The 57,671-nt window shown below is 65.6% G+C and carries 44 protein-coding genes and 4 pseudogenes (2 of these 48 running past the window's edge); 24 read left to right on the top strand and 24 right to left on the bottom strand.

Going from position 1 to position 57,671, the window contains the following annotated elements; all coding sequences use genetic code 11:
* From zwf to ACVIYL_RS19835, 5 genes are all read left to right on the top strand, one after another.
* Positions 1-430: the 3' portion of a glucose-6-phosphate dehydrogenase gene (gene zwf / locus ACVIYL_RS19855; RefSeq protein WP_253607437.1), read on the top strand. The gene continues 1,064 nt to the left of window position 1, outside the view; 430 of the gene's 1,494 nt are visible here — the last part of the coding sequence; its start codon lies beyond the left edge, outside the window; it ends in the stop codon at positions 428-430.
* Between the two features lies 1 nt (position 431).
* Complete coding sequence (gene pgl, locus ACVIYL_RS19850) at positions 432-1,184, top strand: 6-phosphogluconolactonase (protein ID WP_456779541.1); 753 nt, start codon at positions 432-434, stop codon at positions 1,182-1,184.
* Positions 1,185-1,212: 28 nt separating this feature from the next.
* Positions 1,213-1,701: a gluconokinase gene (locus ACVIYL_RS19845; RefSeq protein ID WP_057014886.1), complete on the top strand. Its 489-nt coding sequence runs from the start codon at positions 1,213-1,215 to the stop codon at positions 1,699-1,701.
* Positions 1,698-2,501 (top strand): HAD family hydrolase, encoded by an 804-nt coding sequence (locus ACVIYL_RS19840; RefSeq protein WP_092085690.1) that lies wholly within the window; start codon positions 1,698-1,700, stop codon positions 2,499-2,501. The genes ACVIYL_RS19845 and ACVIYL_RS19840 overlap by 4 nt, the downstream gene beginning before the upstream one ends.
* A 370-nt stretch (positions 2,502-2,871) precedes the next feature.
* Positions 2,872-4,188, top strand: a complete 1,317-nt coding sequence (locus tag ACVIYL_RS19835; RefSeq protein WP_456777614.1) for an ISNCY family transposase — start codon at positions 2,872-2,874, stop codon at positions 4,186-4,188.
* Between the two features lie 228 nt (positions 4,189-4,416).
* Here ACVIYL_RS19835 and ACVIYL_RS19830 read toward each other — a convergent pair whose 3' ends face one another.
* The 4 genes and pseudogenes from ACVIYL_RS19830 to malQ all read right to left on the bottom strand — a co-directional run.
* Positions 4,417-6,225 carry a glycoside hydrolase family 15 protein gene (locus ACVIYL_RS19830; protein WP_456779540.1) on the bottom strand — a complete coding sequence of 603 codons (1,809 nt, stop codon included), beginning with the start codon at positions 6,223-6,225 and terminating at the stop codon, positions 4,417-4,419.
* A 15-nt stretch (positions 6,226-6,240) separates the two neighbouring features.
* Positions 6,241-6,753: pseudogene (locus ACVIYL_RS19825) on the bottom strand (4-alpha-glucanotransferase); the annotation flags it as partial.
* A pseudogene (locus ACVIYL_RS19820) lies at positions 6,729-7,097 on the bottom strand (transposase); the annotation flags it as partial. The pseudogenes ACVIYL_RS19825 and ACVIYL_RS19820, both read right to left, overlap by 25 nt.
* Positions 7,094-8,682: pseudogene (gene malQ, locus ACVIYL_RS19815) on the bottom strand (4-alpha-glucanotransferase); the annotation flags it as partial. The pseudogenes ACVIYL_RS19820 and malQ, both read right to left, overlap by 4 nt.
* A 203-nt stretch (positions 8,683-8,885) precedes the next feature.
* Here malQ and ACVIYL_RS19810 point away from each other — a divergent pair.
* From ACVIYL_RS19810 to treY, 6 genes are read left to right on the top strand one after another with little or no spacing between them, the layout of a single operon-like run.
* On the top strand, positions 8,886-10,835 hold the full coding sequence (locus tag ACVIYL_RS19810; RefSeq protein ID WP_456779539.1) for an alpha-1,4-glucan--maltose-1-phosphate maltosyltransferase: 1,950 nt from the start codon (positions 8,886-8,888) through the stop codon (positions 10,833-10,835).
* A 10-nt stretch (positions 10,836-10,845) separates the two neighbouring features.
* The gene (treS, locus tag ACVIYL_RS19805) at positions 10,846-14,151 is read left to right on the top strand and encodes a maltose alpha-D-glucosyltransferase (protein WP_253607431.1); all 3,306 of its coding nucleotides are present in this window, start codon (positions 10,846-10,848) and stop codon (positions 14,149-14,151) included.
* A complete protein-coding gene (glgB, locus tag ACVIYL_RS19800) occupies positions 14,148-16,295 on the top strand; it encodes a 1,4-alpha-glucan branching protein GlgB (RefSeq protein WP_168856921.1) in 2,148 nt (715 codons plus the stop codon). The genes treS and glgB overlap by 4 nt, the downstream gene beginning before the upstream one ends.
* 3 nt (positions 16,296-16,298) lie before the next feature.
* Positions 16,299-18,371 (top strand): glycogen debranching protein GlgX, encoded by a 2,073-nt coding sequence (gene glgX, locus ACVIYL_RS19795; protein ID WP_168856920.1) that lies wholly within the window; start codon positions 16,299-16,301, stop codon positions 18,369-18,371.
* Positions 18,368-20,119, top strand: coding sequence for a malto-oligosyltrehalose trehalohydrolase (gene treZ / locus ACVIYL_RS19790; protein ID WP_456779538.1), 1,752 nt, complete (start codon positions 18,368-18,370; stop codon positions 20,117-20,119). Before glgX ends, treZ begins: the two co-directional genes overlap by 4 nt.
* 4 nt (positions 20,120-20,123) lie before the next feature.
* Complete coding sequence (treY, locus tag ACVIYL_RS19785) at positions 20,124-22,904, top strand: malto-oligosyltrehalose synthase (RefSeq protein WP_456779537.1); 2,781 nt, start codon at positions 20,124-20,126, stop codon at positions 22,902-22,904.
* A gap of 9 nt (positions 22,905-22,913) precedes the next feature.
* Here the strand turns inward: treY and ACVIYL_RS19780 are convergent, their stop codons facing one another.
* Positions 22,914-23,222, bottom strand: coding sequence for a polyhydroxyalkanoic acid system family protein (locus ACVIYL_RS19780; protein ID WP_456779536.1), 309 nt, complete (start codon positions 23,220-23,222; stop codon positions 22,914-22,916).
* Positions 23,223-23,390: 168 nt separating this feature from the next.
* Here ACVIYL_RS19780 and ACVIYL_RS19775 point away from each other — a divergent pair, with 168 nt between their 5' ends.
* Complete coding sequence (locus ACVIYL_RS19775) at positions 23,391-23,555, top strand: DUF3309 family protein (protein WP_076823921.1); 165 nt, start codon at positions 23,391-23,393, stop codon at positions 23,553-23,555.
* A gap of 79 nt (positions 23,556-23,634) precedes the next feature.
* Here the strand turns inward: ACVIYL_RS19775 and ligD are convergent, their stop codons facing one another.
* Positions 23,635-26,277, bottom strand: coding sequence for a DNA ligase D (ligD, locus tag ACVIYL_RS19770; RefSeq protein ID WP_456779535.1), 2,643 nt, complete (start codon positions 26,275-26,277; stop codon positions 23,635-23,637).
* A 116-nt stretch (positions 26,278-26,393) separates the two neighbouring features.
* On the opposite strand from ligD, the gene ku reads away from it, so the two are divergent.
* On the top strand, positions 26,394-27,281 hold the full coding sequence (gene ku / locus ACVIYL_RS19765; RefSeq protein ID WP_456779534.1) for a non-homologous end joining protein Ku: 888 nt from the start codon (positions 26,394-26,396) through the stop codon (positions 27,279-27,281).
* 110 nt (positions 27,282-27,391) lie between these two features.
* On the opposite strand, the gene ACVIYL_RS19760 is transcribed toward ku, so the two are convergent.
* From ACVIYL_RS19760 to ACVIYL_RS19725, 8 genes and pseudogenes are all read right to left on the bottom strand, one after another.
* Positions 27,392-27,631 carry a DUF6496 domain-containing protein gene (locus tag ACVIYL_RS19760; RefSeq protein ID WP_456779533.1) on the bottom strand — a complete coding sequence of 80 codons (240 nt, stop codon included), beginning with the start codon at positions 27,629-27,631 and terminating at the stop codon, positions 27,392-27,394.
* A 148-nt stretch (positions 27,632-27,779) separates the two neighbouring features.
* On the bottom strand, positions 27,780-28,469 hold the full coding sequence (locus tag ACVIYL_RS19755) for a response regulator (RefSeq protein WP_028342451.1): 690 nt from the start codon (positions 28,467-28,469) through the stop codon (positions 27,780-27,782).
* Positions 28,466-31,177: a sensor histidine kinase gene (locus ACVIYL_RS19750; RefSeq protein WP_253607419.1), complete on the bottom strand. Its 2,712-nt coding sequence runs from the start codon at positions 31,175-31,177 to the stop codon at positions 28,466-28,468. The genes ACVIYL_RS19755 and ACVIYL_RS19750 overlap by 4 nt, the downstream gene beginning before the upstream one ends.
* Positions 31,178-31,216: 39 nt before the next feature.
* The gene (locus tag ACVIYL_RS19745) at positions 31,217-31,822 is read right to left on the bottom strand and encodes a K(+)-transporting ATPase subunit C (protein WP_253607417.1); all 606 of its coding nucleotides are present in this window, start codon (positions 31,820-31,822) and stop codon (positions 31,217-31,219) included.
* 113 nt (positions 31,823-31,935) lie between these two features.
* Positions 31,936-34,047 (bottom strand): potassium-transporting ATPase subunit KdpB, encoded by a 2,112-nt coding sequence (gene kdpB, locus ACVIYL_RS19740; protein ID WP_456779532.1) that lies wholly within the window; start codon positions 34,045-34,047, stop codon positions 31,936-31,938.
* Positions 34,048-34,070: 23 nt separating this feature from the next.
* A complete protein-coding gene (kdpA, locus tag ACVIYL_RS19735; RefSeq protein WP_438073593.1) occupies positions 34,071-35,774 on the bottom strand; it encodes a potassium-transporting ATPase subunit KdpA in 1,704 nt (567 codons plus the stop codon).
* A gap of 119 nt (positions 35,775-35,893) precedes the next feature.
* Positions 35,894-35,983 carry a K(+)-transporting ATPase subunit F gene (locus tag ACVIYL_RS19730; RefSeq protein WP_016846764.1) on the bottom strand — a complete coding sequence of 30 codons (90 nt, stop codon included), beginning with the start codon at positions 35,981-35,983 and terminating at the stop codon, positions 35,894-35,896.
* A 251-nt stretch (positions 35,984-36,234) separates the two neighbouring features.
* A pseudogene (locus ACVIYL_RS19725) lies at positions 36,235-36,477 on the bottom strand (helix-turn-helix domain-containing protein); the annotation flags it as partial.
* A 189-nt stretch (positions 36,478-36,666) separates the two neighbouring features.
* On the opposite strand from ACVIYL_RS19725, the gene ACVIYL_RS19720 reads away from it, so the two are divergent.
* The 6 genes from ACVIYL_RS19720 to ACVIYL_RS19695 all read left to right on the top strand — a co-directional run bounded on the left by ACVIYL_RS19720 (position 36,667) and on the right by ACVIYL_RS19695 (position 41,069).
* Positions 36,667-37,131 (top strand): hypothetical protein, encoded by a 465-nt coding sequence (locus ACVIYL_RS19720; protein WP_456779531.1) that lies wholly within the window; start codon positions 36,667-36,669, stop codon positions 37,129-37,131.
* A gap of 13 nt (positions 37,132-37,144) precedes the next feature.
* Positions 37,145-37,420, top strand: coding sequence for a hypothetical protein (locus ACVIYL_RS19715; protein WP_028332704.1), 276 nt, complete (start codon positions 37,145-37,147; stop codon positions 37,418-37,420).
* A gap of 175 nt (positions 37,421-37,595) precedes the next feature.
* The gene (locus tag ACVIYL_RS19710; RefSeq protein ID WP_310883472.1) at positions 37,596-37,850 is read left to right on the top strand and encodes a hypothetical protein; all 255 of its coding nucleotides are present in this window, start codon (positions 37,596-37,598) and stop codon (positions 37,848-37,850) included.
* 7 nt (positions 37,851-37,857) lie between these two features.
* Positions 37,858-38,787, top strand: coding sequence for a 4-hydroxy-tetrahydrodipicolinate synthase (gene dapA / locus ACVIYL_RS19705; RefSeq protein WP_456779530.1), 930 nt, complete (start codon positions 37,858-37,860; stop codon positions 38,785-38,787).
* Positions 38,788-38,901: 114 nt separating this feature from the next.
* On the top strand, positions 38,902-40,311 hold the full coding sequence (locus ACVIYL_RS19700; RefSeq protein ID WP_456779529.1) for an NfeD family protein: 1,410 nt from the start codon (positions 38,902-38,904) through the stop codon (positions 40,309-40,311).
* Positions 40,308-41,069 (top strand): slipin family protein, encoded by a 762-nt coding sequence (locus ACVIYL_RS19695; protein ID WP_028332707.1) that lies wholly within the window; start codon positions 40,308-40,310, stop codon positions 41,067-41,069. Before ACVIYL_RS19700 ends, ACVIYL_RS19695 begins: the two co-directional genes overlap by 4 nt.
* Positions 41,070-41,286: 217 nt before the next feature.
* Here ACVIYL_RS19695 and ACVIYL_RS19690 read toward each other — a convergent pair whose 3' ends face one another.
* Together ACVIYL_RS19690 and ACVIYL_RS19685 are read right to left on the bottom strand one after the other, a co-directional pair.
* Positions 41,287-41,451, bottom strand: a complete 165-nt coding sequence (locus tag ACVIYL_RS19690; protein WP_176937025.1) for a hypothetical protein — start codon at positions 41,449-41,451, stop codon at positions 41,287-41,289.
* Between the two features lies 1 nt (position 41,452).
* The gene (locus ACVIYL_RS19685; RefSeq protein ID WP_225164560.1) at positions 41,453-41,728 is read right to left on the bottom strand and encodes a hypothetical protein; all 276 of its coding nucleotides are present in this window, start codon (positions 41,726-41,728) and stop codon (positions 41,453-41,455) included.
* Between the two features lie 263 nt (positions 41,729-41,991).
* On the opposite strand from ACVIYL_RS19685, the gene ACVIYL_RS19680 reads away from it, so the two are divergent.
* Positions 41,992-42,399 carry an Hsp20/alpha crystallin family protein gene (locus tag ACVIYL_RS19680; RefSeq protein ID WP_028332710.1) on the top strand — a complete coding sequence of 136 codons (408 nt, stop codon included), beginning with the start codon at positions 41,992-41,994 and terminating at the stop codon, positions 42,397-42,399.
* Positions 42,400-42,410: 11 nt separating this feature from the next.
* Complete coding sequence (lon, locus tag ACVIYL_RS19675; protein WP_283069345.1) at positions 42,411-44,789, top strand: endopeptidase La; 2,379 nt, start codon at positions 42,411-42,413, stop codon at positions 44,787-44,789.
* A gap of 81 nt (positions 44,790-44,870) precedes the next feature.
* On the opposite strand, the gene ACVIYL_RS19670 is transcribed toward lon, so the two are convergent.
* The 5 genes from ACVIYL_RS19670 to ACVIYL_RS19650 all read right to left on the bottom strand — a co-directional run bounded on the left by ACVIYL_RS19670 (position 44,871) and on the right by ACVIYL_RS19650 (position 48,585).
* On the bottom strand, positions 44,871-45,119 hold the full coding sequence (locus ACVIYL_RS19670; protein WP_028332712.1) for a hypothetical protein: 249 nt from the start codon (positions 45,117-45,119) through the stop codon (positions 44,871-44,873).
* Between the two features lie 153 nt (positions 45,120-45,272).
* Complete coding sequence (locus ACVIYL_RS19665; RefSeq protein WP_092085775.1) at positions 45,273-46,928, bottom strand: OFA family MFS transporter; 1,656 nt, start codon at positions 46,926-46,928, stop codon at positions 45,273-45,275.
* A gap of 325 nt (positions 46,929-47,253) precedes the next feature.
* Complete coding sequence (locus tag ACVIYL_RS19660) at positions 47,254-47,523, bottom strand: sulfurtransferase TusA family protein (protein WP_057014863.1); 270 nt, start codon at positions 47,521-47,523, stop codon at positions 47,254-47,256.
* A 54-nt stretch (positions 47,524-47,577) separates the two neighbouring features.
* Complete coding sequence (mobB, locus tag ACVIYL_RS19655) at positions 47,578-48,105, bottom strand: molybdopterin-guanine dinucleotide biosynthesis protein B (protein WP_092085647.1); 528 nt, start codon at positions 48,103-48,105, stop codon at positions 47,578-47,580.
* 177 nt (positions 48,106-48,282) lie between these two features.
* Entirely contained in the window at positions 48,283-48,585 is a 303-nt protein-coding gene (locus ACVIYL_RS19650) for a hypothetical protein (protein ID WP_456779528.1), read from the bottom strand.
* Positions 48,586-49,112: 527 nt separating this feature from the next.
* Between ACVIYL_RS19650 and ACVIYL_RS19645 the strand changes: the two genes are divergently transcribed.
* Together ACVIYL_RS19645 and ACVIYL_RS19640 are read left to right on the top strand one after the other, a co-directional pair.
* Positions 49,113-49,370 carry a hypothetical protein gene (locus tag ACVIYL_RS19645; RefSeq protein ID WP_311988559.1) on the top strand — a complete coding sequence of 86 codons (258 nt, stop codon included), beginning with the start codon at positions 49,113-49,115 and terminating at the stop codon, positions 49,368-49,370.
* Positions 49,371-49,585: 215 nt separating this feature from the next.
* A complete protein-coding gene (locus ACVIYL_RS19640) occupies positions 49,586-52,117 on the top strand; it encodes a fused MFS/spermidine synthase (RefSeq protein WP_456779527.1) in 2,532 nt (843 codons plus the stop codon).
* A gap of 247 nt (positions 52,118-52,364) precedes the next feature.
* Here the strand turns inward: ACVIYL_RS19640 and ACVIYL_RS19635 are convergent, their stop codons facing one another.
* Positions 52,365-54,314 (bottom strand): molybdopterin biosynthesis protein, encoded by a 1,950-nt coding sequence (locus tag ACVIYL_RS19635; RefSeq protein ID WP_253607403.1) that lies wholly within the window; start codon positions 54,312-54,314, stop codon positions 52,365-52,367.
* 9 nt (positions 54,315-54,323) lie between these two features.
* Positions 54,324-55,433 (bottom strand): molybdopterin-binding protein, encoded by a 1,110-nt coding sequence (locus tag ACVIYL_RS19630; protein ID WP_456779526.1) that lies wholly within the window; start codon positions 55,431-55,433, stop codon positions 54,324-54,326.
* A 185-nt stretch (positions 55,434-55,618) separates the two neighbouring features.
* On the opposite strand from ACVIYL_RS19630, the gene ACVIYL_RS19625 reads away from it, so the two are divergent.
* Positions 55,619-56,830: an ABC transporter substrate-binding protein gene (locus ACVIYL_RS19625; RefSeq protein WP_057014858.1), complete on the top strand. Its 1,212-nt coding sequence runs from the start codon at positions 55,619-55,621 to the stop codon at positions 56,828-56,830.
* Between the two features lie 126 nt (positions 56,831-56,956).
* Here ACVIYL_RS19625 and ACVIYL_RS19620 read toward each other — a convergent pair whose 3' ends face one another.
* Positions 56,957-57,671: the 3' portion of a TAXI family TRAP transporter solute-binding subunit gene (locus ACVIYL_RS19620; protein ID WP_456779525.1), read on the bottom strand. The gene runs 254 nt beyond the window's last position; the window shows 715 of its 969 coding nt (coding positions 255-969); the start codon falls outside the window, past its right edge — the gene reads right to left on this strand; its stop codon occupies positions 56,957-56,959.

Raw genomic sequence — 57,671 nt, 5'->3', positions numbered from 1 at the left:
CGCGATCAAGTTCAAGCAGGCGCCGTTCGCTATGTTCCGCGACACGTCGGTCGATCGCCTGTCGCAGAACTACCTCGTCATCTCCACTGAGCCGACCGAGGGCATCGAGCTGCAGTTCAACACCAAGGTACCCGGCCCGACCATCAACATCGACGGCGTCGAGATGAAGTTCCGCTACAAGGACTACTTCAAGGCCGAGCCGTCGACCGGCTACGAGACACTCATCTATGACTGCATGATCGGCGACAATCTGCTGTTCCAGCGCGCCGACAGCGTCGAGGCCGGATGGCAGGCGGTGCAGCCCTTCATCGACGCCTGGAAGAGCGCCGGCGGCCGTGGCCTGCAACCCTACAAGGCCGGCAGCGAAGGCCCGGAGGCCGCCAATGCGCTGCTGACGCGCGACGGCCGCAGCTGGCGGAAGCTGGGCTGACATGACCGCGACCGGCAAGCGCCAGATCATCACGGTCGCCGATCCGGCGGCACTGGCGCAGGCGGCCGCCGAGCGGGTGATCGCCAGGATCGACCAGAACAGCGGCCGGATCGCCGTCTGCCTCACCGGCGGCTCCAGCCCCAAGGCGCTCTACCAGCTGCTGGCGACGCCAGACTATCGCGCGAGGATTCCGTGGGACCGCGTCGACTGGTTCATCGGCGACGAGCGCCTGGTGCCGCGCAAGGACAAGCTGCACAACATGAGCATGGCGCGCCAGGCCTTCCTCGACCGCTGTGCACCGGCCGCGAATGTCCATCCGATCGCGACCGACACCGCCGATCTCAGGGATCCCGACGCCAGCGCGGCGCTATACGAGAACGAGCTGATGGCATTCTACGGCGCCGAACAGCTCGATCCGAAGCGACCGCTGTTCGACCTGGTGCTGATGGGCATCGGCCCCGACGGCCATACCGCGTCGCTGTTTCCGGGTTATCCCGCGGTCGAGGAAACGCCGCGCTGGGTGGTCGGCGTGCCGAAGGCCAATGTCGAGCCGTTCGTACCGCGCGTGTCGCTGACCCTGCCCGCCCTCGCCTCCTGCCGCGAGATGCTGTTCGAGGTGGCGGGCGAGAACAAGCGCGCGATCTTGACGCGCCTCTTCGCAGGCGAGAACCTGCCGGCAAACCGCGCGCGATCGCTGGGCGAGACCGTCTGGCTGATCGATCAGGCCGCGCTGCCGGAGGACTTTCGTGGGTGACGGACAAAACCCCTGCGCATTGGTCGTGATGGGCGTGTCGGGTTCGGGCAAGAGCACCATCGCCGACCGCCTGGCGATCAGGATCGGCTGGCGCTTCGAGGACGGCGACAGTTTTCATCCGCCAAGCAATGTCGCCAAAATGCATTCCGGCCAGCCGCTCACCGACGAGGATCGCTGGCCCTGGCTGCGCGCGATCGCCGACGAGATCGACCGCACCTGCGGCGTCCGCGAACGCGCCGTCATCGCCTGCTCCGCGCTGAAGCGCGCCTATCGCGACATCCTGGTGCATGGCCGCGACGATATCCGCATCGTCTTCCTCGACGGCTCGCAGGAGCTGATCGCCACGCGGCTCGGCGCGCGCAAGGGCCATTTCATGCCGCCGGGGCTGCTCGCCAGCCAGTTCAAGACGCTGGAGCCGCCGACCCCGGAGGAACGCCCGATCACGGTTGCGATCGACCGTCCGGTCGAAACCATCGTCGAAGACATCGTCACTCAACTGAAGCTGGACCGCACATGACCCGCATCGCCCTTGTCGTATCCGATGTCGACGGCACGCTGCTCACCAAGGACAAGACCTTGACCGACGGCGCCAGGGCGGCAGTGCGCAGGCTGCACGAGGCCGGCATCGGCTTCACCATCGTCTCCAGCCGGCCGACGATCGGGATGGGCTTTCTGGTTGCGCCGCTTGCGATCACACAGCCGATCGGCGCATTCAACGGCTCTTCGATCGTCGATCCGCAGCTCAAGCCCCTCGAGCAGCATTTGATCCCGGCCGCGGTCGCAAAACGCTGCATCGACATGCTGCGCGAACGCGACGTCGACATCTGGCTGTTCACCAACGACCGCTGGCTGACGCGGAATCCTGACGGCGAGTACACCGCCCACGAGCAGCACACGATCAAGCATGATCCGACCATCGTCGGCGATTTCACGCCCTATCTCGATCAGGCCTGCAAGATCGTCGGCGCGAGTTCGGATGCGGCCCTGCTGCAACGCTGCGAGGCGGAGATGCAGCAGATGGTCGGCCGTGATGCCACCGCGGTCCGCTCGCAGACCTACTATCTCGACGTCACCCCGCCGGGCCACGACAAGGGCACCTTCGTCGAGGGCATCGCGAAGCGCCTTGGCGTGCCGCTGGAGAACGTCGCCACGATCGGCGACATGCAGAACGATCTGCCGATGTTCGCGCGAAGCGGCGTCTCCTTCGCGATGGGCAATGCCAGCGATGACGTGAAGGCGCGCGCCACCCATGTCACCGAATCCAACGAGCAGGACGGTTTCGCACGCGCGATGGACACGGTGTTGCAGCTTCGCTGAGGCGTGCGAACGATCGCCCCACGCGTGATCGAGCGCGGGCCGCAGCGTGATCACCGTTACAGTCCGCTACATCGCAATCGAGTCAAATCGATCATGTGATCGCGTCACGCTGATCACGCGGCCCTTTGTCACGGCGAGATCTGTCACCCGACCAATCCGCGGTTCCTTGAGGCGGCCGATCACACTCGCACGATTTCGGAATATTGGAAATATATTCTTGATTTGCCCGACGTGTCAAGTTGCCTGGCCGAATGTGTCAGTAGCTCGTGATCTGTCGCCTGTTTGTAGCTCGTGAAGTGTCGTGTTTTCGGTGCTCCGGAACAAAGGGGGCGCGATGGGCACGGCATCCATTCACGAGGGTGTACGACGGATGCGGTTTTCAGATTTGCTGGATCGGACGGAGGCGAAGGAACTGACGCAGGAGGCAGCATCGGAGGTTCTTGGGATCAGTGTTCGGACGTTTCAACGCTGGGCGGAGCGCTATGAGGCGGAGGGCGACGACGGGCTGGTCGACCGCCGGCTGGGGCGTCGTTCGCCACGGCGGGCGCCGGAGGAGGAACTGGAACGAATGCTTGCGCTGTACCGGGACAAGTACGCGGACTTCACGGTGAAGCACTTCCACGAGCAGATGCAAAAGCGGCATGATTATGTGCTGGGCTATACGGTGACGAAGCTGGCGCTGCACGCGGCAGGGCTGGTGCGGAAGGCTCCGAAGCGTTCGGCGCACCGCAAGAAGCGGCCGCGGCGGCCGCTTCGGGGCATGCTGCTGCACCAGGACGGATCGCGCCACGTTTGGATCGAAGGCCTGCCCGCGAGGGACCTGATCGTCACGATGGACGATGCGACGAGCGAGATCTACTCGATGGTGCTGGTCGAGGAAGAAGGAACGGCCTCGACCTTCCAGGCCTTGCGCGAAGTGATTGGCGAGCATGGCCTGTTCTGCGCGCTCTACACCGACCGCGGCAGCCATTATTTCCTGACCCCAAAAGCTGGCGAGAAGATCTCGAAGACGCAACAAACCCAGGTGGGACGGGCTTTGTCGCATCTTGGGATCGAGCATATCGCAGCCTATTCGCCGCAGGCGCGCGGGCGCTCCGAGCGGGTGTTCGGCACCTTGCAGGACCGGCTGCCGAAGGAGCTGCGGCTTGCCGGGATCACGACGGTTGAGGCTGCCAACGCGTGGCTGAAGGCGCATTACATCCCCGGGCACAACGCCGCGTTTGCGATCAAGCCCGAACAGGAAGGCTCGGCATTCGTGGCCGACCGGCATGAGGCCTGGCGCGAGGCGCTGTGCGTGATCGAGGAGCGAACCGTCGCCAACGACAATACCGTTGCATGGAACGGTCGGCGGCTGCAGCTGCCGGAGAGCCGGCTCAGACCTCACTTCGTCAAGGCTGTGGTGCGCCTACATGAGTATCCCGATGGCACCGTCAGCGTGTTCCTTGGACCGCATCGATTGGCGAGGTTTGCGCCTGACGGACAGCAGATCAGCCCCGACGCGCTTCAGCCTGGCGGCGTGCTCGGAACCGTCAAGGACAAGCCCTGGCGGGCGCGCAAGCGCGCGTCCTTGACCGCTCCTGCGCGCGCCGCCGTCGAGACAGCGCGGGTCGGGACGGAGAAACGGGCTTCAAGTCGAACAAAGAAACTCACCCACAGGGCTAAAACCGCCACAACAGCCGTGGCATGATCAATCAGGGAAAGCCGTCCCCGCCTTCCGGCTCCCCTGCAAATCAGAAACGAAGGCGACAGATCACGAGCTACAAAAACACGACATCTTCACCCGCTACGGACAGTTGCCTGGCCGAATGCCGGCAGCTGCCGGCTCCTTTGCATGGGGTTGTTTTCGATATTTTGGCAGCGCGGACCTGCGGCGGTCCCGCAAGCGGAAGACGGAGGGCGGCATCGCCGCGGTGGTTTAAGTCGACCGCTGCACCGCGGGCTTCTCGGCGTCGGCTCTGGCGGCGCTGAGATTGTGCGCGGTGTTGATCAACGCGATATGGGTCAGCGCCTGCGGGAAATTGCCGGTCTGCCGGCCGGCGCCGGAATCGAACTCCTCGGCCAACAGTCCGAGATCGTTGGCGACCGCCACCACGCGGTCGAACATGGTCTGCGCCTTGTCGACATCTCCCGCCAGCACATGGGCGTCGGCAAGCCACAGGCTGCAGGCGAGGAACGCGCCCTCGATCGGCTGGACCTCATCGGACACCTCGCGCGGATCGTGCCGCAGCACGAAGCCGTCGCGCATCATGTGCCGTTCGACCGCGTCGATCGTGCCGCAGATGCGCGGATCGCCCGACGGCAGGAAGCCGACCGACGGCAGCAGCAGCAGGCTGGCGTCGAGCAACTTTGAGCCATAGCTCTCGACGAAACTGTTGAGGCCGGGATCGAAGCCGCGTTGGCAGACGTCGCGATGAATGGCCTCGCGCAGCACCCGCCATTTGACCAGCGGCCCCTTGAAGCCGAACCGCTCCGCGCTCTTGATGGCGCGGTCGAAGGCGACCCAGCACATCACCTTGGAGAACACGTAGTGTCTGGGGGTGCCACGGCGTTCCCATATGCCGTGATCCGGCTGATCCCAGACATCGGCGAGATGGGTGACGACGGTGCATTCGAGCGACCAGTTCTCTTCGTCGAGCTTCAGCTTGGCCATGCGGGACTGATGGAAGGCGTCGATCAGCTCGCCATAGACGTCGAGCTGAAGTTGCGCATGCGCGGCGTTGCCGGCGCGTACCGGCTGCGCCCCTTCATAGCCGGACAGCCACCCTGCCTCCCATTCCAGGAGGCGTCGCTGGCCCAGGATGCCGTACATGATCTGCATGTTGGCCGGCGCGCCGGCTGCGGCCCGCAGCAGCCAGTTGTGCCAGGCTGCCGCTTCCTCGGTGTAGCCCGAGTTCATCAGGGCCAGCAGCGTAAAGGTGGCGTCGCGCAGCCAGCAGAACCGGTAGTCCCAATTGCGCGCGCCACCGAGCTTTTCCGGCAACGACGTGGTGGGTGCCGCGACGATGCCGCCGGTCGGCCTGAAGGTCAGCGCCTTCAGCGTGATCAGCGAGCGCATCACGAGGGCGCGTTGATAGCTGCCGTCATAGGTCGAGCGGCTGCACCATTCCCGCCAATATTCCTCGGTGTCCTTCAGCGCAGCCTCAGGGTCGATCGCGTCCGGCACCGGGTGATAGGACGGTCCATAGGTCAGGACGAACGGCACGGTATCGCCTTCGCCGACCTCGAAATCGGCGATCGTGGTCAGATCCTTGCCGCGGGTTTCGACCGGCGTGCGCAGCACGGTCATGTCCTGCCCGCTGATCGCCAGAAGCCCGTCACCATCCGGATTCTTCCGAACCCAGGGGACATCGACGCCGAAGCCGAAGCGGATCACCAGCTCCATGCGCATCTTGACGCGGCCGCTGACGCCGCGAACGAGGCGGACCACATCGGAGGCGTTGCCGCGCGGCGGCATGAAGTCGATCAGCGCGACCGCGCCGCCTTCCACCTCGAACCGGGTCTCCAGGATCAGCGTATCGTCCCAGTAGCGCCGCGAGGTCTGCTTGATCTCGCCTGTGGGCGCCAGCAGCCAGCGACCGTTCCTCGACGTGCCAAGCAGCGCCGCGAAGCAGGGGTCGGAATCGAACGCCGGCCAACACAGCCAGTCGATCGAGCCGTCGCGGCCAACCAGCGCGGCGGTCTCGCAATCTCCGATCAGTCCATAGTCTTCGATACGAGAGGCCACGCGCTACGCTCCGCGCTACCCGGTGTGCGAGCGCTCGCGGGTCGCGCGCTTGAGGGCGTCGACGTCGATCGCCGACGCGAGATGCTCGATCGAGACCGGGAGCCGCCGCTTCCAGTTCGGATGCTCGTAGACGGTGCCGGGGATGTTCGGTTGCTCGACAATGCCGAGCAGGTCCTCCATCGACACCGCCATCATCCGCGACCGCGTCCGTGCCAGGAAGCTCGCCACCGAATAGAAATCGTTCGCGTGGATGTCGTGCCGGCGCAGCACGTCGTCGAGCTGGCCGAGCGCGTGCCAGCGCCCCTCGTCGGTCTCGCCGGGATCGATCCCGAGCGCACGCTTGGTCTTGAGGTCGCTGAACGAGCGCCAGCCCGCATAGGTCGAGAGGTCGTGGGTGTTGAAGGTCACCAGCGCATCCGGCAAATAGTAGTCGGCGTTGCGGAAGACGCCCCGGTCGTCGGTCTCGAACATCATCACAAGATAGGACCAGATGCCCCAGCCGTTCATCTGCTCGCGGAACCCGGGAGGGGGTTGATGGGCGGAGGTTTGTCGATGGCAGCGAGGGATCGACGCGTGAGCAGGAGCTGGCCGACGAGTTCGGCGAACCTGAGCGGGAGCATTTTGATGCAGTTGGTGTGAGCGGCGATGCGCAGCAGCAGGTAGGCAATCATCGCAGCGAGCACCTGAAGGCGGATCGCGTTGTCGTTGGCGCCGAGGAACTTGCGAATATCGAGATGCTGCTTGATCCAGCGGAACAGCAGCTCGATTTGCCATCGGCTCTTGTAGAGGGCGGCGATCTCGACGGCGCTACGGGCAAGGTCGTTGGTCAGGAGTGTGATCTTGCCGCCTTTCTCGCGTCTGATCTTGATACGGTGCCGAGGTCCTCGCCGATCACGACGCAGCGGCTCGCCACGCTCTCCTGCGCGGTCGCCGCCAGCAGCGCCTCGAACGGCATCAGCACATAGGCGCCATTGGCCGGGCCGAAGCCGCGCGGCACCAGATAGAGCCGCTTCAGCCCGAACGCGTGGTCGAGCCTGATCGCGCCGGCGTGGTGCATCGAGGCGCGCAGCATCTGCCTGAACGGCTCGAACGAGCGCTGTTCAAGACCCGCAGCATTGAAGCCGGCAAGCCCCCAGTCCTGGCCCGCCGTGTTGAGCGGGTCAGGCGGCGCGCCGACGCCGAGATGGCGCGAGATCGCGATCTGCTCATTCCAGGCGTCGAACCCGTCCGACTGCACGCCGACGGCGACGTCGAGATAAAGCCCGACCCGCATGCCGCGCTTGTGCGCCAGCGCCTGGCAGGCGCCGAGTTGACGGTCCGCGGTCCATTGCACGAATTCGACGAACTCGACCTCGGCGGCAGAGTCGCGCGAGCGGCGCAATTTTGCACAAGCTGCGTCGCTCGGCTGCCGCCATTCGTCCGGCCATTCCCACCACGGCGTGTTGAATTTGTGCCGCATCACCTCGAAGCAGGCGAAGCGCGACAGCAGCGTGCCCTGCTCGTTGCGATAGGCCTCGAAATCCTGCCAGCGGCCGAGGCCCGGGTTGGCCTTGAAGGCCGCGAACGCCGCGCGCAGCGCGGGCCATTTCTGCGCCGCGACGCCGACATAGTCGACCATGTCGTGGCTGCGGAGCGGTGCCAGCGCGGCCTTGGTCTCGGCATCGACGCGGAATTCGGGAATCTGCTCGACGTCGATGTAAAGCCCATTGAGGAACAGCCGGCTGTTCGGCGAGTACGGGCTGCAATCGCCGGGCCGATCGTCGAACAGCGCATGCAGCGGATTGAGCCCGACGCCGTCGGCGCCGAGCCGGTGGGCGAATTCGAGCAGGTGCTGCAGGTCGGTGAAGTCACCGATGCCCCAGTTGCGCGCTGACCGCACGCCGTAGAGTTGCACCGCGATCACCCAGCAGCGGTCGAACTCGCCGCCGAAGGCGCCGTGCGGCGCCACCAGCAGTGGCAGCTCCTCGCTGGCGCCCGATGCGTCCGACAGTTGCAGCCGATGCACGCCTTCGGGCAGACCGGACGGCCACGTCACACTGCGCTCACGCGCCTCGCCCTGCGCGAGCACTCGCCGCCGAAGGCGCCGTGCGGCGCCACCAGCAGTGGCAGCTCCTCGCTGGCGCCCGATGCGTCCGACAGTTGCAGCCGATGCACGCCTTCGGGCAGACCGGACGGCCACGTCACACTGCGCTCACGCGCCTCGCCCTGCGCGAGCACCCCGGTGCCATTCGCAAGCTTCCATTGCACCGGAAGCCGGGCAGCCTCCGAGAACTGTGTTTGCGCAGCCTGGCCGCCTCTGACCACCACGGGATCGGCGATGATCCGACGGGGCGCCTGCGGCGGCAGCGCGTCGAGGATCGCCGTGAGCGCCTCGGGGGTTGTCACACGGCGGTGACCGCTGCCATCGATATACTCGGTCTGGATTCCCAGGGTCTGGGCTTTGGCGTAAAGGTCCATTCGGCACGCTGCCTGCTCGCAACGGTTGGTGGATCGTTGCTAAATTGTACAGATACGGGAAAGGGATAGTTGATGTTCAACGCTCTACCCTATCCGGCGTTCCCACCGGGAACCATTGCCCGGCGAGCGGCTTTCTATATGGGTCTGGCGCGCCTCCTTCCCGGCGCCGGGACGTCATTTGCATTTTTAATGGCGGCATCACCGTGAACAAAACCCTCCGGCCTGTCGAGAGTGCCCATGGCACTTTTCATATCACCGATGTCTATCCGTCGGTTGATGGCGGCCGCTTTCCGGTCAAGCGCATTGTGGGCGAACCTGTCGAAGTGTGGGCCGACATCTACCGTGCCGGACATGACGTGATATCGGCGGCATTGGTGTGGCGGCGCGAGGGCGACAGCGAATGGCAGGTCGCGCCGATGACGGCGCACAGCGATGACCGCTGGGGCGGCGCTTTCGTGCCCGACCGGCCCGGCCGCTACGCCTTCGCGATCGAGGCCTGGACCGATGAATTCGCCAGCTGGCGGCATCGCTTCGAGCAGACGCCGCGCGACGGCAGCGATCACACGCTGGACGCGCTCGAAGGCGCGGGCATGCTGACCCAGGCGCAGGCCGGCAGCCCGGCGGCGGCGGCCGTCATCATCAGGCAGTGCGAAATCTTTCTGCAGACCGGCGAACCAGGTGCGCTGCTCGCGCCCGAATTGCGGGAGGCGATGGCCGGCAGCCAGTTTCGCCGCGACCTGATGCGATCGCAGCTCTACCCGCTGACCGCGGATCGCCCGCGGGCGCGCAGCGGCGCATGGTACCAGATGTTTCCGCGCAGCCAGGGCAAGACACCGGGCATGCATGCAACCTTCAACGACTGCATCGCGCGGCTTCCCGACATCGCCGCGATGGGCTTTGACGTCGTCCTGCTCGCGCCGATCCATCCGATCGGCCGGCAGCACCGCAAGGGCCGCAACAATGCCGCGATCGCGCAGGCGGGCGATCCCGGCAGCCCTTATGCGATCGGCGCAGCCGAGGGCGGCCACGACGCCGTGCATCCGGAACTCGGCACGCTCGACGACTTCAGCGCCTTCGTGGCGGCATGCCAGGCGCATGGCCTCGAGGTCGCGCTCGATTTCGCCGTGCAGTGCTCCCCCGATCATCCCTGGCTGACCGAGCATCCAGAGTGGTTCAAGCGGCGCCCGGACGGATCGATGCGCACGGCCGAGCATCCACCGCAGCGCTGGGAGGATGTCGTCAATCCGGATTTCGGGTCCGAAGACGCCGGCGCCCTGTGGCGCGCGCTGCGCGACGTCGTGCTGTTCTGGGTCGAACAGGGCGTCAGGATCTTCCGGGTCGACAATCCGCACACCAAGCCGCTGGCGTTCTGGGAGTGGCTGATCCGCGAGGTGCGGGACCGCGACGCGGACGTGCTGTTCCTCGCGGAAGCCTTCGCGCGCCCGAAACTGATGAAGGGCCTCGCCAAGCTCGGCTTCACGCAGTCCTACAGCTATTTCACCTGGCGGACGCAGCGCTTTGAGCTCGAACAATATCTCGGCGAGTTGACCTCCTATCCCGAGCGTGACTTCTTTCGGCCGAATTTCTTCGTCAACACACCGGACGTCCTGCCCTTCCACCTGCAAAGCGGCGAATCCTGGATGTTCAAGTCGCGTCTCGCGCTGGCCGCGACGCTTTCAAGCAGCTATGGCATCTACAGCGGCTTCGAATTGCTCGAGCACACGCCGGTCCCCGGCCGCGAGGAATATCTCAACTCCGAGAAGTACGAGATCAGGGTTCGCAACTGGGAGCAGCCGGGGAACATCAAGCCCTATATCGCAGCTCTCAACCGGATCAGACGCGGCAATCCGGCCCTGCAACAATTCGCCAATTTGCGCTTTATCAGTGTCGATGACGGCGGTGTGATCGGTTTCATCAAGGAGGCGGTCGATCAGAGCAATGTGATCGCGGCCGCGATTGCATTGTCAGCCGAGCTGCGTGAGGTCTGGCTGCCGCTCGGCGACGTCATGGTCGGCCGTGGCGATGCCCGCCGGCCCGTCTCGGCAGTGGAAGACCTTGTCACCGGCGAGCGCCACGCGCTCGAATGGGGAGGCATCCGTCTACGTATAGATCCTGCGCGCGATCCCGCGTTGCTGCTGCGCTGTGTCGCCTGAAGGAGCCGTCATGAACGTATTCTCCTCCGTCAATACCCAGGAGAAGGTCGCAACCGAGACTGCGGACCAGCTGTGGTACAAGGACGCGATCATTTACCAGCTGCATGTCAAGGCATTTGCCGACAGCAACAATGACGGCATCGGCGACTTCGCGGGGCTGACGGAGAAACTCGGCTATCTGCAGGAGCTCGGCGTCACCGCGCTGTGGCTGTTGCCGTTCTATCCCTCGCCCGGCCGCGACGACGGTTACGACATCGGCGACTATGGCGACATCAATCCCGATTTCGGGACGATGAAGGACTTCAAGCGCTTCATCCAGGAGGCCAAGAAGCGCGGCCTGCGCGTCATCACCGAGCTGGTCGTCAACCACACCTCGGACCAGCATGCGTGGTTCAAGCGCGCGCGCCGCAGCCCGCCGAATTCGAGCGCGCGCAGCTGGTACGTCTGGAGCGACACCGACCAGAAATACCTCGATACAAGGATCATCTTTACCGATACGGAGAAGTCGAACTGGACCTGGGATCCGGAGGCCGGTCAGTTCTACTGGCACCGCTTCTTCTCGCACCAGCCGGACCTGAATTTCGACAATCCGCGCGTGGTGCGCGCCATCGTGCAGGTGATGAAGCGCTGGCTCGACACCGGCGTCGACGGCTTCCGGCTCGACGCCATTCCCTATCTGTGCGAGCGCGACGGCACCAACAACGAGAACCTGCCGGAGACGCATGCCATCATCAAGCGGCTGCGCCAGGAGCTCGACGCCTATGCCAAGGGCAAGATCCTGCTGGCCGAAGCCAATCAATGGCCGGAGGACGTGCAGGAATATTTCGGCCATGGCGACGAATGCCACATGGCCTATCACTTCCCGCTGATGCCGCGCATCTACATGGCGATCGCCCAGGAAGACCGCTTTCCGATCACCGACATCCTGCGGCAGACGCCCGACATTCCGGCCGCTGCCCAGTGGGCGCTGTTCCTGCGCAATCACGACGAGCTGACGCTGGAAATGGTCACCGACGTCGAGCGCGACTATCTGTGGTCGACTTACGCCAACGATCCGCGCGCCCGCATCAATGTCGGCATCCGCCGCCGCCTTGCGCCGCTGATGGACAACGACCGGCGCAAGATCGAGCTGATGAACTCGCTGCTGCTGTCGTTCCCGGGCACGCCGATCATCTATTACGGCGACGAGATCGGCATGGGCGACAATATCTATCTCGGCGACCGCAACGGCGTGCGGACGCCAATGCAGTGGTCGCCGGACCGCAACGGCGGCTTCTCGCGCGCCGACCCGGCGCGGCTCTACGCGCCGATGATCATGGACCCGGTCTACGGCTATGAATCCGTCAATGTCGAGGCGCAGTCACGCAGCCTGTCGTCGCTGCTGTCGGCGACCAAGCGGCTGATCGCGGTACGCAAGTCGACGCTTGCCTTCGGGCGCGGCACCATGACCTTCATCCGCCCGGAGAACCGCTCGGTGCTGGCCTATGTGCGCCAGTACCAGGGTGAGGCGATCCTGTGCGTCGCCAATCTGTCGCGGTCGGCGCAGGCCACCGAGCTCGACCTCTCCGCCTTCAAGGACCGCATTCCGCTCGAGATGCTCGGGCGCACGCGCTTCCCGGCGATCGGCGAGCTGCCCTACATGATCACGCTCGCGCCATACGGCTTCTACTGGTTCCAGCTGCAGGAGCGCGACAAGTCCGAGCCGGTGACGCCGCGCGCGGTGCCGGAATTCGAGACGCTGGTGGTGCCGCTGAATTCGACCTGGATGTCACTGGCGCGCACCCGCGGCGTGTTCGAGCACGACGTGCTGCCCGGCCATCTCGCCCGCACGCGCTGGTATCCGGAACGATCCGCGAGCGCGATCCAGCCGATGCTGGTCTCCGCGATCCCGTTCTGCGACATCGGCGACAACCGGCCGTGGCTCGCCTTCTTCGAGACCACGCAGCGCGGCACCACCAGCCGCTACGTGCTGCCGATGCAGATCGAGTGGGTGCGCTTCGACCGCGAGCGCTACAATCCGCGCGCATTCGCCGCGATACGCCAGGGCGCGCGCGAGGGCACCTTGCTCGATGTCGCCACCGACCAGATCTTCACCGGCCTGTTCCTGCGCAACCTGCGGGAAAACCTCACGGTCGACGAAGGCGAGCAAGGCCTCAAGCTCGAATTCCGGCCGACCAGCCGCTTCTCCGACCGGCCGGTGCGGCAGCCGGAGCGCATCCGGGTCTTCGAGAACGATCAGCCGCATTCGACCGCGCTGGTCGACAACGAATATGTCACCAAGATCTACCGCAAGCTCGAGGTCGGCATCAATCCGGAGATCGAGATGGGCCGCTTCCTCACCGAGGTGGTCAACTTTCCGAACACCCCTGCCTTGCTCGGCACCGCCGAGCTGATCGAAGGCGACAAGCGCAGCGCCATCGCCGTCCTGCATGCGATGGTCGTCAACCAGGGCGACCTCTGGACCATCGCAGGCGCACACCTCGACCGCCTGGTCGAACGGCAGCGCCTGCTGACAGTGAGCGAGCACCCCGTGGAGAACGGCGACCAGGCCACCTATCTGCGCCACATGTCGCATAGCGGAAAGCGACTCGCCGAGCTGCATCTGGCGCTCGCCAGCAACCGCGACCTGCCGGACTTCGCGCCCGAGCCGACCAAGCCCGACGACCTGCAGCGCTGGGCCGACGAGATCATGGCGCGGGCCGAGCGCGTGTTCGATACGCTGAAGCAGCGGCGCGGCTCCCTGAAGGAGGCCGACCGGCTGCTGGCCGATCAGTTGCAGGCCCAGCACGACACGCTGCCGGAGCGGCTCAAGGCACTGCTGCCGCGAGAAACCGACGGGTTCAACATCCGCCATCACGGCGACCTGCATCTCGGTCAGTTGCTGGTGGTCAAGGACGACGTCTTCATCATCGATTTCGACGGCGGACCGGGCCGCACCATCGCCGAGCGGCGGCGCAAGGCACCGCCGGCGCGCGACGTCGCCGGCCTGATCCGTTCGATCGACTATGCGGCGACCGCCGCGCTGGAACGCACGCTCAAGGTCTCCCCCGACGAGAGCGGCCGGCTGAGCCTCGCCTTGGCCGAATGGCGCGACCAGGCCGCGGATACCCTGCTGGCGGCCTATCGCGAGACGGTGGCCGGCCAGCGGCTGTGGCCCGCCGACGCCAAGACGGCCGACCGCCTGCTCAATTTTTTCCTGCTTGAGAAAGCCTTCTATGAGATCGAGTATGAGCTGGCCAACCGGCCGGATTGGCTGCGGGTGCCGCTCACCGGCCTGCTGAGGATCCTGGCGCAACAGCCGCATGAGGTTGCATGAGCAAACTGCCCGCCGAGGCCTATGCCATCATCGAGGGCCGCCACTCCGACCCCTTCCACTATCTCGGGCTTCACCCCGAGGGGGACCGCAACGTCGTGCGCGCCTTCCTGCCCGATGCCAGCAATGTCGAGGCGATCGGCGAGCATGGCGAGACCGCACAGCTGGCGCGGATCCATGACGCCGGCCTGTTCGCAGGCCCCCTGCCGAACGGCTCGACGCGCTACCAGCTCCGCGCCCGTTTCGGCGACAACGTCGTCGAGCTGGAGGATGCCTACCGCTTTCCGCCGATCCTGAGCGATTTCGATCTCTATCTGCTCGGCGAAGGCACGCATCAGCGCGTCTACGACACGCTCGGCGCGCATCCGATGACGCTCGACGGCGTCGACGGCATCGGCTTCGTGGTGCTGGCGCCGAATGCGCGCCGGGTCAGCGTGGTCGGCGACTTCAATTTCTGGGACGGACGGCGGCATCCGATGCGCGTGCGCGGCCCGGGCTACTGGGAACTGTTCATCCCGCGTGCAAGGGTCGGCGACCACTACAAGTTCGAGATCATCGGGCGCAACGGCCAGCATCTGCCGCTGAAGTCCGATCCCCTGGCGTTCGCCGCCGAGGTGCGCCCGAAGACCGCCTCGATCGTGATCGACGAGCGCAAGATCCCGCATCCGCGCCCGGCGCCGGATCGCGTCAACGCGCTGAGCTCGCCGATGTCGATCTACGAGGTCCATCTCGGATCGTGGCGGCGCAAGGGGCGCAACGAGTGGCTGACCTATCGCGAGATGGCGGAGCAGCTGCCGGCCTATGCCAGCGACATGGGCTTTACCCATGTCGAATTCCTGCCGATATCAGAGCATCCGTTCGACGGCTCCTGGGGCTACCAGCCGACGGGCATGTTCGCACCGACCAGCCGCTTCGGCTCGCCGGACGATTTCGCCGCGCTGATCGACGCCTGCCACGGCGCAGGGCTCGCCGTGCTGCTCGACTGGGTGCCCGGGCATTTCCCCGATGATCCGCACGGGCTCGGCAATTTCGACGGCACCGCGCTCTACGAGCACGCCAATCCGCTGCAGGGCCGTCACCTCGATTGGGGCACGCTGATCTACAATTACGGGCGCACCGAGATCACCAACTTCCTGGTGTCGAACGCACTGTTCTGGCTCGATCGCTACGGCATCGACGGGCTGCGCGTCGATGCCGTCGCCTCCATGCTCTATCTCGACTACAGCCGTCCCGCCGGTGGCTGGATTCCGAACAAATATGGCGGCCGGGAGAACATCGAGGCGATCGACTTCCTGCGCCGCTTCAACACCGAATTGTTCGCGCATTTTCCGCAGGCGACGACGGCGGCGGAAGAATCCACCGCATGGCCGCAGGTGTCGCGTCCCGTCGAGTATGGCGGGCTCGGCTTCGGCTACAAGTGGAACATGGGCTGGATGCACGACACGCTGAAATATATCGGCAAGGATCCCATCCACCGCAAATACCATCACGGCGACATCCTGTTCGGCCTGCACTACGCCTTCTCGGAGAATTTCATCCTGCCGCTGTCCCACGACGAGGTGGTGCACGGCAAGCGCTCGATCCTCGGCCGCATGCCCGGCGACGACTGGCAGCGCTTTGCCAATCTGCGCGCCTATTACAGCTTCATGTTCGGCCACCCCGGCAAGAAGCTGATGTTCATGGGCTGCGAGTTCGGCCAGGAACGCGAGTGGAATCACGACTACTCGATCGATTGGCATCTGCTGCAACAGCCGAGGCACAGCGGCATCCAGAACCTGGTCCGCGACCTCAACCGGCTCTATCGCGCGCTGCCGGCGCTGCACGAGCTCGACTGCGACCAGGCCGGCTTCGAATGGGTCATCACCGACGATGCCAACAACAACGTGTTTGCCTGGATCCGCAAGGGCAATGCTGAGCGCGCACGCTGCCTCGTGATCGCGAACTTCTCACCCAACGTCTACCGCAACTATCGCGTCCCGGTGCCGTTCGCGGGCAAGTGGCACGAGGTGTTCAACTCGGATTCCGCGCATTACGGCGGCACCAATGTCGGCAATGTCGGCGAGGTGCGCGCATCGGAGGACGCCACGCCCGAGCTGAGCCTGACCATTCCGCCGCTGGCTGCGATCTTCCTCGTACCGGAAAGCTGATTGATGCGACTGACCGGGGGTACGTCCGCACGGCTCGGTGCAAGCTGGGACGGCAGAGGCACCAATTTTGCGCTGTTCTCGGCGAACGCGGAGAAGGTGGAGCTGTGCCTGTTCGACGGCCAGGGTCGCCGCGAGCTCGAGCGGATCGAGATGCCGGAGCGCACCGAAGACGTCTGGCACTGCTATCTCAACGACGTCTCGCCGGGCCAGCTCTACGGCTATCGCGTCTACGGGCCCTACGCGCCGGAGCGCGGCCATCGCTTCAACGCCAACAAGCTGCTGCTCGACCCCTACGCCAAGCGGCTCGCCGGCCGGCTGGTATGGAGCGATGCGCATTTCGCCTACCGCACCGGCAGCGCGCGCGAGGACCTTTCGTTCGACCGGCGCGACAATGCCCGCGGCATGCCGAAGGCGGTCGTGGTCGACGAGACCTTCAACTGGGGCCGCCGCGAGATCCGGCCGCATATCCCCTGGGAAGACACCATCATCTACGAGGCCCACGTCAAGGGCCTGACGCAGAAGCGCGAGGACGTGCCGCCGAACCTGCGCGGCACCTATGGCGGCCTGTCGTCACCGGCGATGATCGCCCACCTCAAGCGGCTCGGCGTCACCACCATCGAGCTGTTGCCGATCCACGGCCTGATCGACGACCGTATCCTGGTCGAGAAGAAGCTGGCGAACTACTGGGGCTACAACACCATCGCCTTCTTCGCGCCGGAGGCGCGCTACGCCCAGGACAATGCGCTCGATTCCTTCCGCACCACGGTGGCGCGGCTGCACGATGCCGGCATCGAGGTGTTGCTCGACGTCGTCTATAACCACACCGCCGAGGGCAACCATATGGGCCCGACGCTGTGCTTCCGCGGCATCGACAATGCCTCCTATTACTGGCTGAACCGCGAGAACCCGCGCTTCTACGACGACTTCACCGGCTGCGGCAGCTCGGTCAACCTCACCCATCCGCGCGTGCTGCAGATGGTGATGGATTCGCTGCGCTACTGGGTCGAGGTCTGCCATGTCGACGGCTTCCGCTTCGATCTCGCCACCACCCTGGCGCGCGGGCCGAACGGGTTCGATCGCAACCACCCCTTCCTCACCGCGATCCGCCAGGACCCGGTGCTGGCGACCGCCAAGATGGTCGCTGAGCCCTGGGACCTCGGTCTCGGCGGCTACCAGGTCGGCGCGTTTCCATCGCAATGGTCGGAATGGAATGATCGCTATCGCAGCGCGATGCGGCGCTACTGGAGCGGCGAAGGCAGCCTGATCGGCGACATCTCGGGCCGCATGACCGCATCCTCGGATTTGTTTCACCACGACAACCGCGCGACCCGCGCCAGCGTCAATCACATCACGGTGCATGACGGTTTCACGCTCGCCGATCTCTTCAGCTACAACGAGAAGCACAACGAGGCCAATGGCGAGGACAATCGCGACGGCTCCAACGACAATCACAGCAACAATTGCGGCCATGAGGGCCCGACCGACGATCCCGCCATCATCGCACTGCGCCGGCAGCTGCGGAAGAATGCGCTGGCCTGCCTGCTGCTGGCACAGGGCACGCCTTTGATTCTCGCCGGCGACGAGGTCGCGAACACGCAAGGTGGCAACAACAACGCCTATTGCCAGGACAACGAGACCGGCTGGATCGGCTGGGAGAACCTCGGTACGGACGACGACGCCATCGATTTCATCGGCCACCTCACTGCGCTGCGCCAGCGCTTCGGCCAGATCCGCTGCCAGCGCTGGCTCGACGGCCGCCGCACCGACGGCAGCTACGGCGTGCTCTGGCTGACGCCGGCAGCGGAGGAGATGAAGGAATCCGACTGGAAATTCCCGGAGAGCCGATTCCTCGCCTATGTGCTGGGGCCGATGGAACCAGGACAGGCGCCGATCTTTATCGTGCTCAATGCCGCACCGCAGGAGATCGTGTTCAGGATGCCGAGGATGGCGGAATACAAGAGCTGGCGGCAGGTCTTGAACACGACCAAGGCCGAGCAAACGGCTGAGCAATTCGCGTCCGGCGCCGATACCAAGGCACCCCCGCGCTCGGTGCTGGCATTTGCAGGCTCCACATGAACAGACAACATTTCGGCGCCGAGCTGACATCTGACGGCACGCGCTTCCGGCTCTGGGCGCCAGCGGCCAAGCGCGTCGACCTCCTGATCGACAAACCGCATCCGCTCACGCGCGATGCAGCCGGCTGGTACGTCGCCGAGATCCCGGGCGCGCGCGCCGGCACGCGTTACAAATTCCGCATCGATGACGAAGTCGATGTGCCGGATCCCGCCTCCGCATTCCAGCCGGACGACGTGTTCGGCCCGAGCGAGGTGATCGACCACGCCGCCTTCAAGTGGCGCGCGACGGACTGGCGCGGCCGTCCCTGGCATGAGGCCGTCGCCCTCGAGGCCCATGTCGGCACCTTCACCCGCGAGGGCACCTATCGCGCCATGATCGACAAGCTCGATCATCTGGTGGCGACCGGCATCACCGCGCTCGAGCTGATGCCGCTGGCGGATTTCGCCGGGAAGCGCAACTGGGGCTATGACGGCGTGCTGTGGTACGCGCCCGACAGCGCCTACGGCCGGCCCGAGGACCTCAAGACCCTGATCGACGAAGCGCATCTGCGCGGGCTGATGGTGATGCTCGACGTGGTCTATAACCATTTCGGCCCCGAGGGGAATTATCTCGGCCGCTATGCGCCGTCCTTCTTCAGTGACGCGCACACCCCGTGGGGCAGCGCGATCGATTATCGTGTGCCCGAGGTGCGCGCGTTTGCGATCGGCAGCGTCGTGAGCTGGCTGCGCGACTATCGCTTCGACGGGCTGCGGTTCGATGCGGTCAACACCATCGTCGAAGCCGGCGAAGTCTCGGTGCTCCATGACTTCAGCAATGCCGCCGGCAAGCTCGCCACCGAGACCGGCCGTTATATCAACCTCGTGCTCGAAAACGGCGACAACATTGCAAGCCTGCTCGATGCCGCCGAGGATCCGCCGCACGGCAAATTCCGCGGCCAATGGAACGACGACTATCATCACGCCTGGCACGTGCTGCTGACCGGCGAGACGCAGGGCTATTATGGCGACTACCGGGCGCCGAAGCAGGACCTCGCACGCGCGCTGTCGTCCGGCTACATCTACCAGGGCGAAGTCTCGGAGTTCTGGGGCGGCAAGGCCCGCGGCGAGCCGAGCGGCATGCTGTCGCCGACCTGCTTCATCAACTTCCTGCAGAACCACGACCAGATCGGCAACCGGCCGCTCGGCGATCGTCTCGTCAGCATTGCCCGGCCGGCGGCGGTCGCGGCGGCGCTGGCGGTGACGCTGATCGCGCCGACCACGCCGATGCTGTTCATGGGCGAGGAATGGGGCGCGACGACGCCCTTCCCGTTCTTCTGCGATTTCAAGGGCGACCTCGCCAATGCCGTCCGCGCCGGACGGCGCAAGGAGTTCGCCTGGGCCTATGCCAAATATGGCAACGACATTCCCGACCCGCTTGCCGACGAAACGGTGCGGTCGGCCGTGCTCGACTGGGCGGCGCTCGGCCATGATCCGGCGCGCGCGCGGCTTGCGCTGGTGCGCGACCTGCTCGCCGTTCGCCGGCAGGAGATCATGCCCCGGCTCAAAGGGTGCCGTTTCGGCGATGCCATCGTGGCTGGCGACCTGTTGACGGCGCATTGGCAGATGGGCGACGGCAGCACGCTGCGGCTGACAGCCAATTTGTCCGCTCGCGACATCCCCGATGGACCGGAGCCGAAGGGAACTGCGATCTGGGGCGGCGCGTTGTCGAGCGACCTCCCCGGCTGGGCGGTGCGCTGGCACATCGGATAGCACAATGCCTCCGGCGATCCCGATCGCAACCTACCGTCTGCAACTCACTGCCGATTTCGACTTCGATGCCGCCACCGGCGTGGCGCCGTATCTGAAGGCGCTCGGCATCAGCCATGTCTATGCGTCGCCCTTCATGAAGGCGCGCAAGGGCTCGACCCACGGCTATGACGTCGTCGACCACACCAAATTCAACCCGGAGCTCGGGGGCGAAGAGGGCTTTGCGCGGCTGAGCGACGCATTGAAGCGCCATGATCTCGGCCTGATCCTGGATTTCGTGCCGAACCATGTCGGCGTTCACTTCGCCGACAATCCGTGGTGGCTCGATGTGCTGGAATGGGGACCGGTGTCGCCGCACGCGGTCTCCTTCGACATCGACTGGGACCAGTTGCCCTATCGCGCGCGCGGCGGCGTGCTGCTGCCGATCCTCGGTTCGTCCTATGGCCAGGCGCTGGAGCGCGGCGACATCGAGCTGCGCTATGACGCGAACGAGGGCAGCTTCTCGGCCTGGTATTTCGAGCACCGCCTGCCGATCGCGCCGGAGCGCTATGGCGAGGTGCTGCGCACCATCGTCCGCGAGGCCGCGGCCGAAGACAGCCCGACCGGACGCGCGATGCTCGAGCTCGCCGCGCAATACCGGGCGCTGCGTCGCCCCAACCGCGTCGAAGCGCCGGCGCTGAAGGCGGCGATCAAGGCGATCGAGGGCGGCGCCGACATCATCGCACGCGGCCTCGATGCCTATCGCGCCGGCGAGGACCGCCCGACCCAGACGCTGGCCCTGCATCATTTGCTGGAACGCCAGCACTACAAGCTCGGCCACTGGCGGCTGGCGTCCAGCGACATCAACTATCGCCGCTTCTTCGACGTCAACACGCTGGCCGGCCTCAGGGTCGAGGACGCCGCGACCTTCGAGGCGAGCCACAGCCTCGTGAAGCGGCTGATCGCCGAAGACCGGCTGCAGGGCCTGCGGCTCGACCATATCGACGGCCTGCGCGATCCCGCGCAATACTTCCAGCGGCTGCGCCGCCTGATCCGCTCCGCGCAGGGCGCGAAGGCCGGGCCGTTCTACATGGTGATCGAGAAGATCCTCGGCGAGCACGAGAAGCTGCCGAGATTCAGCGGCGTTCACGGCACCACCGGCTATGAATGGATGAACACGATCAGCCAGGCACTGGTCGACGGTCGCGGCCTCGATCCACTGAACGAGATCTGGCGCCAGATCAGCAACCAGTCGCCGAACCTGACGCCAGTGTTGCGCGAGGCCAAGCAACGCGTGCTGGAGACGCTACTCACCAGCGAATTCACCGTGCTGGCGCGGCTGCTTGCGCGCATTGCCAGCGGACACTACTCGACCCGCGACTTCTCCGGCGACAGTCTGCGGCAGGCGCTCGAGCTCTATGTGCTGCACTTTCCGGTCTATCGGACCTATCTGACCGCCTCCGGCCCCGCCGCGCATGACCGCACGCTGATCAGCGAGACCATCGAGCGCGCTCGCGCCGACTGGTTCGCCGCCGACGAGGGTATCTTCGATTTCCTGCGCGATGCCTTGACCATGGACCTTTTGCAGCCCGGCCGGCCGCCGCATGGCGCGCCGCGGGTGCGACGCTTCGCGCTGAAGGTGCAGCAATTCACCGGGCCGATGATGGCGAAGTCGCTGGAGGATACCGCCTTCTATCGCTATCACCGGCTGCTGGCGCTCAACGAGGTTGGCGGCGATCCGGCGGCGGGTGCGATCGCAGCGGAGGCCTTTCACGCCATGATGCAGGCCCGCGCCCGCGAATGGCCGCACGGCATGACGGCGACCGCGACCCACGACACCAAGCGCGGCGAGGACGCCCGCACCCGCATCATGGCGCTTGCGGAAATCCCTGGCGAGTGGACCAGCGCGGTGGCGCGCTGGAAAGTGCTGAATGCGCCGCATCTCGTGCTCGACGGCGAGATGCGCGCGCCATCGGCGACGTTCGAATACATGCTGTATCAGGCCCTGCTCGGCGCCTGGGATCCCGATGATACGTCGCTCGCCGCCCGCATCCAGGCCTACGCGCTAAAGGCAGCGCGCGAGGGCAAGCAGGAAACCAGCTGGCTCAATCCGCACCAGCCTTACGAGGCCGGCGTGAAAGCCTTCATCGAGCGGATCCTCGATCGCAAGACCTCGCCGGAATTCCTCGATGCGCTGGGGACGCTGGCGCAACGGACCGCGTTGATCGGCGCGCTGAATTCGCTCGGCCAGATCACGCTGAAGGCAACCATGCCGGGCGTGCCGGATTTCTACCAGGGTACCGAAAGCTGGGATCTTTCGCTGGTCGATCCGGACAACCGCCGCCCGGTCGACTTTACCGAACGGGCAGGAATGCTCGCCGCGCTGGAGATGCCGGATTGGGATGCGCTGGCGCAAAACTGGCGCGACGGCCGTCTCAAATTCGCATGGACGCGGCATCTGCTACGGCTCCGCAACGAGCTGGCCGATGTGTTCACCAGCGGCGACTACATGCCGCTCGCGGTCAGCGGCCCGCACCGCGATCACGTCATTGCCTTCGCGCGGCGCCATGGCCGCGAGGCGGCCATCGTTGCGGTGGCAAGGTCATTCGCCCCGTTCACGCAGGGCGGCCGCAGCTGGCCGCGCCCCGAGGCTTTTGAAGGTGAAATCGACGTGACGGGATATGCGCTCAGGGATGGCGCAACCCGGATTCAGCTCCCGGAACTGTTCGGCAATCTGCCGGTTGCCGTGCTCAAGACAAAGGTCGCGGGGACGAAACGCACCGCAAGGCCGGCCCGCTCGCACGCCTGACGTCCTGCGTCAGCGCTTGGTCAGCAGCAATTGCCCGCGCTTGCGGATCGCCGCCTGCGCGACCTCGGCGAACCGTTGCAGCAGCCACGGCAGCGTCACCTCGACCCGCATATGGGACTCCTCGACATCGACATGCCCGGCTGCGACCTGCCCCAGCGCCCGGACGCGAAAGCTCATCCGGTTGTCGTCCCAGCGCTCCTCGTCGACGCTCATGACCGGCAGGTTCGCCGTCGCGCGCGACAGGCCCGTTTTCAAGCGGCGCATCGCCTCGTCGCGGCCGAGGCTATGGGGTATCGAAACGATCAGCGGCGCCGACATTGCGATGCACTCCTCCATGGATTTGGTTGATGTAGTTCTGTTCCAAGGCAAACGGAAGAACCACACAGGTTTATCGCAGCGCCAACTCCGGAACCTTCACAGTTACGGGTTGTTTTCCTTCCCGAAGGGCAGAAACGAGACGGGCCCGCGGGGCTGAGGAGACGCTAGATGTCAATTGGAACGATCATTCTCATCATCCTGGTCATTGCGCTGCTTGGCGGCTTCAGCGGCATCGGCGGCGGACCGTTTTACGGTACCGGCTATTACGGCGGCGGCGGGCTCGGCCTGGTCGTCGTGATTCTGCTGATCCTGCTCCTGATGGGACGACTGTAGCCCTTGGTAGCGTTGCGTCCTGCCGATATCGACGACCAGCATCACCCGCGAAAGCGGGTGGTGCTTCGTTGGACGGCGCTTACTTGGCCGCGAGCTTCTTCATCGCCGACTTGATCGACGAGGCCGCGTCCTCGTAGCCATCCCAAGCCTTCGTCTTCGCGAGCAAAGCCGGCACGGTGCGCAGCGTGAATTTCTTCGGATCGAGATCACCGCGCAGTTGCGGCCAGGTCAGCGGCATCGACACCGTCGCCCCCGGCCGCGCCCGCGGCGACAACACCGCGACCGCCGTCGACATCCTGTCGTTGCGCAAATAGTCGAGGAAGATCTTTCCCGTGCGCTTGGCCTTGGACATGTTGATCAGATAGCGCTCGGGATCGTCCTGCGCCATCCACTGGCAGACCGCCTGCGCGAACGCCTTGGCCTCCTTCCACGTCACCTTGTCCCTGCTGCCTGCGAGCAGCGGTGTGACGACGTGCAGACCTTTGCCGCCGGTGGTCTTGCAGAAGCTTTCGAGGCCGACCGCGGTCAGCCGTTGCCGCATGTCCTTGGCGGCGTCGATCACGTCGGTGAATGCAACATCGGGCGCGGGATCGAGATCGAACACCAGCCGGCCCGGCGTGTCATAGGCATCGGGCGCGCAATTCCAGGGATGCAGCTCGAGACCGCCGAGCTGCGCGACTGCTGCCAGGCCCTCGATCCGGTCGATCTGCAAATAGGGTTTACGGTCGCCCGAGACCTTCGCAAGCTTGAGCAGTTTTGATGTGCCGGCCATCGCATGACGCTGGAAGAAGGTCTCGCCCTTGATGCCGTCGGGCGCACGCACGATCGAGCACGGCCGGCCCTTGAGATAGGAGATCATCCATTCGCCGACCGCCTCGAAATAGTTCGCGAGGTCGAGCTTGGTCACCGGCTCGCCATCGCCCGCATCGGGCCACAGCGCCTTGTCCGGGTGCGAGATGACGACACCCATCACCTCGCTGGACGCCTTCCCGGTGCCCTTCTTCGCCACGCCCTTGGCCATCGGCTTCACCACTTTGGTTACAACCGGCCGCTCGGCCTCGACCTCGTGCGCCGGCTTGTCCTGGCGCAGGCCCTTGAAGGCGGCCTGGCGGATATTGCCGGCGTCGGTCCAGCCGGCAAACTCGATCTCGGCGACCAGCTCCGGCTTGAGCCAGTGCACGTCGCGGGTCTTCTTCGGCGCGTCCTTGCCGCCGAACGGGTTCTTGTCCGCCTCCGCCGCCTTCAGTGCCGGCATGATGCGGCGGACCGTGTCCTGGCCGAAGCCGGTGCCGACGATGCCGACAAACGCCAGATGATCGCCGCGATAGACGCCCGCCATCAGCGAGCGAAATTTGCCATTGGTGGTCTTCCAGCCGCCGAGCACCACCTCATGGCCGGCGCGGATTTTTGCCTTGGTCCAGTCGTCGGAGCGACTGGAAAGGTAGGCGCCGTCGAGCCGTTTGGAGACGATGCCTTCGAGGCCGAGCTTGCGCGCGGATTCCAGCACCGCCTCGCCGCGCTGCTCGAAATGTTCGACATAGCGGATCAGGTGGTTCTTGCCCTTGCGCGCCGCGAGCAATTGCTTCAGCCGCGTCTTGCGCTCGGCGAGCGGCAGCGGGCGCAGGTCCTCAGTGCCGGCGAACAGCAGGTCGAACGCGTAGAAGATCAGCCGATCCGTCTTGCCGTCGGAGAGCGCGGCCTGCAGCGTCGAAAAATGCGGCGTGCCGTTCTTGTCGAGCGCGACGATCTCGCCATCGATCAGCGCGTCGGGCAGCTTCTCCGCCTCCTTTACGATCGCGCCGAACTTGGCGGTCCAGTCGAGCCCCTTGCGCGTCTTCAGCACGGCCTCGCCGTCTTCGACACGCAACTGTACGCGGTAGCCGTCGAACTTGATCTCGTGGCACCAGCCCGTTCCGTTGGGTGGAGACTCCACCGCGGCGCAGAGCTGCGGCGCGACGAAATCGGGCATCTCCGATACCTGCTTCGGTTTCGCCTGCCGCGCCACTTTCAGCCGCTCCTTGGGCGCCGGCGCCTTGGTCCTGGCGCGCGCGTCCGCAGCCATGCCATGGTTGGACTGCCAGACCGCGTCCGCTTTGGCCTTGCCGTTGCCCTTGGCCAGCATGAACGGCTTCGGCGCCCGGCCCTTGCCGGCCGCGATCTGCGCCATCGAGCGTCCGGAGGCGACCGAACGGTCCTCGTCGAGGATCTCCTCGCCGTTGCCGTCAACGGCATATTCGTCGCGGTGCTTGATCAGGAGCCAGTTGGTGCGCTTGCCGCCAAAGCGGTCGCCCTTCATCCGCACCAGCACCCAGCTGCCGTGCAGCTTGTCGCCCTCAAGCGTGAACTTCAGGTCGCCCTTCTTGAAGCCGCGCTCGGGATCGTCCGATTCCCAGGTGCCGCGATCCCACAGCTGCACGGTGCCGCCGCCGTACTGGCCTTCGGGAATGGTGCCTTCGAAATCGCCATAGTCGAGCGGATGATCCTCGACCTCCACCGCCAGCCGCTTGTCATGCGGATCGAGAGAGGGCCCGCGCGTCACCGCCCAGGACTTGAAGACGCCGTCGAATTCGAGCCGCAGATCGTAATGCAACCGCGTCGCGTCGTGCTTCTGGATGACGAAGCGCCGCTGCTTGCTGGGTGCGACCTTGACGTCGCCCGACGGCTCGTTGGTCTTCTCGAAGTCGCGCTTCTTGCGATAGGTGGACAGGTTTCTCAGCGACACAACAAACCTCGGCAAACCCTCGGCGCAAACGACGGCCGCCGCCTCCGTGCGGCCATCAGGAACCAAAACCCACGGTATCCGTTCAAGTTCCAAACTCAAGCTGTTTGGAGGCGATCATGGCCGCTCCCCGCGCCCACTGGAAAGGCACGCTCAAGCTCTCGCTGGTGTCATGCCCGGTGGCGCTCTACCCGGCTTCGACCGCGGTCGAGAAGACCCGCTTCCACATGATCAACCGGGAGACCGGCAACCGGCTGAAGCAGCAGATGGTCGATACCGAGACCGGCGACGTTGTCGAGGGCGATCAGAAGGGCCGCGGCTACGAGGTCAGCAAGGGCAAATATGTCGAGATCGAGAAGGACGAGCTCGAAGCGGTGCAGATCGAGAGCAACCATACCATCGACATCGACAGCTTCGTGCCCGAGGGCGAGATCGACAAGCGCTATCTCGACCACCCCTACTACATCAGGCCCGACGGCAAGGCCGGCGTCGACGCGTTCGCGGTGATCCGCGACGCCATGAAGGATCAGGACCGCGTCGCGCTGGCGCGGATCGTGCTGACCAACCGCGAGCATGTGATAGCGATCGAGCCGCTCGACAAGGGCATGCTCGGCACCACCTTGCGCTACCCCTACGAGCTGCGCGATGCCGACGATTATTTCGACGACATCAAGAGCCCGAAGGTCACGAAGGACATGATCGAGCTCGCCGGCCATATCCTCGACAGCAAGGCCGCGCATTTCGATCCGTCGAAATTCAAGGACGAGTATGAGACCGCGCTGAAGGCCCTGGTCCGCCGCAAGGCAGCCGGCAAGCCGATCAAGGCCGCCGAGCGCGCGGAGAAGCCAAGCAACGTCGTGAGCCTGATGGACGCGCTGCAGCAGAGCCTCAAGGGCGGCAAGAGCGGCGCAAGGCGCTCGCGCTCCACCGCGCGCCGCCCGACCGCGCATCGCCGCGCCGCCAAGAAGGCGCACCGCTCAAGCGCGCGGCGACGCCAGGCGGGGTGAGGCAAATTCCACTCGTCATGCCCGGGCTTGACCCGGGCATCCATCGACTTGGTCAGAACGACGTGGATGGCCGGGTCAAGCCCGGCCATGACGAAAGCAGGCAGCTTGCCCTACTTCTTCTTCGAGCTCTTCCGCTTCTTGGTCGTCTTCCGCTTCTTCGCCGTCTTCTTCGACGACTTCTTCGGCACTTTCCTGCCCTTGGCGCGCGCCTCGGACAAGCCGATCGCGATCGCCTGCTTGCGGCTCTTCACCTTCTTCTTGGAACGGCCGCTGCGCAGCGTGCCGGCCTTGCGTTTCTTCATCGCACGCTCGACATCGCCCGATGCCTTCCGCGAATATTTCCTTGCCATGGCTTGTCTCCCGCTAACGGAAAACAAGCCTCGATGGCAGCGAAAGTTCCGTTTGGTGTCGTCGGGCGACGGCACCAACGTAGCCCGCATGAGCGCAGCGACATGCGGGAGGTGCCCCGGATATCGCTTCGCTCATCCGGGCTACATGTTAGTCCGCCGCGCGCAGCCGATAGCCGATGCCGGTCTCGGTCAGCACGAATTGCGGACGCTCCGGGTCGGCCTCGATCTTCTGGCGTAGCTGGCGCACATAGACGCGCAGATATTGCGCGTCGGTCAGCTCGTCCCACAATTCCTTCAAGAGGAAGCGGTGGGTCAGCACCTTGCCGGCATGCTGCACCAGCACGCGCAACAGGTCGTATTCCTTCGGCGACAGCTTGATCTCCCTGTCGCCGACCTTGACGATCCGGCGCACCAGATCGACTGAAAGATCGCCGGAGCGAAACACCGGCCGCTCACCCTGCACCTGCAACTGGTGCCGCAGCGCCGCGCGCAGCCGCGCCAGCAATTCGTCCATGCCGAACGGCTTGGTCAGATAGTCGTCGGCGCCGAGGTCGAGCGCCTGCACCTTGCCGGCCTCGTCGCCGCGGCTCGACAGCACCACGATCGGCACGCTCTCGTTGCGGCCACGGATCATGCGCAAGAGATCGTGGCCCTGGATGTCGGGCAATCCGAGGTCGAGGATGATCAGCGCCGGCCCCTCGGCCAGCATCTCCAGCGCCAGCTTGCCGTTGGATGCCTCGAGAATGTCGTAGCCCTGCGTGCTCAGCCCCATCCGCAGCAGCTTGCGGATCGGCGGCTCGTCGTCGATGACCAGGACCTTGATCGGCGTGGCGTTCATGCAGCAGTGTCCAGCGCGTTGGTGTCGGCGGGGATCGGCAGGCGGATCGTAATAACGGCGCCGCTGCGGTCGGCGCGGTTGGCCGCCGCGATCGTGCCGCGCATCGCCTCGACGAAGCCGCGCGAGATCGCAAGCCCGAGGCCGGTGCCGGGGCGGACATGGTCGCCCTTCTCGGCGCGATAGAATTTGTCGAACACGCTTTCGAGCTCGGCCGCGGGAATCCCGTTGCCTTCGTCGAGGATCTGCAGTGCGATCGTGTCGCGGTCGCGGGCGCCGCGGATCGAGATCGTGGTGTCCGACGGGGCGTATTTGGCAGCGTTGTCGAGCAGGTTGAACAGCACCTGCTCGAACAGCACGGCGTCGAGCTCCAGCATCGGCAGATCAGCCGCGAGCTCCAGCGACACCCGGTGATGCACCAGGATCTTGCTCGCCCGCCGCAGCGCGCTGCCGACGATCTCGCCGACATCATGGCGCGCCGTGTTCGGCACGATCGCGCCGGATTCCAGCTTGGTCATGTCGAGCAGATTGGCAATGAACCGATTCAGCCGCTCGGACTCGTCGATCACGGTGGCGAGCAGATCGTGCTTCTGCGCATCGCTCAGGTTGGCGCCGAGGTCGCGCAGCGCCGAGGCCGAGCCGAGCACCGAGGCCAGCGGCGTCTTGAGATCGTGCGAGATCGAGGTCAGGAGCGCGCCGCGCAGCCGGTCGGATTCCACCGTGCGCTTGACGCGATCCATGTCCTCGACCAGCAGCACGCGCTCGATCGCCAGCGCGCCCTGATCGACCAGCGCATCGAGCAGCCGGCGCTGGTCCGGCGTCAGCAAGGGCCCGGTGCGGTCGTCGTCGATGCCGATCACCCCGATCGGGCCGCGGCCGGTGCGCATCGGCAGGAACAGCCGCTTTCCGCCCGGCAGCGTGTCGGAGCCGCGGCCGGCCGGGCGGTCATTGCCCCAGGCCCAGTTGGCGGCGGCGAGATCGGCCTGATCGAGCTGATCCTCCGGCGGATAGCCGCTCTTGACGGTCAGCATGCCGTCCTCCGGCAGCAGCAGCACCACGCGCACCTTGAGCATCAGCGCGATCTGGTAGGCGGTCGCCCACAGCACGTCGTCCAGTGTCGCGGTGCCGGCAAGCTTGCGGCTGAAGGCGTAGAGCGATTCGGTGGTGCGGACGCGGCTGATCGCGGTGTCAGCCTGGGTGCGCACCCGCGCCGCGACGTTGGAGACCAGCAGCGCGATCAGCATGAAGAAGAAGAACGCCGCGACATTGGTCGGGTCAGTGATGGTGAAGGTATAGACCGGCGGCAGGAAGAAGAAATTGTAGCACAGCGAGGCCGCGACGCTCGCCAGCAACGACGGCCCGAGGCCGTAGCGCGCCGCGGCGCCGACCACGGCGGTGAGGAAGACCAGGTCGACATTCTCGATGCCGAAGAACGGCTGGATCAGCTTGGCCGCGCCGAGCCCGAGCGCCGCCAGCAGCAGCGCCATCAGATAGGGCCGCGGATTGAACGGCTCCTGCCGCTGCGCGGTCTGCACCGCCGCCTTGCCGACCGGCAGCTCGTCGCCGGCGATCACGTTGACGCTGATATTGCCGGCGCGGCGCACCAGATCGTGCACCACGGATCCATGCGTCAGCTCGAACCAGCGCGAGCGCGTCGACTTGCCGATGATGATCTGGGTGACGTTGTTGGCCTGGGCGAAATTGATGATGTCGTCGGCGATGCGGCGGCCGACGCCTGGCAGCGTCAGCGCCTCGCCGCCGAGCGATTCCGCGAGCCGCATGGTGTCGGCCAGCCGATCGCGCTGCTCGTCGGAAAGTTGCAGGCTGCGCCGCGTCTCGATGCTGACCGCGGTCCATTGCGCATGCAGCCGGTCGGCGAGACGCTTGGTGTAGCGCACGAGGCCGGCTGCGCGCGGATCCTCGCTCAGGCACACGAGGATGCGCTCGCCGGCGGCCCAGGGGCCGGCAATCGCATTGGCCTGCATGTGATTGAGCAGCTGCTCGTCGACCCGCTCGGCGGTGCGGCGCAGCGCCAGCTCGCGCAGCGCGGTCAGATTGCCGGGCGAGAAGTAGTGTTCCAGCGCCCGCTCGGCCTGCTTGGGCACGTAGACCTTGCCCTCCTTCAGCCGCTGGATCAGATCGTCGGGCGTCAGGTCGATCAGCTCGATCGCATCGGCACGATCGACCACCGAGTCCGGCACCGTCTCGCGCACCCGCACATGGGTGATCTGCGCGACGACGTCGTTGAGGCTCTCGATGTGCTGGATGTTGATCGCGGTATAGACGTCGATGCCGTGCGACAGCAGCTCCTCGACGTCGAGATAGCGCTTGGGATGCCGGCTGCCCGGCGCGTTGGTATGGGCGAGTTCGTCGACCAGCGCGAGCTGCGGCCGCCGCGCGATCAATGCATCGAGGTCCATCTCTTCGAGCGTCTGGTCGCGATAGGTCAGCCGCTTCCGCGGCAGCACCTCGAGACCCCTGAGCAGCGTCTCGGTCTCGACCCGGCCGTGGGTTTCGACGACGCCGACCACGACGTCGACGCCCGCCTTGAGGCGGGCGTGAGCGCTCGAGAGCATCTCGTAGGTCTTGCCGACGCCGGGGGCGGCGCCGATGAATATCTTCAGCCGCCCCGATCGATCGGTCTCCCGACGCGCCGCCTCCAGCAGCGCATCCGGCGAGGGTCGTTTATCAGGGTCGCGCTGATTGGCCATACCGCAATATAGTCATCCTGCGAGGGGCAGCCTACTCCCCTATTTCGGCTTTGCCGCGTCGAGCGCCAGGTTGAGCGCAAGAACGTTAACACGGGGCTCGCCGATCACGCCGGCGAAGCGGCCCTGCGTGTTCTGCGTCACCAGCTCGCGCACCGCGTCCTCGGACATGCTGCGCGCCTTGGCGACCCGCGGCACCTGGAACAGCGCGGCGTCCGGCGAGATGTCCGGATCGAGCCCGCTGCCCGACGTGGTCACAAGATCGACCGGCACGCTGGCGGACGGGTTCTCCGCCTTCAGCTTCTCGACATCCTCCTTGACCCGGTCGTTCAGCGCTTTGCTGGTCGGGCCGAGGTTGGAGCCGCCGGAATTGGCCGCGTTGTAGGGCGACGGCACGGTCTTCGTGGAATCGTTCGGATCGGGCGCGACCGTCGCCGACGGCCGGCCATGGAAATATTTGTCCTCCTTGAACTCCTGCCCGATCAGGGCGGAGCCGATCACCTTGCCATCCTGCTCGATCAGGCTGCCTTGCGCCTGCCGCGGGAAGATGACGCCGGCGATGCCGGTGATGGCGAGAGGATAGGCAAGGCCCGTGATCGCGGTCAGCAGGACCAGCACGAGGATGGCGGGGCGGATTTCTTTCAACATGACAGGTCTCCTAAATCTCCTTCGTCATTGCGAGCGAAGCGAAGCAATCCATGGATCGGCATAACGGATGGATGGGTTGCTTCGTCGCTTCGCTCCTCGCAATGACGTTGTGGTTAAGCCAGGCCCAAGGCGGCGACGACGAGGTCGATCGCCTTGATGCCGATGAACGGGATGATGATGCCCCCCAAGCCATAGATCATCAGGTTGCGGCCGAGCAGCGCGCCGGCACCGACCGCGCGATACTTGACGCCCTTCAGCGCTAAGGGAATCAGCGCGATGATGATCAGCGCGTTGAAGATGATCGCCGACAGGATCGCGCTCTGCGGGCTCGCCAGGTGCATCACGTTCAGCACCTGAAGCTGCGGATAGAACGCGAGGAACATCGCCGGGATGATCGCAAAATACTTCGCGACGTCGTTGGCGATCGAGAACGTGGTCAGCGCGCCGCGGGTCATCAGCAGCTGCTTGCCGATCTCGACCACCTCGATCAGCTTGGTCGGGTTGGAATCGAGGTCGACCATGTTGCCGGCCTCGCGGGCGGCCTGCGTGCCGGTGTTCATGGCGACGCCGACATCGGCCTGAGCGAGCGCCGGCGCATCGTTGGTGCCGTCGCCGCACATCGCGACCAGTTTGCCCTTGGACTGCTCGTCGCGGATCAGCTTGAGCTTGTCCTCGGGGGTTGCCTGCGCCAGGAAGTCGTCGACACCGGCCTCGGCCGCGATCGCCGCGGCGGTCATCGGATTGTCGCCGGTGATCATCACGGTGCGGATGCCCATGCGGCGCAATTCGGCAAAGCGCTCGCGGATGCCGCCCTTGACGATGTCCTTGAGATGCACGACGCCGAGCAGCTTGCCGTCCTTGGCGACGGCCAGCGGCGTGCCGCCGGCCTTGGCGATCTCGTCGGCGATCGATTGGATCTCGCGCGCTTCGGCGCTCATCGTCGCCGCGACCGCGCGGACGGTGTTGCCCGAGGCGACGGTGCGGGGCGAGCCGCCGTCGACATAGGCCAGGATCGCGTCCACCGCGCCCTTGCGGACCGACGACGTGCCTGCATCGATGCCGCTCATGCGGGTCTGCGCGGTGAACGGCACGAAGGTCGCGGCAAGCTCATGCATGTCACGGCCGCGGATGCCGTATTTCTCCTTGGCGAGCACCACGATCGAGCGGCCTTCCGGCGTTTCGTCGGCCAGCGAGGCAAGCTGCGCCGCGTCGGCGAGGTCCTGCTCGGCGACGCCGCGGATCGGACGGAATGCGGTCGCCTGGCGGTTGCCGAGCGTGATGGTGCCGGTCTTGTCCAGCAGCAGCGTATCGACGTCGCCGGCAGCCTCCACCGCGCGGCCGGACATCGCCAGCACGTTGAAGCGCACCAGGCGGTCCATGCCGGCGATGCCGATCGCCGACAGAAGCGCGCCGATCGTGGTCGGGATCAGCGTCACGAACAGCGCCACCAGCACCACGACCGAGATCGAGCCGCCGGCATAGGCCGCATAGCTCGGGATCGTCACCGTCGCGAACACGAAGATGATGGTGAGGCCGGCCAGCAGGATGTTGAGCGCGATCTCGTTCGGCGTCTTCTGCCGCTCGGCGCCCTCCACCAGCTTGATCATGCGGTCGATGAAGGTCGAGCCCTGGGCTGCGGTGATGCGGACACGGATCCAGTCCGACAGCACCTGGGTGCCGCCGGTGACCGCGGAACGGTCGCCGCCGGACTCGCGGATCACGGGCGCGGATTCACCCGTGATCGCGGCTTCATTGACCGAGGCCACGCCTTCGATCACCTCGCCGTCGGACGGGATGTTGTCGCCGGCCTCGACCAGCACGACGTCGCCGACCTTCAGCGAGGTGCCGGGAACCACGCGATAGGTCCGGTCGGTGCCGGTGAGCAGCTTGGCCTGGCTCTCGGTGCGGGTCTTCTTCAGCGATTCCGCCTGCGCCTTGCCGCGGCCTTCGGCGACGGCCTCGGCGAAGTTGGCGAACAGCACCGTGAACCAGAGCCAGAGGATGATCTGGAAGGTGAAGCCTAGATTGGCGCTGCCGGTGACGAGGTCGCGGACGAAGATCACCGTGGTCAACGCGGCCACGACCTCGACCACGAACATCACGGGGTTCTTCGCCATCAGCCGGGGGTCGAGCTTGACGAAGGCCGAGCGGATCGCCGGCACCAGGATCTTCGGGTCGAACATGGTCGACGCCGTCACCTGCTTTTGCAGTCTTGTGGTTTCCATGGTTGTCACTCCGGACAATTCGATCAGAACAGGGTGTTGGCGTTCATGGCGAGGTGCTCGACGATCGGCCCGAGCGCCAGCGCCGGGAAGAAGGTGAGACCGCCGATGATCAGGATCACGCCGATGACGAGGCCGACGAACAACCCGCCGGTGGTCGGGAAGGTGCCCGCCGAGGCCGGGATCGACTTCTTCTCGACCAGCGAACCTGCAATGGCCATCGCCGGCACGATCATGAAGAAGCGGCCGACGAACATCGCGGAGGCGAGCGTCAGATTGTAGAACAGGGTGTTGCCGGTGAGGCCCGCGAAGGCCGAGCCGTTGTTGCCGGTCGCCGAGGTGAACGCGTACAGCACCTCGGTGAAGCCGTGCGGGCCGGAGTTCGCCATCGAGGCCACCGCCGACGGCAGTACCACGCCGACCGCGGTCCAGCCGAGATACATCAGCGGCAGCACCAGGATCGCGAGCATCGCCATCTTGACCTCGCGCGCCTCGATCTTCTTGCCGACATATTCCGGAGTGCGGCCGACCATCAGGCCGGCGACGAAGATCGCCAGCACGACGAACAGCAACATGCCGTAGAAGCCGGCGCCGACGCCGCCGATGATGACCTCGCCGAGCTGCATGTTGATCAGCGGGATCATGCCGCCGAGCGCCGTGAAGCTGTCATGCATGGCATTGACCGCGCCGCAGGAGGCGGCAGTCGTGACGACGGCGAACAGCGAGGACGCGACGATGCCGAAGCGGACCTCCTTGCCCTCCATGTTGCCGCCGGTGAGACCGAGCGCGTGCAGCGCCGAGGTGCCGTTGGCTTCCGCCCAGTAGGTGACGGTGACGCCGGCGACGAACAGGATACCCATCACGGCGAAGATCGCCCAGCCCTGGCGCTCGTTGCCGACCATGCGGCCGAACACGTTGGTCATGGCGGCGCCGAGTGCGAAGATCGAGACCATCTGCACGAGGTTCGACAGCGCAGTCGGATTCTCGAACGGATGCGCGGCGTTGGCGTTGAAGAAGCCGCCGCCGTTGGTGCCGAGCATCTTGATCGCAACCTGCGAGGCCACCGGTCCGAGCGCGATGGTCTGCTTGCCGCCCTCCAGCGTGGTGGCGTCGACATAGGGATGAAGCGTCTGCGGCATGCCCTGCCAGACCAGGAACAGCGCGTAGACGACGCAGATCGGCAGCAGCACGTAAAGCGTGCAGCGCGTGACATCGACCCAGAAATTGCCGACGGTGCGCATCGACGAGCGGGTGAAACCGCGGATCAGCGCCATCGCCAGCGCGATGCCGGTCGCCGCCGACAGGAAATTCTGATGGGTCAGGCCGACCATCTGGACCAGATAGGACAGCGTGCTCTCGCCGCCGTAGTTCTGCCAGTTGGTGTTGGTGATGAAGGAGATCGCGGTATTGAAGGAGAGGTCCTCAGCGACCGCCGACTGTCCGGCCGGGTTGAACGGCAGCACCGCCTGTAGCCGCATCAGGCCGTAGATGATGGCGAAGCCGCCGACATGGAACAGCAGCATGGCGACCGTATAGGTCAGCCAGTGCTGCTCGCGCCGCTCGTCGACGCCGCCGACCCAGTAGATGCCGCGCTCGACCGGGCGCAGCACGGGCGACAGGAAGGTGCGCTCGCCGTTGAACACGCGGGTCATGTACCAGCCGAGCGGTTTGACCAGCGCGGCAACGATCGCGCAGAACAGAATAATTTGAATCCAGCCGATGACGGTCATTGCGTCAAACCTTTCGAATAGGAGCGAAGCGCAGCATCGACGCGAACAAGCCGAGCAACAGCCCGGTCAACATCGCGTCGGCTAACAGAATTGTGCAAAGCGCTGACATCGCGGGCCGCCTAGAAGCGTTCGGGCCGCAGCAATGCGTAAGTGAGGTAGAACAGCAGGCCGAGCGAGACGAGGCCGGCGAGCGAGTAATCGAAGATCATCGTCGCCTCCGTTACAGCCGTTCGCAGGCGTAGGCGTAGCCGATGCCGGCCGCGAAGAAGCCAATCGCAAGCGCCGCCATGAGAATGTCCATCATGTGAGACTCCTATGCATCCGAGAGGCGCGGGACGACCGTATAAGGGCTCCGCGCCGGATGGCCGTGAGGTGCCATCCGGGGCATAGGTTTTCGAGAGGTGGCGAATAAGGACGTTATAGGAATCCTATAAGTGCCACGAGCTGCGCAGCCGTCGTCCCGGCGCAGGCCGGGCTCCCGTTCGAGGCGTCCGCCCGTCCAGCGCCGCGCTCGCATCTGGTGCTGGGCATAGCTCGGCTTGTAGCCGACCTGGCTCCCCCGATTGCGCCTCAGTTCCCGAGAGATCGTTGATGGCGAGCGATCCAGAGCTGCCGCGATTTGCCGGACCGAGCTGCCATTGGCCGATAGGCAGGCAATCTCGCATCGGTCGTCCAGAGAGAGCTGCTTGTAAGTCCGCCCCATGGCAACACCTCCTCAAGGAAGTGTTGCACTTCGTTTGTGAACTCAGGTCCTGGCTTTCGCCAGGACGACAGCTTGGTCTTTATGGAATCCCTATATCTCCGTCCCCCGCCTCATCTCGTTTTCAAATGGCGGTCCGGCCATTTTTGGCTTGCGGCCAATACCCTGGGCCGCGCAAGACGAGATGACGCCATGTCAGTGCTTTCCCAGAACACCTCCATCGATCTCGGCGAACGGCTGCGCGACGCCTATGCGGTGACAGCCGAATTCATGGCCGACATCATCAGCCAGACCTGCCGGCGCTTTCCCTCGGTCGGAGAGAGCGGCAAGACCCGCCGGGTCGAGCGGCTGATCCAGTCGGGCGCCTGGACCGACGCCGCGATCGCGCTGCTCGATCTGGAACTGCCGCAATGGCAGATCCGCCGCCTGGTCTATGACGAGGGCGAGTGGCACTGTGCGTTGTCGCGCGAACGCGAGCTGCCGGACTGGCTCGACCAGTCGATCGAGACCCACCACACCGATCTTGCACTCGCGATCCTCAGCGCCTTCGTGGAGGCGCAGCGCATCTCGACGCCCGATAGCCGAACCAGCGTGCCGACCGTCCGTCGCGACACGCGCGCGCTGTACGAGCCGCTGTTCGTCGACAATATCGGCTGACGGCGGCGCGGCCGTGGACACCAAACAACTGCCGCGGCAGCTGCAGTCGGTCCAGGTCATGGTCCGCTTCGGCTTCCGGCTTGCCATCATGATCGGCTTTGCCGTGTTCGCCGGCGCCGGCTTCGGCAAGGGCCTCGTCACGCTGTTGTGGATGTCGGCCGTGATCTGCGCCTTCGCCGGGATCGCCAAGCGCGAAATGCCGTTTGCCGCAAACCTCAATCACTGGGACGAGATGACCGCCTATGTCGCGCTGTGCGCGCTCGGCACCGGCATCGTCCAGCGCCTCTAGACCATCCTCACAAATCCTATGCCGCTCCTATGAAGTCGCTGCTCGCACGCGCTCGATTTCATATCCCGCAAATCAGACATTGATCGCGTGACCGTGACTGAAGCGTTTTCGAGCGAGACGGATACGCGGTTCGCGTGAGGAAAACGCGTCAGAAACAAAAAGAAGGACCACCACCGTGAAACTCGTCGAACCTCCCTCGTGTAGCGCCGCGTCCACCGTCGTCTTCATCGGCCGCAACCATCACGGCCAGTGGGTCGCCCAGCAACAGAACGGCCTCTATGGCGGCCTGTTCGTCAACCGCGCCCAGGCCGTCAAATACGCGCTGTTCGAGAACGGCCAGCATCCTGAAATGATCGTCGAGCTGTCGCGTGAGATCGAGCTCGATATGCGCGGCGAGACCGCGAGCTTCCCCGCAATCCGCGTGGCGTGAGCCACCCATGACCTGGCAAACGGCTGCGAAAGCCGACACGGCCGGATGGCTGTCGGGCTTCATCCCCGATCTTCCGACCCCCTTCAACCATCGGAGCGAGATCGACGCGGAGGCGTTCGGCCGGCTGTGCGAGCGCCAGATCGCGGCCGGCGCCACCGCGCTGGTGGTCGGCGAGACCGCAGGTGAAAGCGCGACGCTGGAGCCCGCGGAACGTGCGCAGCTGGTCCGGATCGCGGCCGGCGTCGCGCGCAAGCGGGTTCGCATCATCGCCGGCGCCGGATCGAACGCGACCGATCGCGCCGTCACATTCACCCGGGCCGCGGAAGCGGGCGGCGCCGATGCCGTCATGTCGGTCGTACCCTATTACAACAAGCCGATGCCACGGGGCACTGCGGCGCATTTCCACGCGGTCGCCGCGGCCACCACGCTGCCTGTCATCCTGCACGACATTCCGTCGCGCACGGTGAAGGGCCTTGCCGACGAGACCCTGCTCGAGCTCGCCGCATCGCCACGCTTCGTGGGTTTGCGCGACGGCAGCGGTGACGTTGCCCGGCTGGCGCGCCTGCGCTCACGCCTGCCGGCGGCATTCCGGATGCTGACCGGCGACGACGCCTCCTCGCTGGCCTGGCTCGCCGCCGGTGGCGATGGCTGCATCTCGGTCGTGACGAACGTCGCGCCCGATCTGTACGTGGCCGTTCACAGGCATTTCCGCGAGGGACGGTTGTATCAGGCGCGGGAGTTGCACCAGCGGCTGGTGCCGCTTGCGACCTTGCTGGAGCGCGAGCATCCCGCCGCATTGAAGTTCGCGCTGGCGCTTCTGGGATTCATGCCGCCGACGACGCGGCTGCCGATCGTGCAATTGAACGGGTCGGCAAAGGCCGAGGTCTCGCAGGCGATGGCTGAGCTTGCCGACGAGTACCTCGCAGCCGCGCATTGAGATTTGCCGACCCGACATGACCCATCGCAATGCACAATGCGATCAGCACACGGTGCCCGTGACACGGCGCCAACTTGAGGTTCCGAAACGGCGCCCCATATCCACGGCAAGGGAGTGCTTGCCGTGCACACCACCTTCAAGGCGGCCCTCGTTGTTGCGACCGTCCTGGTCGCTCTGGTTATCTCCATCCGTCCCGGTCCGGCCGCGGACAACAGCCATCTTGCCCTGACCATTTCAATCGACGGGGCAATCGGGCCGGCAGCGGCCAGCTACGTCAAGGACGGCCTGGCCAAGGCCGCCGAGCGCCACGCCGAGGTTGTTATCCTGCGTTTGAATACGCCGGGCGGCCTCAGCACCAGCATGCGTGAGATCATCGCCGACGTGCTGGCCTCGCCCGTTCCCGTGGTCGGCTACGTTGCGCCATCCGGCGCCCATGCCGCGAGCGCCGGGACCTATATCCTCTATGCGACCCATCTCGCGGCCATGGCGCCCGGCACCAATATCGGCGCCGCGACGCCGGTGCAGATCGGCGGCCCGATACCGGGGCTGCCGGGCAGCACTCCGGACAAGGGCGGCAAGGACCAGAAGGACGGCGGCCATCCGTCCGAAACCAAGGATGCCATGACGGCGAAGGTGACGAATGATGCCGTTGCCTTCATCCGCAGCCTCGCCGAATTGCGTGGCCGCAATGCCGACTGGGCCGAGAAGGCGGTCCGCGATGCCGCCACCCTCTCCGCCAACGCCGCGCTGCAGGCCAACGTCATTGATCTCACCGCGCGCGACCCGGCCGACCTGCTCAGGCAGGTCGATGGCCGGACCATTGAGCTTCCCGGCGGCAAGACGCAACGCCTGGCGACAAGGGACACCGCGATCGAGGCCATCGATCCCACCTGGATCGCGCGCGCGCTTGCGGTCATCACCGACCCCAACATCGCATTCATTCTCCTGATGGTCGGCATCTACGGCCTGATCTTCGAGTTCATGTCGCCCGGTGCCGTGGCGCCCGGGGTTGTCGGGACGATCTGCCTGCTGCTCGGTCTGTACGCACTCAACATGCTGCCGATCAACTACGCGGGCTTCGCCCTGATGCTGGTCGGGATCGCGCTGCTCGCAATCGAAGCCTTCAACCCGACCGTCGTGATCGGCCTCGGAGGAATCGTCGCCTTCGTGCTTGGAGCAGCCATGCTGTTTCGGATCGAGGCGCCCGGATACCGGCTGTCATGGCCGGTCATCGGCATCGTCGCCGCGATGTTCACCGGGCTCATTCTCGTCGTGCTCGGCGCGCTCCGCCGCGCGCGCAAGGGCCCGGTGCGGATCGGTGCGCAAGCCATGCGCGGGCTATCGGCCGAGGTGCTCGACTGGTCCGAGACCACGGGTCACGTCTTCACCAACGGCGAACGCTGGCAAGCGCGCAGCACCGAGACATTCACGGCGGGAGACACGGTCGAGGTCGCCAACATCATCGATTTGACGCTGGTGGTACGGCGCACGCCGGCCTCTCCCGGCGAAGGAGGTAAGGCATGATGCTTGATTATTTCACCTATGCGGCGATCGCGCTGCTGATCATCGTATTCCTGACCCAGGCCGTGCGCGTGCTGCGCGAATACGAGCGCGGCGTCATCTTCACGCTCGGCCGTTTCACCGGGGTGAAGGGCCCGGGGCTCATCATCCTGATTCCGGTGGTGCAGCAGCTGGTGAAGGTCGATCTCAGGGTGGTGGTGCAGGTGGTGCCGCCGCAGGACGTGATTTCGCGCGACAACGTCTCGGTCAAGGTCAACGCCGTGCTCTACTTCCGCATCGTCGATCCCGAGCGCGCCATCATCAAGGTCAGCGACTACATGGCTGCGACCAGCCAGCTTGCGCAGACCACGCTGCGCTCGGTGCTCGGCAAGCACGAGCTCGACGAGATGCTGGCGGAGCGCGACAAGCTGAACGCCGATATCCAGGAGACCCTCGACAGGCAGACCGACGTCTGGGGCATCAAGGTCACCGGGGTCGAGATCAAGGATATCGATCTCAATGAGACGATGGTGCGGGCGATCGCCAAGCAGGCCGAGGCGGAGCGGCTGCGGCGCGCCAAGGTGATCAACGCGATGGGCGAGCAGCAGGCCGCCGAGAAGCTGGTCGAGGCCGGCCGGATCCTCGCCCAGGAGCCGCAAGCGATGCAGCTGCGCTACTTCGCGGCGCTGCACGACATTGCCGGCGAGCGCTCCTCGACCGTGGTGTTCCCGCTGCCGATGAACCTGCTCGATCATCTGGCGCCGCGACGTGAAGCGACGTGAACTGGTTTGGGAGCAGAAACGACGGTCGCTCAAGGTCGGCGCGCTCGGGATCGTGGGTCTCGTAGGCGCCGCGGCCTCTGCACGTCACTGCGAGCCAACGGGTCGCGCGAACGCGCGCCCGATGACAGGCTCCGCGAAGCAATCCATCGCGCCACATGCGGAGATATGGATTGCTTCGTCGCCATGCTCCTCGCAATGACGCGGATGGGTTCGGGGCTTAACGCCCGCGATGCTTGGCCCGCCACGCAGGTCCTGGACCGCGCATGTAATGCGCCTCGGGCCGGTAGCCGCTGATCGGCTCCTCGCCGATCCAGGCGAGGAATGCGAGCAGCCCTTCTGCGGCGCGGCGCGGCAGGGCAGCGATGAACGAAACTGTGCGCATCTCAGTAGTCCCATTTCTCGCCGAGCACGACCGGCGCCCGTGGATATCTCTCGGCGTCGCCGCCGAGCATGCCGACGTTGAGGTTGGTCCGCGCCCAATCCTCGTGGCCGCGATGCAGCAGCAGCTCATTGCGGAGCCGATGAATCTTGGCGGCGGCGATCGCGCGGTGAACAGTCCTGAAGACGAGGCCGATCCGCCTGACGGTTCGCCGCAGCATCAAGGGCATGGCGCCGGCCGAACCGTGCGGCCGGGCATCGTGGTAATGGAGCAAGGTCATGTGCCACCTTCCCGTTTGGCGGCGCGCGCGAGCGCGCCGCATCACGGCAAAAGATGCGGGGAAGGCCGTAGGAATTCGAGAGCAGCCGCGGCCCTGTCACATAGCCGCAGCATAAGCGTCCGGCTGCGGTCCGTGCATCGCGGTCATGCCGCAAATCGCGAGATTTCGGACAATTTTACCCTCGATCAGCCGCGCGAGGGGCCGGTTTACGGTCGGCGGCAAGACCGGTAACCTCGCCTCCCAATGCGACGTGGAGAGTGCCCATGCGGCCCAAGGATCAGATCAACTGGATGCTGTCGGATGCGATCGAGGCGCTCGCCCGCGCCGAACGGTTGCACCAGAGCTTCCTCAATTTGCACCCGCGCGCGGGAAGCACCGAGCCGAGCTGGGAACCGCCGACCGACGTGATCGAGACCGAGGATGAAATCCTGATCCTGGTCGCGTTGCCGGGGGTCGATCCCGACGAGGTCGAGGCCGCGCTCGACGGCGGCACGCTGGTGATCTCCGGCCGCCGCACCCTGCCCCCTGAACTCCGCAACGCCCGCATCCTGCGCCTCGAACTGCCGCAGGGCCGGTTCGAGCGCCGCATCGCGCTGCCGACCGGCCGCTACACCATCAGCCGCTTTGCCGCGCATGGTTGCGTCGGCCTGCGGCTCGGAAAGTCGAGCTAAAGGATTTCGACATGGCTGCCTCAGACGTTTCAAGCCCAGCATCGACTTCGACGCCGATCCCGAGCGACGCGCTGATCATCGTCCCGGTGCGCAACACCGTGCTGTTTCCGGATGTCATCATTCCGATCACGATCGCCCGCGCGACGTCGATTGCCGCGGCCCAGCAGGCGGTACGCGAGCAGCGGCCGATCGGCATCCTGCTGCAGCGCGATCCCGAGACCAACGATCCCGGCCCCGACGGGCTTTACCGCGTCGGCACCACAGCCAACATCGTGCGCTACATCACCGGCGCCGACGACACCCACCATCTGGTCTGCCAGGGCGTGCAGCGCATGCGCGTGCTCGACTATCTGCCGGGCACGCCGTTCCTCGCGGCCCGCGTGCTGCAAATCCCGGAGCCGACCACCACCTCGCCCGAGATCGAGGCGCGCTTCCTCAATCTGCAGCGCCAGGCGCTGGAGGCCGCGCAATTGCTGCCGCAGGTGCCGCAGGAGCTGATCGCCGCGCTGCAGGGCACCACCTCGCCGGCAACCCTTGCCGACCTTGCGACGTCCTACATGGACATCAAGCCGTCGGAGAAGCAGGACATCCTGGAAACCATCGATCTCGTGGCGCGGATGGACAAGGTGTCGCGTCACCTCGCCGAGCGCATCGAGGTGCTGCGGCTGAGCCAGGAGATCGGGCAGAAGACCAAGGCCGTGTTCGACGAGCGGCAGCGCGAGGCGATCCTGCGCGAGCAGATGGCGACGATCCAGCGCCAGCTCGGCGAAGGCGACGGCAAGGCTGCGGAAGTCACCGAGCTGACCAAGGCGATCGTGGAGGCCAAGATGCCGCCGGAGGCCGAAAGCCAGGCGCAGAAGGAATTGCGCCGCTACGAGCGGATGCCGGAGGCCGCGGCCGAATCCGGCATGGTGCGCAGCTATCTCGACTGGCTGATCGACCTGCCCTGGAGCATTCCGGAGGAGAAGCCGATCGACATCGCGGAGGCGCGCAAGATCCTCGACCAGGACCATTATGGCCTCGAGAAGATCAAGAGCCGCATCATCGAATATCTCGCGGTGCGCAAGCTCGCGCCCGGCGGCAAGGCCCCGATCCTGTGCTTCCTCGGGCCGCCCGGTGTCGGCAAGACCTCGCTCGGCCAATCGATCGCGCGCGCGATGGCGCGGCCATTCGTCCGCGTCTCGCTCGGCGGCGTGCATGACGAGGCCGAGATCCGCGGCCATCGCCGCACCTATATCGGGGCGCTGCCCGGCAACATCATTCAGGCGATCAAGAAGGCCGGCGCGCGCAATTGCGTGATGATGCTGGATGAGATCGACAAGATGGGCCGCGGCATCCAGGGCGATCCGTCGGCCGCGATGCTGGAAGTGCTCGACCCCGAGCAGAACAGCACCTTCCGCGACAATTATCTCGGCGTGCCGTTCGACCTCTCGCGCGTCGTCTTCATCGCCACCGCCAACATGCTCGACGGCGTCCCCGGCCCGCTGCTCGACCGCATGGAGCTGATCAGTCTCGCCGGCTACACCGAGGACGAGAAGCTCGAGATCGCCAAGCGCTATCTGGTCCGCCGCCAGCTCGAGGCCAACGGCATCAAGGCCGAGCAGGTCGAGATCGATCCGGATGCGCTGCGGCTGATCATCCGCAGCTACACCCGCGAGGCCGGCGTGCGCAACCTGGAGCGCGAGATCGGCAAGGTGCTGCGCAACGTCGCGGTGCAGATCGCCGAGGGCAGCACCAGCCACGTCACCATCGCGCCGAAGGACATCGTCTCGCTGCTCGGCCAGCCGAGGTTCGAGAACGAGATCGCGATGCGCACCAGCATCCCGGGCGTTGCCACCGGGCTGGCCTGGACCCCGGTCGGCGGCGACATCCTGTTCATCGAGGCGTCGCGCACGCCGGGCCGCGGCGCGTTGATCCTCACCGGCCAGCTCGGCGAGGTGATGCGCGAGAGCGTGCAGGCCGCGCTGACCCTGGTGAAGAGCCGGGCCTCCCAGCTCGGCATCGATCCCGGCGTGTTCGAGAAGAGCGACATCCACGTCCACGTTCCCGCCGGCGCGACGCCGAAGGACGGCCCGAGCGCGGGCGTTGCGATGTTCACCGCCCTCACCTCGCTGTTGACCGACCGCACGGTGCGCAGCGACACCGCGATGACCGGCGAGATCTCGCTGCGCGGCCTGGTGCTGCCGGTCGGCGGCATCAAGGAGAAGGTGGTCGCGGCCGCGGCCGCCGGCCTGACCCGGGTGATGCTGCCGGCGCGCAACAAGCGCGACTTCGACGACATCCCCGCCGGCGCCCGCGCCAAGCTGGAGTTCATCTGGCTCGAACGGGTCGACGAGGCGATCGCAGCAGCGCTGGAGGCCGCCAAGACGACGCCCGCCGCCGCGGAGTGATCGCGTCTCAAACGCAACAAGAGGGCGTGACAGCGATCGCCGTCACGCCCTCTTGCGTTGCAGATAGCGGAGCGGTGCCGCTCAGCTCTTGCCCATGCATTCTTCGATGTAGAACCAGCGGTCGTCGCCGGTCAGGCCCTTCGACTTCACCTCGGCGCGGCAGACCTTCAGCTTTGGCTTGTTGGCCTTCCACTTCGCCTTCATGTCCTTCAGCTTCTGCATGGTGAGCTTGACCTTCGACGGCTTGGCCTCGGTGGTCTGGGCTGACGCGGTGTGCAGCGAGCCGGCGAGAAGCAGGGCGGCCACAAGACAGCTTGCGGTACGAAACATGACTGAAATGTCCCTTGATTATCTGTTGAATTGAACGGCGTAGAGCTTCTTGTTTGACGCGTCTTCTTCACGCGAGCCGGCATCCACTTCGCTCGAAAACGCTTCAGGCCGCCCGCGGGATACCAGATGTCCCGCGCGCGGCCTGAATTGCGATCAGAGGATTTTGACCGCGCTGAGCAGCGTCATGTAGACGCCCCACGCCAGCGGAATGCCGACGAACAGCCAGAACAGCGCCGCCTTGGCGTCGAGCCCGCCAAACCCGATCCCGTAGGAACCGTGCGGTCCGGCCGCCGCGGCGCTGGCGCTCGCATCCTGCAGCTTGGCGACCTCGGCGTCGCTCATATGCCATTTCGAATCGACCGGCTTGATCAGGTAGTTGCAGATCAGGCCCGCGATCAGCATGGCGCACAGGATGTACATCGTGGTGTTGTAGAGCTGGTCCCGCGGCACGCCGGCGGCAAGCTGGAACTCGCGGATGTAGTTCACCACGACAGGACCGATGATGCCGGCGGTCGACCATGCCGTCAGCAGACGGCCGTGGATGGCGCCGACGAACTGGGTGCCGAACATGTCGGCGAGATAGGCCGGCACGGTGGCGAAGCCGCCGCCATACATCGACAGGATGATGCCGAAGCCGAGCACGAACAACAGCTTCGATCCCATCGCGGCGAAGGTCGGCGCCAGCGCGTAGAGCGCGATGCCGAGGATGAAGAACGTGTAGTAGGTGTTCTTGCGGCCGATCTTGTCCGACAGCGACGCCCAGAAGAAGCGGCCGCCGATGTTGAACAGCGACAGCAATCCGGCAAAGCCGGCCGCGATCGCCGCGATCTGCGCCTTCTGTCCGGCATCGAGCTGGTTGAAGCCGACATTGGGCAGGCCGATCAGCTTGCCCGCGAAGATCTCCTGCAGCATCGGCGAGGCCATGCCGATCACGCCGATGCCCGCCGACACGTTCAGGCAGAGCACCCACCAGATCAGCCAGAATTGCGGCGTCTTGTGCGCGTTGTCGAGATGGACGTGCTTGCTCGAGATCATCGCGTTGGCCTTCGTCGGCGGCGTCCAGCCTTCGGGCTGCCAGCCGGCCGGCGGGATGCGATAGCGGAACGCGCCGATCATCATGAACACGAAGTAGATCGCGCCCATGGCGAGGAAGGTCTCCCAGACGCCGACCGAGGTCGGGGTCTTGAAGTAGTTCATCAGCCTGTCGGCGAGCGGGGCGCCGATCATCGCGCCGCCGCCGAAGCCCATGATCGCCATGCCGGTCGCCATGCCGCGCCGGTCGGGGAACCATTTCACCAGCGTCGACACCGGCGAGATGTAGCCGAGGCCGAGGCCGACGCCGCCGATCACGCCGGAGCCGAGCCACATCAACCAGAGCTGGTGCGTGTAGACGCCGAGCGCGCCGATCACGAGACCGCCGGCCCAGCACAGCGCCGCGACGAAGCCGGCCTTGCGCGGACCGACCTTCTCGAGCCAGCCGCCCCAGATCGCGGCGGAGACGCCGAGTAGCACGAAGAACAGCGTGTACATCCACCCGAGGCTCGCGACCTTCCAGTCGCAGGTGGTGGTGAACAGCTCCTGCACCAGCGAGATGTCGGGGCACGCCTTCGGCGCGGTCAGGCCGATCGCGCGCGACAGCGGCAGCCAGAACACCGAGAAGCCGTAAGCCATGCCGATGCACAGATGGATGCAGAGCGCGGCCGGCGGCACCAGCCAGCGGTTGAAGCCGGCGGTCGCGATTGTATGTTCCTTGTCGAGGAAACCTGCGCCTGTCGCGGATACGCGTCCGGCGCTGCTCACTGTGGTCATTGACACCTCCCCTGCAGCCGCCATTACGACAGGCGCATCTGCATCTTCGATCCCGTCTCAGCCCATTGCGGCCAGCGTCAGCCGGCAGCTCCGCACATTTCCTCAATGCGTCGGGACCAACCACGCACATTCCGGAAATGCTAACCCCCAATACGACCGGATATGCCCGGCCGTGCAGCCCGTGATCTGGGCACGGGCCCAGTCGTTGTCCGTCGATGCGCCCACACTCGAGCACAACGCCATCACCACAACCCGGCGGACATTATCAATTCGCGCAGAATGGAAAATAGGTGTCGATAGGCAAAAGGTAGATATCAAGCTGCATCTAGCGCGTACGCGGCAACGCAGCATTCGAATTGCCTATCGCTCCATTGATCTTCTCGATCAAAAAAACGATCCGGGCGTCGCTTCGTTCGGTGATCTCGACCTTGTCGCCGGTCTCCTGGATCAGGGCCGGGATATCGATCACCGAAAGCGGATCGGTGCAGTGCACCTCGAGGAAATCTCCCGCCGTCACGCTCCGGAGGGCCTTGCGCGTCTTCAGCGCCGGCAGCGGGCATTTCAGGCCGGTGAGATCGAGCTTCGTCGTTGTCATGGTTCGACCATGGCGAAGCCGCGCGGCATCGTCAACGCCGCCTCCTCGTCCACGTCAGCCTTCGGCCGGAGCCGACGCGAGCACGTCGTCGACGGGGATCGCGGCGCGCAGCATCAATTCGGCAACGTCCTCGATGTCGTCGAGATGCGCGACCGGCAGCGTGGTTGCAACGGCGACGTCGCTGGCGATCCCGACCACGCGCGGGTCGTCGGGAAACAGCAGCGGCTTGCCGTTGGCGGCGCGGTACACCTCGATCTTGTTGATCGGCTCGCGCTTGAAGCCTTCGACCACGACCAGATCGACCTGCGCCATCTTGGCGAGCAGCTCCGGCAGCCGCGGCTCAACGGCGCTGCGCAGCTCGTGCATCAGCGCCCAACGCCGCGTCGAGGACACCAGCACCTCGGTCGCACCGGACTGCCGGTGCACCCAGGAGTCCTTGCCGGGCACGTCGACATCGAATTCATGGTGGGCGTGCTTGATCACGGAGACGCGCAGGCCGCGGCCCAGCAGGCAGGGGATCACCCGCGACAGCAAGGTGGTCTTGCCGGCACCGCTCCAGCCCGCGAGGCCAATCACTTTCATACGCGTCTCCGAAGACATGCCAATCGTTTGGGTATCCACGCCCGCGGTTCCGCCCGACATGGATGGCCGGGACCAGCCGTGACGGCGGAAAACCGCGACTTGCGCCCAACGCTGCTTATATCAGCCTTGGAGCAATGTCATGCCAGGCTCGCCGGCAGATGAGGATGGGCTGGCGCGCTAGAGGACCGCCCTCGGAAACTCCTGCAGCAGCGGCGCCCACAGCACCGCGAACGCGATCAGGCCACAGACCCCAAGCGCCGCGGTGAATCTCGGCAATCGGCCGATGGCGACGAGCAGCCAGGCCGGCAGGAAGAACAGGCCGAACACTAGGCCGAGCGGAAAGACCGCCAGCCACTGGAAGCCGGTACCGTCGCCAGGCGGCACATGGGCGATGGCGTAGAAGGTGTAGAGCCAGAACAAGGTGCCGGCCGCCGCGACGAGCGCGGCAATCTTGCGAAAATTGACAGTGTCGAATGCCATGATCGATTGGTCGCCGCAATCGGCGAACCCGTTCACGGGCCGCCGCGCAAGTCGGGCTCGGCTCGCTATCCCGCAGGGTCAGTCGGTTCGTTGACTGACCGGCCGCCCCGGCTTGGCAAGCCTTGCCGATCGGCTCTCTCTCGGGGGCTGGTCACGCATCCGCAGCCTCTTCCGCGGCCGCTGCGTATCGACTGCCAGCACTTCTTCCAGCGTTGTGTTCCTAAAACGAAGCCTTCTTAACATCGCTCCGCTCCTCGAGCGGGTGGGAGCCCCATCGGTCGCTCAACCACCGACATCCACAACAGGGCCCATGTCGGTGACAAGAGATAACCAGCGACGGGACGGTTTGCTCCAATGCATGTTGCAGCCCCCGCTCACGTCACGCGCGATCCCGCTATCCAGCGGATTTACCTCGAAATTTCCGATACGCAGGGCGATCGGAACACGATAATGTGCAGCATGGAGGACTATGTATGCCTCGCTCGCCTTCGATTGTGCCGCATTCAATCGATCACGACACCTATCTGGTGCTGAACGATTTTGGCCGACTGGGCCGTGCCTGGAGCGAAACCGACGAAGAAGGCACTGACCGAAAAACGCTGATCCGGCGTCTGCTGGATGACCAGTACAGCCGCCCGGTCCGCATCGTGGCCTTCAATACCAACGAAGGATGGTCGCGCGACGTCACGACCGACATTGCCGACGAGCTTCGGCGCCGTTTCGTCGAATACGAAGAGGTCCCGCGCTCCGTGCTGGAGTTCGTGGAGACGGCGATGCGGCATTGAGCTGGATCCGCAACGCAAAAGGCCCTCTCACAGCGCGATCGTTCGGCCCCCTGCAAGCATCCGCCAAACGGCAATTTTACGAGCAATTTCAACGGGATTCGGCTGCCGCGCAGCGCTGCTCCGCCATAAGGCAATATTAAGAGCATTCGCCTTACCTGTTCTCCGTTCAACGGGAGAGCGGTCCAGTGCGCAATCGTGGTGACGTTCGAGACGCCGTGAGCCTGAAAAACCGGGTTCTGGTCACGGCGATCTTTCTGGCATCGGGCGCGGCATCGCTGATCCTGCAGGTTCTCTGGTTCAAGCAACTGCAATTCGTGCTGGGAAGCGCGACCGTCTCCGTCAGCGTCACGGTGGCAAGCTTCTTTTTCGGTCTCTCGCTGGGCAGCGCCCTGGGAGGCCGGATCGCCGACACCGTCAGCCGCCCCCTGAAAATCTACGGGTTGCTCGAACTTGCCCTCGCCCTCGTTTCTCTCGCGGTCACCGCATTCCTGTCGCATTGGCCGACATGGGTGGGCTGGCTGTCACCGATGCTCGACCTGGAGTCTCCCTTCCGGCTGCCTCTCATGGTCGCCGTGTCGCTCGCCATTCTGTCGCTGCCGACGATGTTGATGGGCGCGACCCTGCCCTTCCTGGTGAAATTCCTGACCCGCACACAAACCGACCTCGCCAATCGGATCGGTCTGCTCTACGGGTTCAACACCCTGGGCGCCGCCATCGGCACCCTGGCGGTCGGCTTTGTGCTGATGGGCCTTTGGGGCATCGCGGGATCGAGCCTGGTTGCGGCAGCGCTGTATGTCTGCGTCGGCGTTGTGGCCCTGTTCGTTGCGCGCGGCGCAAGCCCGCTCTTGCCGGTCGCGGCACAGGCGCCGGTGCAAACCGCCGCGACCGCGAGTGGCAGGACGTCGGTCCTGATCTGGATTTTCGCGTGCTCCGGTTTTGTATCGATCGCCTATGAGGTGGTCTGGTTTCGATTCCTGACCAATGTCAGCACCTCGAGCGTCTACGCGTTCTCGGGCATGCTCGGCGTTTACCTGCTGGGGCTCGTGATCGGCGCCCTGATCTGCGCCAGGCTGCTCGCCCCCCGCAAGGATCAATTGCTGCGATACTTCGCCGTGACGCAGCTGCTGATCGCGGTTGCAGCCACGCTGACCGTCGGAATGCTCGGCAAGGCGCGGACCATGGGAGTAGCGCTGTCTCCCATCGTATCGGGCCTGCTTCCAGTCCCGGTGCAGGAGCTGTTGGGAGGCGACGTTTCATTCTTCCTGGTCTGCGCTGTCGCCCTGTTGCTGCCGACGACGCTGATCGGCATCAGCTTTCCCCTGGCCAGCGAGCTGACCGTGATGCAGATGAGCGCGCTCGGCCGCAGGATCGGCACGCTCTACGCCCTGAACACGATTGGCGGCGTCGTGGGCTCGCTGGCGGCGGGGTTTCTGCTGATCCCCTGTCTGGGCAGCCAGGGCGCGCTCACCGCGCTGATTGTCGTGAACGTCCTGCTGTTCGTCGCGACCACCGTGTCGCAGCCGGATCTTGTGAGAGAAAGGAGCCTGTGGCGGCAGGGGACGATCGCCGCGAGCGTCATCGCCGTAGCACTGCTGCTCTTCACTCCGCACTATCTGGAGCGGGTCCTGACCGCGATCGAAGGCGCCAATGTGCTCGAGTTGCGGGAAACTCGGCAAGCGACGTTTGCGGTGGTCGAGTATCGCGAGAAGGCGGCGGGCACCTATCAGCAGTTGGTGGTGAATTCGAAGAGCTATGCCAACAACCGTCCCGAGGGCAGACGCTACATGGCCGCGATGGGGCACTATCCCATTCTGCTGCACCGGGGCCCGGTTGAAACGGCTGTCGTCATTTGCATCGGGACCGGAACCACGGTGGGAGCGGTGAGCACCCATGAGGAATTGCAATCCATCGACGCGGTCGATCTGGCATCGACGGTGTTCGAATTCGCGCCCCATTTCGTGCCGATCAACAAGCAATTCTATCAAAATCCCAAGGTCCATCAGATCGTCGCGGACGGGCGCCACTTCCTGCTGGGGACCAACGAGACATTTGACGTCATCACGCTCGAGCCGCCACCGCCCCATGATGCCGGCGTCATCAACCTCTACACGGAGGAATTCTATGCGCTGGCAAAGCAGAAGATGCGTCCCGGCGGCGTTCTCGCGCAATGGGTGCCGCTGGATTTCAACCGCGGCATTCTTCCGAAGATGATACTCAAGGCCATGATGGGCCAGTTCAAGCATGTCTCGCTTTGGCTGCCGTCCAGAATGGAAGGCGTGGCGATCGCCTCCGATGAACCGTTGAACATCGATCCGCGCGAGCTCGCCATGCGCATGTCGAAGCCCGCGGTGGCTGAAGACCTGACGGCGAACGGCCTCGGCTCGCCCGAGGATTTCCTGGCGACATTCATCGCCGCCGATCAAAAACTCGCGGCCTTTGTCGGGGATGTGCCGAGCCTCGCGGATGATCGGCCGCGTCTCGAATATTACAACTGGTATCCGCTGGGTTCGGTCAGCGTGGACGAACTGAAGCGCCTCCGCGAGCCGGTGGAAGCCTATCTTGCCGACCGTTCCATCGACGAGGCCCGTCTCGACACCGCGCGCACGGTGGCCAATGCGATCCTGGACGAGCACAAGGCCACGGCCGACGGCGACAGGTCCGCCGCCCGGGCAGCGCTTCGCCTGGCCGTCAAACTGGACCCGGACAATTCCTACGTCGACTTCCTGGACCGCAAGCTGAGCGAGTGATCAGGGTACCTTCGGCACACCGCATCAGGAAGTCCCCGAATGTCGCGAGAATGCGGATGTTTTGACTCACAGCTAGCGCAACAAAACTCACTGTCGTCCCTGCGAAAGCAGGGACCCATAACCACAAATGCAAATTGTTACGCGATGCTGGAACGACCAGTCCCGTTTCTCAAAACCCGCCGCGGCGTATGGGTTCCTGCTTTCGCAGGGACGACAGCTGTGATGGTGCGGCAGAGCGGCACACCGGCTACGCCGGCCTGAACCCCGCCTTCGTCAATGCAGCCCGCCCTTCATCCGACGCCAGTGCGTCGAGAAAGGCCTGCACCGCGGGCCGCTGCTTGCGCGCCGTCACCAATGCGAAGTCATAATGCTCTTCGGCGAGCGGTATGAAGCCGAGTCCCGACGCATCGGCGACCGGCGCGATGGTCATGCCCCAGTCGGCGCGGCGCTGCGCCACCGCGGCCGCAACCGCATTGTGCGAGCGGGGCTGATTCCAGTAACCGTCGGGCCGGCGGCCCACCAGCAAGCGATCGATCAGGATGCGGGTGCCGGCGCCCTGGTTGCGGTTGACCATGAGGCAGGCGGGATCGGCGAGCGCGGCGCGCACCGCCTGCTCTGCGCTCAAGCCGGCAAAGCGCGTGTCGTCCTTGCGAAACACGATGCCCTGCATGCGCCGCCAGCCCGGCACCAGTTCGAGCCCGTCGGCCAGGTACGGCGTGTTGTAGGTCTCGGTCTTGTCGTCGAACAGATGGATCGGGGCGAGATCGCATTCGCCGCGCTTGGCGGCAGCGAGCCCGCCGAGGCTGCCGACCGCGATCGAACGCACTACAAGCCCGGCATGCACCAGCGGCGCCGTGACGAGATCGAGCCCGGTGCAATGGCTGCCGACGATGACGAGATCGGGCACCCGCACATGCGGCGTGAACAGCGTCACCTCGGCCTCGCTGCCGGCCGGCAACTGGTCGGCCAGCGCCTCGATCTTCAGGAAGCCGTCGGCCTGCGCGAACGAGGTGATCGCGCCCGAGCCCTTGCCGCCGGGATAGGCGATCAGGCCGTCGGCGCCCTCGACCAGCGACACCATCACGAACTCGGTACGCCCGAGCTCGGAGGCGATGCGCACCGGCACCTTCGCCGCCACCTTGGCATCCGATCGCGGCGGCAGCCCGGCCATCCGGCGCAGCACCGGCACGATCATGTCGTGGAAGGTGAACATCGCCGAGGTCGGAAAGCCCGGCAGGATGACCACCGGCTTGCCGTCGCACACCGCAAGGCACAGCGGCTTGCCTGGCTTCAGCGCCACGCCATGCGCGATGATGCCGGGCTTGCCGAGGCGAGCGATGATCCGGTGCGAGACGTCACCCGCGCCCTTGGAGGTGCCGCCTGACAGCACCAGCATGTCGCTGTCCGCCAGCGCCTTGCGCATCGCGGCCTCGAGCATCGCCTCGTTGTCGGCGATCGCGCCAAGGAACGCCGCGTCACCGCCGTTCTCGGCAATCGCCGCGGTGACGATCGCACCATTGGTATCGTAGATCGCGGCCGGCCGCAGCTTCTCACCCGGCTGCACCAGTTCGTCGCCGGTCGAGAGGATCGCGACGCGCGGACGGCGCGTCAGCGCAACCTCGGCGATGCCGCAGGCCGCGAGCATGCCGATCTCGCGCGACCCGATCATCGTTCCCGCGCGCAGCAGGGCCTCGCCGCGCGCGATGTCGGAGCCGGCATAGGACACGAACTGGCCGGGCGACGCCGCACGCCGGACCTCGATGGTGCCGTGGCCGGCAGGCTGGGTGTGCTCGACCATCACGATGGCATCAGCGCCGCGCGGTACCGGACCGCCGGTCGCAATCGCGGTTGCAGTACCCGGGAGCACCGGCATGGTGGGCGCGGTCCCGCACGAAATCGTCTCGTCGTTCAGCGCGAGCTGCACCGGCGCGGCCTCGCCGGCGCGCGCCAGATCGGCCGAGCGCACCGCAAAGCCGTCGACATTGGAGCGATCGAATGGCGGCACATCGATCGGCGCCACCACGTCCTCCGCCAGCGCACGGCCGAGCGCATCGGCGAGCAGCCGTTTCTCGGACGGCAATTGGCGCGGGAACAGCGCCGCCTCGAAGCGCGCGAGCGCCTCCTCGCGCGACAGGATGGTCAGGAACTGGTCCTGCTCGACGGACGGGTTGGGTTTCGGCGTGAACGTGTTGTTCATCTCGGGAACTCACTCCCGCAACATATAGGCATCGACAACCGCGCCCGCAGCGAAGCCCTCGGCAGCGCCGGGCACGATCAGCAGGGCTTCGGCGCGCACGATGGCATCGAGTGACAGGTCGCCGGTCGCAAGCGCCGCCCAGGAACCTTGCTCGCGTATCAGCAGCACGACCTCGGCAACGCCGACGCCGGAGGCGATCTTGCGTTCCAGCGGCAGCGCCAGTGTTTTGCGCGCGCGCCGGCCCGACAGGCGGTCGAGCAGGGGAAGCGCAATCGCCCACCAGGCCGCGAAAGCCTGATCCGGCGCGCCCGGCAAGGCGACGACCGGCGTTGTGTGGATACGGCCGACCGCTGCGGTGCGCCCCGGTTGCAGGGCAATGCCGTGCGCGATCAGTGCGCCACGCGTTGCCAGCGCATTCACCGCGGCATCGGTGTGACCAACGCCGGTGCCGCCGATCGTGACCATCAGATCGCAGCCGTCTGGTTCGAGTGCGTTTGCAATCGCCGCCACATCGGGTGCCGCCTCGATGCCGACGACCTCAGCGCCCGCGAGGCGCGCGGTGTCAGCGATCAGTTGTGCGGTCAGCTCACCATTGGCGACGTTGACGATGCGAAGCCGCGGCCGTCGCACGCGCAACATCTGCAGTCCGGCCGCGCGCGCGAGCAGCAGGCCGCGCGGCAGCAGCGGCTCCCCTGCTGCGATCACGGTGCGCCCAACGGCGATGTCGCTGCCGGCACGCCTGACGCCCTGCCCCGGGATTGCTTCGGCGAGCACCTGCGCAAGCGGACCGGAGGTATCGACGGCATCGGCATCGACCACGCAGTCGGTGCCATCAGGCATCGCAGCGCCTGCCGCCACCCAGACCGGAGGTTCGGCCAGCGGCAACGGCGCATAGGACGACGCGCCGACCAGGTCATTGGCGCGCATCGCCCACCCGTCGCTGACCGCGACATCGCGCGGCGGATAGGCGCGCAAGGCCGGCATCTCGGCCGCAATGCAGCGCAAGGCGTCGGCCGGTGGCAACGCGATCGGCTGGACCGGTCCGACGTCGCGCAGCACGGCAGCCAGTGCCGCAACGAGCGGGGTGAGCGAAGGCGGAAGGCGCTGGGCGGTGACCATGGCCCGCTATGGACTGAATCGGCCCCGAAAGAAACTGTCTCTCGCCGCACCGGGGCTGCGTCATTAGACCGATGGCGCGTTGACGCGGTCCCCAATATAGTTGCAAAAGAAACCAATATGACCGGGTCCCCGAAGGCCCGGCACAACCAATAATGGCCAATGCGCCAATTCAGGAGGGAGACAGAATGAAGGCCACCAGACTAGCCATGTTCGGGACGCTCGCAGCCGCGCTGCTGGCCTCCCCGAGCGTATCGGCGCAGGTATCCGACGACATCGTCAAGATCGGCGTGCTGACCGACATGAACGGCCCCGCCTCGACGCCGACCGGCCAAGGCTCGGTCACCGCCGCGCAGATGGCCGTCGACGATTTCGGCGGCAAGGTGCTCGGCAAGCCAATCTCGGTGATCGTCGGCGATCACCAGCTCAAGCCGGATATCGGCGCGACCATCGCGCGACGCTGGTATGACGTCGATCAGGTCGACCTCATCGTCGACGTGCCGGTCTCGGCGGTCGGGCTCGCGGTGCAGAACATGGCCAACGAGAAAAAGAAGCTTTTCATCACGCATTCGACCGGCGCGACCGATTTCCACGGCAAGTTCTGCTCGCCCTACGCGATACAGTGGGTATTCGACACCAGGGCGCTCGCGGTCGGCACCGCGCAGGAGGTGGTGAAGCGCGGCGGCGACAGCTGGTTCTTCATCACCGACGATTATGCGTTCGGTCACTCGCTGGAGAAGGACGCCTCCGCGATCGTGACCAAGAACGGCGGCAAGGTGCTCGGCGCGGTGCGGCCGCCGTTTGCGACGCCTGATCTGTCGTCCTTCATCCTGCAGGCGCAGGCCTCGAAGGCCAAGATCATCGGCATTGCCGGCGGACCGCCCAACAACACCAACGAGATCAAGACCGCCGCCGAGTTCGGCGTCTTCGCCGGCGGGCAGCAGATGGCCGCGCTGCTGGCGCTGATCACCGACATCCACTCGATCGGGCTGTCGGCCGCGCAGGGCCTGCTGCTGACCACCTCGTTCTACTGGGACATGGACGACAAGACCCGCGAGTGGTCGAAGCGCTATTTCGCCAAGATGAACCGGATGCCGACGATGTGGCAGGCCGGCGTCTACTCCTCCGTGACCGCCTATCTGAACGCGATCAAGGATGCCGGCACCGACGATCCGCTCAAGGTCGCGGCCAAGATGCGCGAGAAGCCGGTCGAGGACTTCTTCGCCCGCAACGGCAAGCTGCGCGAGGACAATCTGATGGTGCACGACCTCTGGCTCGTGCAGGTCAAGACCCCGGCCGAGTCGAAATATCCGTGGGACTATTACAAGATCCTGGCCAAGATCTCCGGCGAGGACGCGTTCGGCCCGCCGGATCCGGCCTGCGCGATGGCGAAGAAATGACGACCGAAGGTCGTCATTCCGGGGCGATGCGTCAGCATCGAACCCGGAATCTCGAGATTCCGGGTTCGCGCTTCGCGCGCCCCGGAATGACCTCTGCATAGACGCGATAGCGCGTCCATGCAGAAGTCATTTCGCCGCCCCGATCTCGCGGAAATATCTGAGCACGCCGGGGTGGATCAGGTTGATATCAGGCGCGGCGGCGACGGTGTTCGCCGCCGTGGTCTCGCACGCCTGGGCGAGCTTGTTGCAGAAGGTCGCCTCGATGCCGTGCAGCGTCTTGGCCAGCCGATAGGCGACATCGTCGGGCAAGGTCTCGCGCACCAGGATGTAGCTCCAGGAGCCGACCGAAGAGATTGCCGCGGTCTGCTTCGGATAGCTGCCGGCTGGGATGGTCAGCGGCTTGAGGAAAGTGTGCTTGGCGCGGATGCGGGCGATCTCGTCCGTGGTCGGCGCGATGAAGCGGGCGCCGGTGGCGCTCTCGGCCATCTTGGTGAAGCCGGGCCAGCCGATGCCGGCGCCCCACAATGCGGCGGCGCGGCCGTCCTCGACCATCGCAGGCCCGTCGCCGGCGCGATCGAGATAGATCGACTTGAAGTCCTCGTCCTGCTTCAGCCCGATGCCGTCGAGGATGTAGCGCGACAGGATCGGCAGGCCGGAGCCCTTGGCGCCGAACGCGACGGGCTGGCCGACCAGGTCCTGGATCGTCTTGTAGGGACTGTCGGCCCGCACCACGAACATGCCCGGGCTCGAATACATCGCGGTGAGGATCTTCAGCTTCGTGGCCTTCGGCCGGCCGATGCCCATGAAGGCTTCATAGGACGGCTCGCCCGCCACGGTCGCG

Source organism: Bradyrhizobium sp. USDA 3315 (assembly GCF_054056795.1).
Note: the sequence above shows the minus strand (reverse complement) of the source record. Positions and strands in the feature narration are given on the sequence as shown.

Excerpts from the sequence above, each read along its gene's own strand:
- pgl (WP_456779541.1), top strand. The coding sequence starts at position 432 with ATGACCGCGACCGGCAAGCGCCAGATCATCACGGTCGCCGATCCGGCG.
- ACVIYL_RS19845 (WP_057014886.1), top strand. The coding sequence starts at position 1,213 with ATGGGCGTGTCGGGTTCGGGCAAGAGCACCATCGCCGACCGCCTGGCG.
- ACVIYL_RS19840 (WP_092085690.1), top strand. The coding sequence starts at position 1,698 with ATGACCCGCATCGCCCTTGTCGTATCCGATGTCGACGGCACGCTGCTC.
- ACVIYL_RS19835 (WP_456777614.1), top strand. The coding sequence starts at position 2,872 with ATGCGGTTTTCAGATTTGCTGGATCGGACGGAGGCGAAGGAACTGACG.
- treS (WP_253607431.1), top strand. The coding sequence starts at position 10,846 with ATGAACGTATTCTCCTCCGTCAATACCCAGGAGAAGGTCGCAACCGAG.
- glgB (WP_168856921.1), top strand. The coding sequence starts at position 14,148 with ATGAGCAAACTGCCCGCCGAGGCCTATGCCATCATCGAGGGCCGCCAC.
- glgX (WP_168856920.1), top strand. The coding sequence starts at position 16,299 with ATGCGACTGACCGGGGGTACGTCCGCACGGCTCGGTGCAAGCTGGGAC.
- treZ (WP_456779538.1), top strand. The coding sequence starts at position 18,368 with ATGAACAGACAACATTTCGGCGCCGAGCTGACATCTGACGGCACGCGC.
- treY (WP_456779537.1), top strand. The coding sequence starts at position 20,124 with ATGCCTCCGGCGATCCCGATCGCAACCTACCGTCTGCAACTCACTGCC.
- ACVIYL_RS19780 (WP_456779536.1), bottom strand. The coding sequence starts at position 23,222 with ATGTCGGCGCCGCTGATCGTTTCGATACCCCATAGCCTCGGCCGCGAC.
- ACVIYL_RS19775 (WP_076823921.1), top strand. The coding sequence starts at position 23,391 with ATGTCAATTGGAACGATCATTCTCATCATCCTGGTCATTGCGCTGCTT.
- ku (WP_456779534.1), top strand. The coding sequence starts at position 26,394 with ATGGCCGCTCCCCGCGCCCACTGGAAAGGCACGCTCAAGCTCTCGCTG.
- ACVIYL_RS19760 (WP_456779533.1), bottom strand. The coding sequence starts at position 27,631 with ATGGCAAGGAAATATTCGCGGAAGGCATCGGGCGATGTCGAGCGTGCG.
- ACVIYL_RS19755 (WP_028342451.1), bottom strand. The coding sequence starts at position 28,469 with ATGAACGCCACGCCGATCAAGGTCCTGGTCATCGACGACGAGCCGCCG.
- ACVIYL_RS19750 (WP_253607419.1), bottom strand. The coding sequence starts at position 31,177 with ATGGCCAATCAGCGCGACCCTGATAAACGACCCTCGCCGGATGCGCTG.
- ACVIYL_RS19745 (WP_253607417.1), bottom strand. The coding sequence starts at position 31,822 with ATGTTGAAAGAAATCCGCCCCGCCATCCTCGTGCTGGTCCTGCTGACC.
- kdpB (WP_456779532.1), bottom strand. The coding sequence starts at position 34,047 with ATGGAAACCACAAGACTGCAAAAGCAGGTGACGGCGTCGACCATGTTC.
- kdpA (WP_438073593.1), bottom strand. The coding sequence starts at position 35,774 with ATGACCGTCATCGGCTGGATTCAAATTATTCTGTTCTGCGCGATCGTT.
- ACVIYL_RS19730 (WP_016846764.1), bottom strand. The coding sequence starts at position 35,983 with ATGATCTTCGATTACTCGCTCGCCGGCCTCGTCTCGCTCGGCCTGCTG.
- ACVIYL_RS19720 (WP_456779531.1), top strand. The coding sequence starts at position 36,667 with ATGTCAGTGCTTTCCCAGAACACCTCCATCGATCTCGGCGAACGGCTG.
- dapA (WP_456779530.1), top strand. The coding sequence starts at position 37,858 with ATGACCTGGCAAACGGCTGCGAAAGCCGACACGGCCGGATGGCTGTCG.
- ACVIYL_RS19695 (WP_028332707.1), top strand. The coding sequence starts at position 40,308 with ATGATGCTTGATTATTTCACCTATGCGGCGATCGCGCTGCTGATCATC.
- ACVIYL_RS19690 (WP_176937025.1), bottom strand. The coding sequence starts at position 41,451 with ATGCGCACAGTTTCGTTCATCGCTGCCCTGCCGCGCCGCGCCGCAGAA.
- ACVIYL_RS19685 (WP_225164560.1), bottom strand. The coding sequence starts at position 41,728 with ATGACCTTGCTCCATTACCACGATGCCCGGCCGCACGGTTCGGCCGGC.
- ACVIYL_RS19680 (WP_028332710.1), top strand. The coding sequence starts at position 41,992 with ATGCGGCCCAAGGATCAGATCAACTGGATGCTGTCGGATGCGATCGAG.
- lon (WP_283069345.1), top strand. The coding sequence starts at position 42,411 with ATGGCTGCCTCAGACGTTTCAAGCCCAGCATCGACTTCGACGCCGATC.
- ACVIYL_RS19670 (WP_028332712.1), bottom strand. The coding sequence starts at position 45,119 with ATGTTTCGTACCGCAAGCTGTCTTGTGGCCGCCCTGCTTCTCGCCGGC.
- ACVIYL_RS19665 (WP_092085775.1), bottom strand. The coding sequence starts at position 46,928 with ATGACCACAGTGAGCAGCGCCGGACGCGTATCCGCGACAGGCGCAGGT.
- ACVIYL_RS19660 (WP_057014863.1), bottom strand. The coding sequence starts at position 47,523 with ATGACAACGACGAAGCTCGATCTCACCGGCCTGAAATGCCCGCTGCCG.
- mobB (WP_092085647.1), bottom strand. The coding sequence starts at position 48,105 with ATGAAAGTGATTGGCCTCGCGGGCTGGAGCGGTGCCGGCAAGACCACC.
- ACVIYL_RS19650 (WP_456779528.1), bottom strand. The coding sequence starts at position 48,585 with ATGGCATTCGACACTGTCAATTTTCGCAAGATTGCCGCGCTCGTCGCG.
- ACVIYL_RS19635 (WP_253607403.1), bottom strand. The coding sequence starts at position 54,314 with ATGAACAACACGTTCACGCCGAAACCCAACCCGTCCGTCGAGCAGGAC.
- ACVIYL_RS19630 (WP_456779526.1), bottom strand. The coding sequence starts at position 55,433 with ATGGTCACCGCCCAGCGCCTTCCGCCTTCGCTCACCCCGCTCGTTGCG.
- ACVIYL_RS19625 (WP_057014858.1), top strand. The coding sequence starts at position 55,619 with ATGAAGGCCACCAGACTAGCCATGTTCGGGACGCTCGCAGCCGCGCTG.